This is a genomic window from Streptomyces sp. RLB3-17 (assembly GCF_007113425.2).
GTDB classification, from domain to species: Bacteria; Actinomycetota; Actinomycetes; order Streptomycetales; family Streptomycetaceae; genus Streptomyces; species Streptomyces mirabilis_D.
The window spans coordinates 9,610,160-9,666,404 of sequence record NZ_CP041610.2 but is presented as its reverse complement, the minus strand read 5'-3'; the positions used below and the strand labels follow the sequence as shown (position 1 = coordinate 9,666,404).

The 56,245-nt window shown below is 71.2% G+C and carries 49 protein-coding genes, 1 tRNA gene and 2 pseudogenes (2 of these 52 cut by a window edge); 16 read left to right on the top strand and 36 right to left on the bottom strand.

The window, feature by feature from the left end; translation table 11 throughout:
• The 12 genes from FNV62_RS43450 to FNV62_RS43400 all read right to left on the bottom strand — a co-directional run.
• Positions 1-969 carry the 5' portion of a polyprenyl synthetase family protein gene (locus FNV62_RS43450; RefSeq protein WP_079064752.1) on the bottom strand. The gene continues 159 nt to the left of window position 1, outside the view, so the window shows 969 of its 1,128 coding nt (coding positions 1-969); its start codon is at positions 967-969; its stop codon lies beyond the left edge, outside the window.
• Positions 969-2,384 carry a hydroxysqualene dehydroxylase HpnE gene (gene hpnE, locus FNV62_RS43445; protein WP_144316077.1) on the bottom strand — a complete coding sequence of 472 codons (1,416 nt, stop codon included), beginning with the start codon at positions 2,382-2,384 and terminating at the stop codon, positions 969-971. The genes FNV62_RS43450 and hpnE overlap by 1 nt, the downstream gene beginning before the upstream one ends.
• The gene (locus FNV62_RS58160; RefSeq protein WP_225900914.1) at positions 2,381-2,512 is read right to left on the bottom strand and encodes a DUF6380 family protein; all 132 of its coding nucleotides are present in this window, start codon (positions 2,510-2,512) and stop codon (positions 2,381-2,383) included. The genes hpnE and FNV62_RS58160 overlap by 4 nt, the downstream gene beginning before the upstream one ends.
• A gap of 8 nt (positions 2,513-2,520) precedes the next feature.
• A complete protein-coding gene (gene hpnD, locus FNV62_RS43440) occupies positions 2,521-3,471 on the bottom strand; it encodes a presqualene diphosphate synthase HpnD (RefSeq protein WP_054232732.1) in 951 nt (316 codons plus the stop codon).
• Entirely contained in the window at positions 3,468-4,370 is a 903-nt protein-coding gene (gene hpnC, locus FNV62_RS43435) for a squalene synthase HpnC (protein WP_144316076.1), read from the bottom strand. The genes hpnD and hpnC overlap by 4 nt, the downstream gene beginning before the upstream one ends.
• A gap of 358 nt (positions 4,371-4,728) precedes the next feature.
• A complete protein-coding gene (locus tag FNV62_RS43430) occupies positions 4,729-5,589 on the bottom strand; it encodes an ABC transporter ATP-binding protein (RefSeq protein ID WP_248282386.1) in 861 nt (286 codons plus the stop codon).
• Positions 5,495-6,424, bottom strand: coding sequence for an ABC transporter permease (locus tag FNV62_RS43425; RefSeq protein ID WP_054232735.1), 930 nt, complete (start codon positions 6,422-6,424; stop codon positions 5,495-5,497). Before FNV62_RS43425 ends, FNV62_RS43430 begins: the two co-directional genes overlap by 95 nt.
• A gap of 122 nt (positions 6,425-6,546) precedes the next feature.
• Positions 6,547-7,419, bottom strand: coding sequence for a glycosyltransferase family 2 protein (locus FNV62_RS43420; RefSeq protein WP_211180387.1), 873 nt, complete (start codon positions 7,417-7,419; stop codon positions 6,547-6,549).
• An 8-nt stretch (positions 7,420-7,427) separates the two neighbouring features.
• Complete coding sequence (locus tag FNV62_RS43415; RefSeq protein ID WP_097289361.1) at positions 7,428-8,207, bottom strand: CDP-alcohol phosphatidyltransferase family protein; 780 nt, start codon at positions 8,205-8,207, stop codon at positions 7,428-7,430.
• Complete coding sequence (locus FNV62_RS43410) at positions 8,185-9,246, bottom strand: iron-containing alcohol dehydrogenase family protein (RefSeq protein ID WP_054232738.1); 1,062 nt, start codon at positions 9,244-9,246, stop codon at positions 8,185-8,187. Before FNV62_RS43410 ends, FNV62_RS43415 begins: the two co-directional genes overlap by 23 nt.
• On the bottom strand, positions 9,234-9,986 hold the full coding sequence (locus FNV62_RS43405; protein WP_054232739.1) for a sugar phosphate nucleotidyltransferase: 753 nt from the start codon (positions 9,984-9,986) through the stop codon (positions 9,234-9,236). Before FNV62_RS43405 ends, FNV62_RS43410 begins: the two co-directional genes overlap by 13 nt.
• Entirely contained in the window at positions 9,983-11,776 is a 1,794-nt protein-coding gene (locus FNV62_RS43400) for a DUF5941 domain-containing protein (protein WP_143611609.1), read from the bottom strand. The genes FNV62_RS43405 and FNV62_RS43400 overlap by 4 nt, the downstream gene beginning before the upstream one ends.
• A gap of 359 nt (positions 11,777-12,135) precedes the next feature.
• Here FNV62_RS43400 and galE point away from each other — a divergent pair, with 359 nt between their 5' ends.
• The 4 genes and pseudogenes from galE to idi all read left to right on the top strand — a co-directional run bounded on the left by galE (position 12,136) and on the right by idi (position 16,169).
• Positions 12,136-13,122 carry a UDP-glucose 4-epimerase GalE gene (gene galE / locus FNV62_RS43395; protein ID WP_144316075.1) on the top strand — a complete coding sequence of 329 codons (987 nt, stop codon included), beginning with the start codon at positions 12,136-12,138 and terminating at the stop codon, positions 13,120-13,122.
• 128 nt (positions 13,123-13,250) lie between these two features.
• Positions 13,251-14,189: a cation diffusion facilitator family transporter gene (locus FNV62_RS43390; protein WP_097287293.1), complete on the top strand. Its 939-nt coding sequence runs from the start codon at positions 13,251-13,253 to the stop codon at positions 14,187-14,189.
• Positions 14,190-14,447: 258 nt separating this feature from the next.
• Positions 14,448-15,200 (top strand): annotated as a pseudogene (locus FNV62_RS43385) (class I SAM-dependent methyltransferase); the annotation flags it as partial.
• Between the two features lie 375 nt (positions 15,201-15,575).
• A complete protein-coding gene (gene idi / locus FNV62_RS43380; RefSeq protein ID WP_054232743.1) occupies positions 15,576-16,169 on the top strand; it encodes an isopentenyl-diphosphate Delta-isomerase in 594 nt (197 codons plus the stop codon).
• Between the two features lie 40 nt (positions 16,170-16,209).
• Here idi and FNV62_RS43375 read toward each other — a convergent pair whose 3' ends face one another.
• Together FNV62_RS43375 and FNV62_RS43370 are read right to left on the bottom strand one after the other, a co-directional pair.
• The gene (locus tag FNV62_RS43375; protein WP_097289359.1) at positions 16,210-16,716 is read right to left on the bottom strand and encodes an ATP-binding protein; all 507 of its coding nucleotides are present in this window, start codon (positions 16,714-16,716) and stop codon (positions 16,210-16,212) included.
• 222 nt (positions 16,717-16,938) lie between these two features.
• Positions 16,939-17,523 carry an HdeD family acid-resistance protein gene (locus tag FNV62_RS43370; RefSeq protein WP_054232744.1) on the bottom strand — a complete coding sequence of 195 codons (585 nt, stop codon included), beginning with the start codon at positions 17,521-17,523 and terminating at the stop codon, positions 16,939-16,941.
• A gap of 66 nt (positions 17,524-17,589) precedes the next feature.
• Between FNV62_RS43370 and FNV62_RS43365 the strand changes: the two genes are divergently transcribed.
• Entirely contained in the window at positions 17,590-18,399 is an 810-nt protein-coding gene (locus tag FNV62_RS43365; RefSeq protein ID WP_143610033.1) for an enoyl-CoA hydratase/isomerase family protein, read from the top strand.
• On the opposite strand, the gene FNV62_RS43360 is transcribed toward FNV62_RS43365, so the two are convergent.
• Positions 18,389-19,024, bottom strand: coding sequence for a DJ-1/PfpI family protein (locus tag FNV62_RS43360; RefSeq protein WP_075030367.1), 636 nt, complete (start codon positions 19,022-19,024; stop codon positions 18,389-18,391). The genes FNV62_RS43365 and FNV62_RS43360 overlap by 11 nt on opposite strands.
• 50 nt (positions 19,025-19,074) lie before the next feature.
• Entirely contained in the window at positions 19,075-20,028 is a 954-nt protein-coding gene (locus FNV62_RS43355) for a GlxA family transcriptional regulator (RefSeq protein WP_164657666.1), read from the bottom strand.
• A gap of 111 nt (positions 20,029-20,139) precedes the next feature.
• Between FNV62_RS43355 and FNV62_RS43350 the strand changes: the two genes are divergently transcribed.
• The 3 genes from FNV62_RS43350 (at position 20,140) to FNV62_RS43340 (ending at position 24,170) form a co-directional block, all read left to right on the top strand.
• Complete coding sequence (locus FNV62_RS43350; protein WP_144316073.1) at positions 20,140-21,006, top strand: SCO6745 family protein; 867 nt, start codon at positions 20,140-20,142, stop codon at positions 21,004-21,006.
• Between the two features lie 88 nt (positions 21,007-21,094).
• Positions 21,095-23,494, top strand: a complete 2,400-nt coding sequence (locus tag FNV62_RS43345) for a Tex family protein (RefSeq protein WP_144316072.1) — start codon at positions 21,095-21,097, stop codon at positions 23,492-23,494.
• Positions 23,495-23,600: 106 nt separating this feature from the next.
• Positions 23,601-24,170 (top strand): putative glycolipid-binding domain-containing protein, encoded by a 570-nt coding sequence (locus FNV62_RS43340; RefSeq protein WP_097287286.1) that lies wholly within the window; start codon positions 23,601-23,603, stop codon positions 24,168-24,170.
• Between the two features lies 1 nt (position 24,171).
• Here the strand turns inward: FNV62_RS43340 and FNV62_RS43335 are convergent, their stop codons facing one another.
• Together FNV62_RS43335 and FNV62_RS43330 are read right to left on the bottom strand one after the other, a co-directional pair.
• A complete protein-coding gene (locus FNV62_RS43335) occupies positions 24,172-25,812 on the bottom strand; it encodes an ABC-F family ATP-binding cassette domain-containing protein (protein WP_144316071.1) in 1,641 nt (546 codons plus the stop codon).
• Positions 25,813-25,920: 108 nt separating this feature from the next.
• Positions 25,921-26,946: a hypothetical protein gene (locus tag FNV62_RS43330; protein ID WP_060894765.1), complete on the bottom strand. Its 1,026-nt coding sequence runs from the start codon at positions 26,944-26,946 to the stop codon at positions 25,921-25,923.
• 66 nt (positions 26,947-27,012) lie between these two features.
• Here FNV62_RS43330 and FNV62_RS43325 point away from each other — a divergent pair, with 66 nt between their 5' ends.
• Complete coding sequence (locus FNV62_RS43325) at positions 27,013-27,987, top strand: FAD-dependent oxidoreductase (protein WP_144316070.1); 975 nt, start codon at positions 27,013-27,015, stop codon at positions 27,985-27,987.
• Between the two features lie 13 nt (positions 27,988-28,000).
• On the opposite strand, the gene FNV62_RS43320 is transcribed toward FNV62_RS43325, so the two are convergent.
• Entirely contained in the window at positions 28,001-29,962 is a 1,962-nt protein-coding gene (locus FNV62_RS43320) for a Xaa-Pro dipeptidyl-peptidase (protein ID WP_097287284.1), read from the bottom strand.
• Positions 29,963-30,142: 180 nt separating this feature from the next.
• Here FNV62_RS43320 and FNV62_RS43315 point away from each other — a divergent pair, with 180 nt between their 5' ends.
• The gene (locus FNV62_RS43315) at positions 30,143-31,642 is read left to right on the top strand and encodes a M1 family metallopeptidase (protein WP_143603748.1); all 1,500 of its coding nucleotides are present in this window, start codon (positions 30,143-30,145) and stop codon (positions 31,640-31,642) included.
• A 94-nt stretch (positions 31,643-31,736) separates the two neighbouring features.
• Here the strand turns inward: FNV62_RS43315 and FNV62_RS43310 are convergent, their stop codons facing one another.
• The 3 genes and pseudogenes from FNV62_RS43310 to FNV62_RS43300 all read right to left on the bottom strand — a co-directional run bounded on the left by FNV62_RS43310 (position 31,737) and on the right by FNV62_RS43300 (position 34,034).
• Complete coding sequence (locus tag FNV62_RS43310; RefSeq protein ID WP_143610026.1) at positions 31,737-32,213, bottom strand: hypothetical protein; 477 nt, start codon at positions 32,211-32,213, stop codon at positions 31,737-31,739.
• 134 nt (positions 32,214-32,347) lie between these two features.
• Positions 32,348-32,551: pseudogene (locus FNV62_RS43305) on the bottom strand (Appr-1-p processing protein); the annotation flags it as partial.
• 16 nt (positions 32,552-32,567) lie between these two features.
• Positions 32,568-34,034, bottom strand: coding sequence for an amino acid permease (locus tag FNV62_RS43300; protein WP_144316069.1), 1,467 nt, complete (start codon positions 34,032-34,034; stop codon positions 32,568-32,570).
• A 267-nt stretch (positions 34,035-34,301) separates the two neighbouring features.
• On the opposite strand from FNV62_RS43300, the gene FNV62_RS43295 reads away from it, so the two are divergent.
• Complete coding sequence (locus tag FNV62_RS43295; RefSeq protein ID WP_143656320.1) at positions 34,302-35,072, top strand: MerR family transcriptional regulator; 771 nt, start codon at positions 34,302-34,304, stop codon at positions 35,070-35,072.
• Positions 35,073-35,123: 51 nt separating this feature from the next.
• On the opposite strand, the gene FNV62_RS43290 is transcribed toward FNV62_RS43295, so the two are convergent.
• From FNV62_RS43290 to FNV62_RS43270, 5 genes are read right to left on the bottom strand one after another with little or no spacing between them, the layout of a single operon-like run.
• The gene (locus FNV62_RS43290; protein ID WP_144316068.1) at positions 35,124-37,298 is read right to left on the bottom strand and encodes a 3-hydroxyacyl-CoA dehydrogenase NAD-binding domain-containing protein; all 2,175 of its coding nucleotides are present in this window, start codon (positions 37,296-37,298) and stop codon (positions 35,124-35,126) included.
• A 58-nt stretch (positions 37,299-37,356) separates the two neighbouring features.
• Entirely contained in the window at positions 37,357-38,571 is a 1,215-nt protein-coding gene (locus tag FNV62_RS43285; RefSeq protein ID WP_054232760.1) for an acetyl-CoA C-acetyltransferase, read from the bottom strand.
• 30 nt (positions 38,572-38,601) lie between these two features.
• Positions 38,602-39,744, bottom strand: a complete 1,143-nt coding sequence (locus FNV62_RS43280; protein ID WP_060894772.1) for an acyl-CoA dehydrogenase family protein — start codon at positions 39,742-39,744, stop codon at positions 38,602-38,604.
• A 14-nt stretch (positions 39,745-39,758) separates the two neighbouring features.
• Positions 39,759-40,772 (bottom strand): LLM class F420-dependent oxidoreductase, encoded by a 1,014-nt coding sequence (locus FNV62_RS43275; protein WP_054232762.1) that lies wholly within the window; start codon positions 40,770-40,772, stop codon positions 39,759-39,761.
• Positions 40,772-41,938 carry a CaiB/BaiF CoA transferase family protein gene (locus FNV62_RS43270; RefSeq protein ID WP_225900593.1) on the bottom strand — a complete coding sequence of 389 codons (1,167 nt, stop codon included), beginning with the start codon at positions 41,936-41,938 and terminating at the stop codon, positions 40,772-40,774. The genes FNV62_RS43275 and FNV62_RS43270 overlap by 1 nt, the downstream gene beginning before the upstream one ends.
• Before the next feature lie 296 nt (positions 41,939-42,234).
• Here FNV62_RS43270 and FNV62_RS43265 point away from each other — a divergent pair, with 296 nt between their 5' ends.
• Positions 42,235-43,407 (top strand): saccharopine dehydrogenase family protein, encoded by a 1,173-nt coding sequence (locus FNV62_RS43265; protein ID WP_143610024.1) that lies wholly within the window; start codon positions 42,235-42,237, stop codon positions 43,405-43,407.
• A gap of 20 nt (positions 43,408-43,427) precedes the next feature.
• Here the strand turns inward: FNV62_RS43265 and mmpA are convergent, their stop codons facing one another.
• From mmpA to FNV62_RS43245, 4 genes are all read right to left on the bottom strand, one after another.
• Positions 43,428-43,574 (bottom strand): morphogenic membrane protein MmpA, encoded by a 147-nt coding sequence (mmpA, locus tag FNV62_RS43260; protein WP_162489330.1) that lies wholly within the window; start codon positions 43,572-43,574, stop codon positions 43,428-43,430.
• Between the two features lie 75 nt (positions 43,575-43,649).
• Complete coding sequence (locus FNV62_RS43255; protein ID WP_144316067.1) at positions 43,650-44,384, bottom strand: endonuclease V; 735 nt, start codon at positions 44,382-44,384, stop codon at positions 43,650-43,652.
• Between the two features lie 48 nt (positions 44,385-44,432).
• Positions 44,433-44,759 carry a hypothetical protein gene (locus FNV62_RS43250; protein WP_054232765.1) on the bottom strand — a complete coding sequence of 109 codons (327 nt, stop codon included), beginning with the start codon at positions 44,757-44,759 and terminating at the stop codon, positions 44,433-44,435.
• Between the two features lie 85 nt (positions 44,760-44,844).
• Positions 44,845-45,933 carry a WD40/YVTN/BNR-like repeat-containing protein gene (locus FNV62_RS43245; RefSeq protein ID WP_144316066.1) on the bottom strand — a complete coding sequence of 363 codons (1,089 nt, stop codon included), beginning with the start codon at positions 45,931-45,933 and terminating at the stop codon, positions 44,845-44,847.
• Positions 45,934-46,191: 258 nt separating this feature from the next.
• On the opposite strand from FNV62_RS43245, the gene FNV62_RS43240 reads away from it, so the two are divergent.
• Positions 46,192-46,608: an SsgA family sporulation/cell division regulator gene (locus FNV62_RS43240; protein ID WP_054232767.1), complete on the top strand. Its 417-nt coding sequence runs from the start codon at positions 46,192-46,194 to the stop codon at positions 46,606-46,608.
• 15 nt (positions 46,609-46,623) lie between these two features.
• Here FNV62_RS43240 and FNV62_RS43235 read toward each other — a convergent pair whose 3' ends face one another.
• Both FNV62_RS43235 and FNV62_RS43230 read right to left on the bottom strand, forming a co-directional pair.
• Positions 46,624-47,505, bottom strand: a complete 882-nt coding sequence (locus tag FNV62_RS43235) for an isocitrate lyase/PEP mutase family protein (RefSeq protein ID WP_143610022.1) — start codon at positions 47,503-47,505, stop codon at positions 46,624-46,626.
• A 155-nt stretch (positions 47,506-47,660) separates the two neighbouring features.
• On the bottom strand, positions 47,661-48,341 hold the full coding sequence (locus FNV62_RS43230; RefSeq protein WP_143656315.1) for a GOLPH3/VPS74 family protein: 681 nt from the start codon (positions 48,339-48,341) through the stop codon (positions 47,661-47,663).
• A 302-nt stretch (positions 48,342-48,643) separates the two neighbouring features.
• Between FNV62_RS43230 and FNV62_RS43225 the strand changes: the two genes are divergently transcribed.
• The 3 genes from FNV62_RS43225 to FNV62_RS43215 all read left to right on the top strand — a co-directional run bounded on the left by FNV62_RS43225 (position 48,644) and on the right by FNV62_RS43215 (position 52,409).
• Entirely contained in the window at positions 48,644-50,278 is a 1,635-nt protein-coding gene (locus tag FNV62_RS43225) for an ABC-F family ATP-binding cassette domain-containing protein (RefSeq protein WP_144316065.1), read from the top strand.
• Between the two features lie 169 nt (positions 50,279-50,447).
• Positions 50,448-51,224 (top strand): dimethylargininase, encoded by a 777-nt coding sequence (ddaH, locus tag FNV62_RS43220; protein WP_097287269.1) that lies wholly within the window; start codon positions 50,448-50,450, stop codon positions 51,222-51,224.
• A 207-nt stretch (positions 51,225-51,431) separates the two neighbouring features.
• Entirely contained in the window at positions 51,432-52,409 is a 978-nt protein-coding gene (locus FNV62_RS43215) for an acyl-ACP desaturase (protein ID WP_054228076.1), read from the top strand.
• Positions 52,410-52,430: 21 nt separating this feature from the next.
• Here the strand turns inward: FNV62_RS43215 and FNV62_RS43210 are convergent, their stop codons facing one another.
• The 3 genes from FNV62_RS43210 to FNV62_RS43200 all read right to left on the bottom strand — a co-directional run.
• A complete protein-coding gene (locus tag FNV62_RS43210; protein WP_144316064.1) occupies positions 52,431-55,799 on the bottom strand; it encodes a hypothetical protein in 3,369 nt (1,122 codons plus the stop codon).
• A gap of 96 nt (positions 55,800-55,895) precedes the next feature.
• Positions 55,896-55,972 (bottom strand) — tRNA-Trp (locus FNV62_RS43205).
• A protein-coding gene (locus FNV62_RS43200) for a ribonuclease inhibitor (RefSeq protein ID WP_144316063.1) crosses the window boundary here: on the bottom strand, positions 55,961-56,245 show its final stretch. The gene runs 939 nt beyond the window's last position; 285 of the gene's 1,224 nt are visible here — the last part of the coding sequence; the start codon falls outside the window, past its right edge — the gene reads right to left on this strand; it ends in the stop codon at positions 55,961-55,963. Before FNV62_RS43200 ends, FNV62_RS43205 begins: the two co-directional genes overlap by 12 nt.

The following is a 56,245-nucleotide window of genomic DNA, read 5'->3' as shown; positions in this document are numbered from 1 at the left end:
GGCGCGCACGGCGAACTCCTCCTCGGAGAAGTTCTCGAAGTCGCTGGCCTTGGCGTCCTCGGCGAGCAGTTCACCGAGCCGCTCCGAGGCGGGCCCGCCCGCGGCGAGCGCCGCCACGACCGGCAGGGACTTCTTGCGCTGGCGCAGATCGCTCCAGGTCTGCTTGCCGGTGGCCTCCGGGTCGCCCCAGATGCCGAGGAGGTCGTCGACGGCCTGGAAGGCCAGGCCGAGGTGGTAGCCGTACTTCTCCAGCGTGTCCGCGGTGCGGTCGTCCGCGCCGCCGAGGACCGCACCGATGGAGCAGGCGCAGGCGAGCAGGGCGCCCGTCTTGTTGCCCTCCATCTCCAGGCACTCCTCGACGCTGACGCGGTCGCGGTGCTCGTAGGAGATGTCCTGGGCCTGGCCGTCGATGAGGGCACGGGTGGCGCTGGTCAGCCGGCGGGTGGCGCGGCCGGCCTCGACGGTGCCGAGTTCGAGGAGGATCTCGTTGGCCAGCGCGAACAGGGCGTCGCCGACGAGGATCGCCTGGGCGGGGCCGTGCACCTTCCAGACGGTGTCGCGGTGGCGGCGCTGTTCGTCGCCGTCCATCAGGTCGTCGTGCAACAGGGAGAAGTTGTGCACCAGCTCGACCGCGACCGCGCCGGGCACGCCGACCTCGGGGGCGGCACCGGCGGCCTGCGCGGACAGCACGGCCAGCGCGGGGCGTACGGCCTTGCCGCCGTCGCCGTCCGCGGGGTTGCCCTGGGCGTCGATCCAGCCGAAGTGGTAGGCGGCGACGGTGTCCATGGGCGACGCCAGGCGGTCGACGGCCGCCTTCAGCACCGGTGTGGCCAGGGTCCGGCCGCGCTCCAGGAGCGCGGTCACGTCCACCGCGTCGGCAGCCTTGTCGGCCGGGGGCACAGTGGGCACAGTCTCTCCTCTTGTTGCGGTACCGGGGGTGCGGGGGTCTGCCGCGCGCTCGTCGAGCATCAGGCCGCCTCCTCGAACGCGAGGAGGTGGTCGCGGGGCCGGCCCAGGGCGCCCAGTGCGGCTCGCGCCGCACCGGCGCCGCTGCGGACCGCACTCTCCATGGTCGCGGGCCACCCGGTGGCGGTCCACGCGCCGGCCAGATACAGGCCGGGGGCTCTGGTGCGAGCGCCGGGCCGCAGCCGCCCGACGCCTGGGGTGGGGGCGAACGTCGCGGTGCGCTCCCTGGTCACGAAGAAGTCCTTCACCTCCGCGCCGCGCGCGATGGGCAGCAGCCGCTCCAGCTCCGGCAGATAGCGCTCGCGCAGAACGGCGACGGGTTCGTCGATCTCGTCCTGGGCGGCCGACTGCGACAGGGCGAGGTACTGCCCTTCCCGCAGTCCGGACGCGTCGGTGCGGTCGAAGACCCACTGCACCGGGGAGCCGAGGGCGGCGAAGAACGGTCGCGCGAGCACCTTCCGGTCGTAGACGACGTGGACGTTGAGGATCGGTGCGGTGCCGATCTCCAGCAGCCGTTCGGGGGCGTCGAGCGCTCCCGCGGGCAGCAGATCGTGGGCCTCGCGCTGGGGTACGGCGAGGACGACGGTGTCGGCGTCGAGCGTCTCGCCGGGAACCTGAACGCTCCAACGCCCGTTCTCGTTAAGGGAGATGGAGGTGACGCGTGTACGGACTTCGGTACGCACGCCCGCGGAGTCGAGCGCCTTGCGGGCCAGGGTGTCGTGCAGTTCGCCCAGCGGGACGCGTGCCCAGCCGATGTCGGCCGCGCCCGGGTCGGACAGCAGACCGGTCTTGAACACCATCGCGGCGAGCCCGAGCGAGGAGTCGCCGGCCACCGCGTTGAGGGTGGCGACCCCCACCAGGTCCCACAGTGCCTCGACGGCACGCTCCGACTGACCGTGCTCGGCGAGCCATTGGCCGAAGTTCTGGTCGTCGAGGGCGGGATCGTCGAGATCGAGCGCTTTGAGCGCCAGTGCGGCACGGCCGACCTTGGCGCGCTCCGCGAGCGACAGATGCTGATAGGTCGCCAGGCTGCGCGCGAGATGCAGAGGTACGGGCAGCGCGCTGCGGCCGATTCTGCCGAGCCGCCGCCCGGGTTTCGCCTCGGCGTCGAGAACGGGCACGTCGAGACGATCCTGCAGGGGCGCGAGCGAGGCCCCCTCGATGCGGTCGAGGAACCACCGGTAGGCGGTGCAGCAGCGCAGATACACATGCTGTCCGTTGTCCACGGTGAGTTCGCCGCGCTGGAAGGAGAAGGCGAGCCCGCCGAGCCGCGGCCGGCCTTCGAGCAGGGTGACACGCACCCCGGCGTCGGCCAGTGCGAGCGCGGCGGTGATTCCGGCCAGGCCACCGCCGACCACTACGGCGCCGGCCCCTTCCGGGCGGCCCGAAGCCCCCGTGGGCTGCGTGTCCTCGCTCATCGTGCACCCTCCCCAGCGGCCGTGCCGCGGTGATTGAACGGTGCACGGCAGGCCATCGCAGTCAGGGACGCCACCCGGTGCCGGAGGGTTGCGTGCCGCTTTTCGCCGGTGGAATCACCTTGGCCCATATTGTCCATCAGGTACGCCTCCTGACGGTACGCCGGGAGACATGCCGGGCGTCCAGACCGGAGAGGCCGCGCACGGCGACGTACGCCTTCTCGCGCCCCGGCAGCGAGACGCGGCCACGCAGCACGGCCTCCGGCTCGCGCTCGATGCGGTCGAGAAGCCGCCGGTAGATGCCGGCCATGGCCGCGACACAGGCGCCGCTGCGCCGGTCGAGCATGGGCAGCAGCCGGTAGCCCTCGGCGAAAAGGGTGCGGGCCCGTCGCACTTCGAAGTGGACGAGGCCCGCGAAGTCGGAGCCCTCGGGCGGGGTCGGGCCGTTGAACCCGGCCGAGCAGCCGAACTTCGCGAGGTCGTCGGCGGGCAGATAGGTACGCCCGCCCGCGGCGTCCTCCCGTACGTCCCTGAGGATGTTGGTGAGCTGGAGCGCGAGCCCGAGCGTGTCCGCATACTCCGGCGCGCGCTCGGCGCCGCGCGCCCCCGGTTCCGTACCGAACACGCCGAGCGAGAGCCGCCCGATCGCCCCGGCCACGCACCGGCAGTACACCTTCAGGTCGTCCCAGGTCTCGTACGTCTCACCGCGTACGTCCATCAGGACGCCGTCGATGAGTTCGTCGAGGCCGCCCAGCGGCACCGGGAAGTACGCGGCGGTGTGGCTGAGGGCGACCGCGACCGGGTCGGTGTCGTCCTCGTCGACCCGGCCCTCGCGGATCCGGGCGAGCAGAGCCCGGGTGTCCTCGAGCCGTGCCGCCTTCACATCCGTTGCCAGCGCGCCGTCGCCGATGTCGTCGACACGCCGTGAGAACGCGTAGAGCGCCGACATCGCACGACGCTTGGGCGTCGGCAGAAGTCTGATGCCATAGGCGAAATTACGAGCCTGCTGACCGGTCACTGCCTCGCAGTAGCTGTAAGCGGCGAGTACCGGTGCGGACACGTGTTGTTCCGACTCCACGGTCCGGATCACCCCTCTCCTCGCAGAGTCACTCCCACCTCGCGCAGCAACTGGAGCTTGCCGGGCTTGGGCGGGCCGGGAAGTACGTCGTATTCGGCGGCGGCGATCGCGCGGATCGCCGCCCTTCCCCCTGCCACGAACCCCGCGAGCAGCAGCTTCAACCTGCCGTGGACGCTACCCACGAGGGGGGTGCCTTCATTCAGGAGGTGGAGCGCGCGTTCTGCTTCGTATGCAACCAGCGCGCGCACCGATGCGCCCGCTGTGGCCGTGGCGAGATCCGCCTCCTGGACATGGAAGCGCTTCATGTCCTCGGCCGGCAGGTAGATGCGGTCGCGGCCGAGGTCCTCGGCGACGTCCTGGAGGTGCTCGACGATCTGCAGCGCCGTGCACACCGAGTCCGAGCGGCGGATCCGCTCGGGCGTGGAGGTGCCGGTGACGGACAGCACCAGGCGGCCGACGGGATTGGCGGACAGCTCGCAGTAGGCCACGAGATCGTCATAGGTCTCGTAGCGCCTGATCAGCTGGTCCTGGCGGTTGGCGGCGATCAGCCCGAGGAAGGGTTCGGGGGTGAGGTCCGCGCGGCGGACCGTGGGCTGCAGGCGGCGCAGCAGCGGGTGGTGCGGCGTCGAGTCGAACACGCGGCGCAGGTCGGCTTCGAAGGCGTCCAGGAGTACGAGACGGTCCTCGGCCTCTTCGGGCGACACGCCGAGCAGCCTGGCGTCCGCGCCGCCCGGGGCGAGGTCGCCGTCGCCGATGTCGTCGACGAGGCGGGCGAAGCCGTAGACGGCCATCAGGTCGTCGCGCCAGGCCTGGGGCAGGAAGAAGGGTGCCACGGGGAAGTTCTCGCCCGCGGCCTTGTCGAGCGTTCCGCGCTCCGTATCACCAGTGCGCGCCGTACCGGCTTGGGTCACCGCTCGCCGCCCGGCGCGGGGACGGCACACGCGTCGCGGAGCTGGAGAGTTTCCGTAGCCATTGCCGTCACATCTCCCGTTCTACACTGCCGACCCAATAGTGCCCTTTTCGGACACGCCGCCCGGGACTCCGCGCGGCGCGCCGGTGCCGGGTGTCGCGCAGTATCGCCCCACTTGCCGCGATTCAGCACCGGTACAGCTTACGTTGTACAACGCAGCAAGGTTCGTCGGGGTGTCCTGCACATCACAACAACACACCGATTGGTGTCAAGATTCCTAAGGCCAGCAGGAGTTGGCGTTTCCTTTGCAGACGCAGGGCCCCGCCGAATCGTTGCGGCGGGGCCCTGCGTACTGCGAGCTACTTGCCCGTGAACTTCTCGTACTCCTTGAGGACCTCTTCGGTCGGACCGTCCATCCGCAGCTCACCGCGCTCCAGCCAGAGCACGCGGTCGCAGGTGTCCCGGATCGACTTGTTGTTGTGGCTGACCAGAAACACCGTGCCCGCGCTCTTGCGCAGCTCCCGAATCCGCTCCTCGGAGCGCTTCTGGAAGGAGCGGTCTCCGGTGGCGAGAGCCTCGTCGATCATGAGGACGTCGTGGTCCTTGGCGGCCGCGATGGAGAAGCGCAGCCGCGCCGCCATCCCGGAGGAGTAGGTGCGCATCGGCAGGGTGATGAAGTCGCCCTTCTCGTTGATGCCCGAGAAGTCGACGATCTCCTGGTAGCGCTCCCTGATCTGCTCGCGGGACATGCCCATCGCGAGCCCGCCCAATATGACGTTGCGTTCGCCCGTGAGGTCGTTCATCAGGGCCGCGTTCACGCCGAGCAGCGAGGGCTGGCCGTCGGTGTAGACCTTGCCCTTCTCGGCGGGCAGCAGACCGGCGATGGCACGCAGGAGCGTGGACTTGCCGGATCCGTTGGAGCCGATCAGGCCGATGGCCTCGCCGCGGTAGGCGGTGAAGGAGACGCCCTTGACGGCGTGCACCTTGCGTACGCCCCGCTCCTCGCCGCGCTTGATGATGCGGCTGAGGGCGGCGGTGGCGCTGCCCTTGCCGGTCTTGGCGCCGTTCACGCGGTAGACGATGTGCAGCTCGTCCGCGATCACGGTCGGGATGTGGGATGTCTGCTCAGCCACGGCCGTACCTCTCTTCCGCCTTCCAGAAGTACACGAACCCGCCGGCGGCGACGACCACGGCCCAGAAGGTGGCGATGACCCACACATGGGGCGGCAGGTGCGAGGCGCCGTAGCCGTCGATGAGGGCGAAGCGCATCAGGTCCATGTAGATCGCGGCCGGGTTCACCTGGAGCGCGCGGATGAACCACTCGGGCCGTCCGACGAGCATGTTGCTGATGGAGAACATGACGCCCGAGGTGTACATCCAGGTGCGCAGGATGAACGGCATCAGCTGGGCGAGGTCCGGCGTCTTGGCGCCCATGCGCGCCACGATCAGCGCGAGGCCGGTGTTGAAGAGGAACTGCAGCACCAGCACCGGGACGATCAGCAGCCAGGACAGAGCCGGCGCGCTGCCGAAACCGATCACCACGACGAAGAGCACGATCATCGAGAACAGCAGCTGCTGGAGCTGCTGGAGCGCGAAGGAGATGGGCAGCGAGGCGCGCGGGAAGTGCAGCGCGCGCACCAGCCCCAGGTTGCCCGAGATCGCTCGGACGCCCGCCATGATCGAGCTCTGCGTGAAGGTGAAGACGAACACACCGGTCACCAGGAACGGGATGTAGGTGTCGTGCGACATGCCCCGGCTGGCCTTGAGGATCACGCCGAAGATGAAGTAGTACACGGCCGCGTTCAGCAGCGGCGTCGCCACCTGCCACAGCTGGCCGAGCTTGGCCTGGCTGTACTGCGCGGTGAGTTTCGCCTGCGAGAAGGCGAGGATGAAGTGCCGCCGCCCCCACAGCTGACGCACGTACTCGACGAGTCCGGGCCGCGCGCCGCTGACCGCGAGCCCGTACTTGGCGGCGATGTCGGCCGCGGAGAGCCCGTCATCGGGGGACGGCCGGTCGCTCACTGCGACAGCTCCGTCATGCGTTGTCTCACTCACAAATGGAAACTTTCGTCTTCATGATGCGCACGGCCTGGTCGGGCGGGGGCTGAGGGCACGGGACACCGGAGTACGGCGAACGTGCTCCCGGGAACGAGCTTGTCAGATGGCGTAGCCGCTTGTCAGATGACAGGAGGACGACCTAGGCGGCTCAGCCGCCACACCGTACGCCACTTCATGGGACGCCGGGGTCCGCAGGGACTGGTCCAGCCCTCCTTGAAACCGCCGAACCACGCCTTCAGGGCAGGTCCCGAGGGGCGACGGGCCAGGGTCAGGAGCATCCAGACCCCGAGGTAGACGGGGACGAGCGGCGCGGGAAGGTTTCGGCGCGCGAGCCAGACGCGGTTGCGGGCCACCATGCGGTGGTACACCGCGTGCCGCGAAGGGGCGGTCGTGGGGTGGTACAGCACCATGTCGGACCGGTAGTCGATCATCCAGCCCGCGTCGAGGGCCCGCCATGCCAGGTCGGTTTCCTCGTGGGCGTAGAAGAACTCGTCCGGAAGTCCGCCGACCTCGGCGAAGACCTTCGTACGGACCGCGTTGGCGCCACCGAGGAAGGTGGTGACGCGCGAGGAGCGCATCGGGTCTGAGGCGCGCAGCCGCGGTACGTGGCGGCGCTGGGTCTCCTTGGTCTCGGGGTCCGCGATCCGGAAGCTGATGATGCCGAGCTCGGGGTCGGCGGCGAAGGCCCGGCGGCACAGCTCGGCGGTGTCGTGGTTGGCGAGGAGGCCGTCGTCGTCGAGGAAGAGCAGGATGTCGACGTCCGTGCCACCGGGGCCGAACGCCTCGATGCCCACGTTGCGGCCGCCGGGAATGCCGAGGTTCTCGGGCAGCTCTACGGTGCGCACGCCGTCGGGGACGTCCGGGACGGGCGAGCCGTTGCCGACCACGACCACCTCGACCCGGTCGCCGTCCTGCTTGGCGACGGAGTCCAGCAGGGCTCGGAGCTCGTCGGGGCGGTTGCCCATGGTGATGATGACCGCGCCGACCTTCATCGCCGTACTCACTTCAGCCTGCTGGAGGCGAGGATGGACACGAGGTGCAGCACGGTCTGGAGGAGGGCGATGCCGGCCAGGACCGCGACGCCGAGGCGGGTGAAGAACAGGTCGCCGCGCACCGCGTCCACGATGGCCAGCACCAGGATCAGCAGGGACGCCTCGATACCGAGCACGAGCCGGTGGAACTTCAGCGCGGCGGCGGCCCTGCGGGCCAGTGCCATGCCGGACGAGCGCGGCTCGGACGCCGACTCCTTGACCGGCGGCAGGCCGCCCTGGTGGCGGGCGACGCCGACGAGGTCGGTCTCGGCCTTGATCAGGATCGCGCCGAGGGCCGCCAGGGTGCCGAGGAAGGCCCAGAGCCAGTCGATCCGCCCGGAACCCCAGGGATCGGCGGCGCGCAGGCCGAAGCCCACGAGCACCGCGGCGTCGGTCAGATAGGCACCGACCCGGTCCAGGTAGACCCCGCCGAGCGAGAACTGCTTCTTCCAGCGCGCTATCTCACCGTCGACACAGTCGAGCAGCAGGTAGAGCTGGACCATGAGCACGCCGAGCACGGCGCCCGGGATCCCCGGCACCAGCAGGGCCGGGGCGGCGAGCACGCCGAAGACAGTCATCAGGTACGTGAGCTGGTTGGGCGTGATCCTGGTGTTCACCAGGTAGCGGTCGCAGCGCAGCGAGACCTCTCGCATGTACAGGCGTCCCGCCCAATGCTCACCGCTGCGCCGGTCCTTCACCCCTGCGGGATGAACGACGGGGCGGAGTTCAGCTACTGATGGCCTTGGCATAGTCGGAGTAGATGTCCTTGATCTGGTTGGGTTTCAGGTCGAGGTGTTCGAGGATCGTGTAGCGGCCCGGCCGGGTCTGCGGAGCGAACTCCACGACCTGCACGAACTCGTCCACGGTGAACCCGATCTCCTCGGGCAGTACCGGCAGCCCGTGCCGGCGCAGCACCTCGGCCGTGTACGCCGACTCCTCGTGCGCCCCCCGCAGGTACATCGCGAAGGCCGCGCCCAGGCCGCACTGCTCGCCGTGGCTCGCCGCGCGCTTGGGGAAGAGGAGGTCGAAGGCGTGGTTGATCTCGTGGCAGGAGCCCGAGGCGGGCCGTGAGTCGCCCGAGATCGACATCGCGATGCCGGTGAGGACCAGCGCCTCGGCCAGCACCTGGAGGAAGTCGTTGTCCCCGATGCCGCCCGGGTGCCGCAGCACCGCCTCGCCAGCCTGGCGGGCCATCGCGGAGGCGAGGCCGTCGATCTTCTCGCCGTTGACGCGGTTGGAGAGTTCCCAGTCCGCGATCGAGTTGATGTTGGAGATCGCGTCGCCGATGCCGGCGCGCACGAAGCGCGCCGGTGCCTCGCGGATCACATCGAGGTCGATGACGACCGCGATCGGGTTCGGCACACCGTAGGAGCCACGGCCCGCGTCGTTGTCGAGGGTCGCGACGGGCGAGCACAGGCCGTCGTGCGCGAGGTTGGTGGGCACGGCGACCAGCGGGAGACCGACGCGCGCCGCGGCGAACTTCGCACAGTCGATGATCTTGCCGCCGCCCAGGCCCACGACCGCGTCGTAGTGGCCGGCCTTGATGGCACCGGCCAGCCGGATCGCGTCGTCGAGGGCGCCGCCGCCGACCTCGTACCAGGTGGCGCCGGGCAGGGCCGGGGCGATCCGCTCGCGCAGCTTCGCGCCGGAGCCGTTGCTCACGGCGACGGCCAGCTTCCCGGAGTGCGAGATCCGCTGGTCGGAGAGCACGCTCGCCAGGTCGTCCAGGGCGCCCGGACGGATGTCGACGACGACCGGGGAGGGGATGAGCCTTGTCAGTACTGGCACGCGATCTCCCGTCCCTTGGCGAGGTCGTCGTGGTTGTCGATCTCGACCCACTTGACGTCACCGATCGGCGCCACGTCGATCGTGAAGCCGCGGTTGACCAGCTCCTGGTAGCCGTGCTCGTAGAACTGCTGCGGGTCCGTCTCCCACACCGTCTTCAGGGCGTCGGCCAGGTCGGCCGCGGCGTCGCCCTCGATGAGGGTGACGCCGATGTACTCGCCGGTGGCCTCGGCGGGCTCCATCAGCTTGGTGATCTTCCGGACGCCCTTGTCGGGGTCCACGACGACCTTCATCTCCTCGTCGGCGAGCTTCTTCACCGTGTCGAGGGCGAGGATGATCCGCTTGCCGTCGCCGCGGGCGGCCAGCAGCGTCTTCTCGACGGAGACCGGGTGCACGGTGTCGCCGTTGGCGAGGATCACACCGTCCTTGAGGGCGTCACGGCCGCACCACAGGGAGTAGGCGTTGTTCCACTCCTCGGCCTTGTCGTTGTCGATGAGGGTGATCTTGAGGCCGTACTTGGCCTCCAGGGCGTCCTTGCGGTCGTACACGGCTTCCTTGCGGTAGCCGACGATGATCCCGACCTCGGTCAGACCGATCTCGGCGAAGTTGCCGAGGGTCAGGTCCAGGACCGTGATGCTGTCCTCCATGCCCTCGGGTCCCACCGGCACGAGAGCCTTTGGGAGGCTGTCGGTGTAGGGACGCAGACGCCGTCCGGCGCCGGCCGCCAGCACGAGGCCGATCATGCGGGTTCTCCTTCATCGTGTACGGCGGGGGCCCCGGAGGACACCCAGAAGCGGATGCTCTCCACGAGCACCAGCAGCGCCACGGCCACGGCGAGCGCCGTGAGCGCGACCTTGAACTGTGCGGCGGTGAGCAGCGCGGCCAGGACGGTGACCAGCAGCGTCCTGCCTTCGTGCCCGCCGATCGCCCGCACCAGCCAGTGCGGGGGGGCTCCGGCGTTGCCGCGGATGCGGTACACCGTGTCGTAGTGATGGTAGGCGACGGCGGCCACCAGGCCGAAAGCCGCGGGTAGCACTCCGTTCACATCGGCTTTGGCCGCCAGTACCAGAACGGTGAGGTATTCGGCGGCGCGGAAGAAGGGGGGCACCAGCCAGTCGAGGGCGCCCTTGAGGGGGCGGACGACGGCGAGGGCGGACAGGAGCACGTAGCCGACGGCGCACAGGACGGTCTGCCAGCCCGCGCCCCAGAGCAGGGCCGAGGTCACCACGAGGACGCCGCCGACGGCGGCACTGACGGGCGCCGCGACACGGACCGTGCCGCGCGCGAGGCGCGCCAGCGGTTCGACGAGCGGTCCGCTGTCCGCGAGATCCGCCAGCGCCTGCGCCGCCCGGTCCGTGCGCCGGGCCTTGCGGGTGAGCGAGCGCAGTACGCGGCCCGCAGTGGTGTACGTCGCGGCGAACGCGCAGCCGACGAGCAGCACGTAGAAGGTGATGCGGGGGGTCGTCAGCGCCGTGAGGACGGCGATCATCGCCCATCGTTCGCCGATGGGCAGGACTATCATCCGGCGCACCCAGACCGTCCAGCCGACGCTGTCGAGCTTGTCCGAGAGTGCGGCGGTGGGGCTGGTGTTGGCGGTGGCGTCGTGGTTCGCCTCGTTGAAGGAGAAGTCCACGACGTGCCGGCAGGTCTGGAGGATCATCGCGCCGAGCGCCAGGGCCCATACGTCGTCGCCGCCGCGGGCGGCTCCGAGGGCGAGGCCCGCGTAGTAGGCGTACTCCTTGGCGCGGTCGAAGGTCGCGTCCAGCCAGGCGCCGAGTGTCGAGTACTGGAGCGAGTAGCGGGCGAGCTGCCCGTCCGTGCAGTCCAGGACGAAGGAGAACAGGAGCAGCAGCCCGGCCGCGACGAATCCGGCGCGGGTGCCGGTGGCGGCGCAGCCCGCGGCGATCAGCGCGGTGAGCAGGGAGGCGGTGGTGACCTGGTTCGGGGTCAGGCCGCGACGGGCGCACCAGCGGGCGATGTAGCGCGAGTACGGGCTGATGCAGTACGTGGTGAAGAAGCCGTCGCGGGCCTTGACGGCGCTGCGCAGGCGTACGGCCTCGTCGTCCACGGCGGACACGGCCTGCCGGGCCTCGTTGCGCTCCTGCGGGTCGGTGGGGACCGCGGCGACGAGCGTGCCGAGTTCGGGGCGGAACACGGCGACGCCGTCCGCGTCGAGGGCCGCGGTGAGCCGCTCGGCGAGGTTGTCGGTGGCGACGGCGAGGCCGCCGGCGGCGGAGCTCTCACGGGCCACGGCACGGGTCAGCGCCCGGCGGGCCTCGGGCTGTACCGATACCGCGCCGGGCACTGCGGAGGCCGCGAACCGTGGGTCCGTGAGGCCGAGGCGCAGTGCGTGCAGGTGCCCCACGAAGCGGGCGTCGACGACGGCGACCCGCTGGTCCGCCGGTACGGCGGCCAGCAGCGTCTCGGCGTCACCGGCTTCGCCGGCGAGCCGCACGTCGAAGCCGAGCGACCGCAGATCGCTCTCGAGCGACGATCCGGGGACCGGCTGGCCGGTGAGGATGGCGGTCGACAGCGAACTCACTCCCTGGGTGCCGACGCGGCCTTGCGCCGGGCGTGTACGTGGTGGGAAGGCCCCGGCCCCAGGCCCGAGGGGGCTCAGGCCGCTGGGCGGCATGTCGGCAGAGGCTATCGGATGATGAGAAGCAGGCGTTCATCGCCCGTTCACTGCGCGATCAACCACATCTGCGTACCGCCTCCGCCGCGATCATCATCGGTGATCCGGGGGCCGTGTCACAAACCCGCACTCGCAGAACGCATTATTCACGTCATTGATCCCGAAGCCCTACGGACCGTTCCGTAGTGGGGCAGGAGGGTCGGATCGGTGGCCGGCGCCGGAGCCACCGGCGGCAGACCGACATAGGGTGGTCGTCCATGACATGGCTGATCACAGGCGGGGCCGGATACATCGGGGCACACGTGGCGCGGGCGATGGCGGAGGCCGGGGAGCGCGTCGTCGCCCTCGACGACCTCTCGGCCGGGGTTCCGAACCGGCTTCCGGAGAGCATTCCTCTGGTGCAGGGCTCGTCGCTGGACGGGGATCTGCTCAAGCGGGTCCTCGCGGAGCACGCGGTGACGGGTGTGGTGCATCTCGCCGCGCGCAAACAGGTCGGCGAGTCCGTGGCCCAGCCGACGCGTTACTACCAGGAGAACGTGGGCGGGCTCGCGACGCTCCTGGAGGCGGTCGCCGGGGCCGGCGTCGAGCGCTTCGTCTTCTCCTCGTCCGCCGCCGTCTACGGCAACCCGGATGTGGACCTCATCACGGAGGACACCCCCTGCGTGCCGATGAGCCCGTACGGCGAGACGAAGCTCGCCGGGGAGTGGCTGGTCCGCGCGGCGGGCCGGGCCCACGGCATCGCGACCGTGTGCCTGCGCTACTTCAACGTGGCGGGTGCGGCCACGCCCGAGCTGGCCGACACCGGCGTGTTCAACGTGATCCCGATGGTCTTCGACCGCCTCACCCGCGACGAGGCCCCGCGGATCTTCGGCGACGACTACCCGACGCCGGACGGCACCTGCGTCCGTGACTACATCCACGTCGCCGACCTCGCCGAGGCGCACCTCGCGGCGGCCCGGCGGCTGGCCGGCGGCGCGACGGGCGACCTCACGGCGAACATCGGCCGCGGCGAAGGGGTCTCGGTACGTGAACTGCTCACGCTGATCGGCGAGGTCAGCGGGGACACCCGGCGACCGGTCGTCGAGCCGCGCCGGCCCGGGGACGCGCCGCGCGCGGTCGCCTCGGCCGACCTGGCCGGGCGGGAACTCGACTGGAGCGCGCGGCGCGGGGTCCGGGAGATGGTGGAGTCGGCGTGGCAGGGGTGGATGCTGCATCACCCCGGGGCACTGGATCAACGATCTTGACCATGCTCTGACCTGCGGATCGTTTCCGCAGGTCAGAGCATATGACAACGGTGTTCAGTGCCGCGTTGCCCGATACCCCCCACCCGTAGTTCACTGTGATCCCGGGCAGAGCACAGGAGGCGGCTTCCATGGGGGCTGGACACGATCACGGGCACGCCCACGGCGCGCCCACCACCGGCACGGCGGCAGCCGCGTACCGCGGGAGGCTGCGGGTCGCGCTGTCGATCACGCTCACCGTGATGGTGGTCGAGTTCGTCGGCGGACTCATGGCCGATTCCCTCGCCCTCGTCGCCGACGCGGCGCACATGGCGACGGACGCGGTGGGGCTGGGCATGGCGCTCCTCGCGATCCACTTCGCCAACCGGCCGCCCAGCGGCAACCGCACGTTCGGCTACGCGCGGGCCGAGATCCTCGCCGCGCTCGCCAACTGTCTGCTGCTGCTCGGTGTCGGCGGCTACGTCCTGTACGAGGCGATCCACCGCTTCGTGACACCCGCGGAGACCGAGGGCGGTCTGACCATCGTCTTCGGTCTGATCGGTCTCGTCGCGAACACGATCTCGCTCACGCTGCTGCTGCGCGGCCAGAAGGACAGCCTGAACGTGCGTGGCGCCTTCCTGGAGGTGGTCGCGGACGCACTGGGTTCGGTGGCGGTGATCATCTCCGCCGTGGTGATCATGTCCACCGGCTGGCAGGCGGCCGACCCGATCGCCTCGATCCTCATCAGCATCATGATCGTCCCGCGCACCTGGAAGCTGCTCCACGAGACGCTCGACGTGCTCCTGGAGGCTGCGCCCAAGAACGTCGACATGGCGGACGTGCGCGCCCACATCCTGGCCCTGCCCGGCGTCGAGGACGTGCACGACCTGCACGCCTGGACCATCACGTCGGGCATGCCGGTCCTCTCCGCCCATGTGGTCGTCAGCTCCGACGTCCTGAACGCCATCGGCCACGAGAAGATGCTCCACGAGCTCCAGGGCTGTCTGGGCCACCACTTCGACGTGGAGCACTGCACCTTCCAGCTGGAACCGAGCGGGCACGCGGAGCACGAGGCGAAGCTCTGCCACTGAGAGGCTCCATCGGGACGCTCTTGTATCCAGCGGGCTCTCGAGAGGCTCCTGATCCAGCGGGCTCTTAATTCGCGGGTGCGGTCGGCGCCTGCGGTGCTAGCGTGGCCGCGGATTCGAGGAAGAGGTGGGTTGGTGACTGTCGCGTTCGGTGCCGCTGCGCGCGGCGACAGGTGCGTCCCCATCCTCCGGGTCCACGGCTGACCCACGCCGAGCGGCGTGCGCGGCGGCCCGGGCCCCCGCAACCAAAGGTTTCCCACGTTGTCCGAGCATCACGACTCGTCCGACCGCGACGCCCGCCACGAGGCCTTCTTCACCCTGCGCCACCGACTGCCCCGGCAGAGCCCCGGCTCCGACGCCACCACCCGTCACCTCCTCTCCCTCGCGGGCCCGCTGCCCGCCCGTCCCCGCGTGCTCGACCTGGGCTGCGGCCCCGGCCGCTCGGCGCTGTTCCTGGCCGCCGAGGCCGCGGCCGAGGTGACGGCCGTCGACCTGCACGAACCGTTCCTCGACGAACTGCGGACGGCCGCCGAGGCCCGAGGTCTCACCGCCTCGATCGACACCGTCAACGGGGACATGGGAGATCTCACCCACCCCGACGGCTCGTTCGACCTGGTCTGGGCCGAGGGCTCGGCCTATCTGATCGGTTTCGACACCGCCCTGCGCCACTGGCGGCGACTGCTCGCCCCCGGCGGCACGCTGGTCCTCACCCACTGTGTGTGGACCACCGACACGCCGTCCGACCAGGCTCGCGCGTTCTGGGAGGACGACTCGTTGCGCACGACCGACCAGGACACCCGGGTCGCGCGCGACGCCGGGTACTCCGTACTGGGGGTGTACCTCCAGCCGGAGTCCGACTGGGACGAGTACTACGACGCTCTCGGCGTCCACGCCGACGTGGCCGATGTCACCAGGCCCGGCATGGCCGAGGCGGTGGCGGGCGCCCGGGCGGAGATCGCCATGCGCCGCGAGCACGGGAGGGAGTACGGCTACGTGGGCTATGTCCTGCGTCCGGTCACCGTCGGCGCCTGACGCGTCCCGTCCCGCCCGGTGCCCGGGTCGGCGCCTGCGTCCGTCGCCGTACGGCGGGTGCGCCGCGCACCGGGGTGAACCCGCCGCGGACTACGGCGTCCGGCCCGGGTTAGACGGGCCGGACGAGCACCGGCTCCAGGGGTCCGGGAGAACATCTGATGGCCCCTGTCCTGGACGGTTCCCCGTCCGTGGCACCGGGCACGATCAAGTGTCCGGCCGCTTTCGGTGACCGACGGACGTCGGCCGCGTGTCCCGCTCCGGGCTCCCGGAGCGGGACATGCGGGGAGCCGCGAAGTGCCGGGAGTGCCGGTTTCGTACGGCAGACTTGGGGCTCGAAGACCGATGCGAAGGATGGGTATGCCGATCACACCTGCCACCGCGACGCACAGTTCGTCGAACGGCACCGTTGAAGCGATCTTGCTCGAGCTGGTCGACGAGGACGGCAACACGATCGGCACGGCGGAGAAGCTCGCCGCCCATCAGCCACCGGGACAGCTGCACCGGGCCTTCTCCGTGTTCCTCTTCGACGAGCACGGCAGGCTGCTGCTCCAGCAGCGCGCCCTGGGCAAGTACCACTCCCCCGGTGTCTGGTCCAACACCTGCTGCGGCCACCCCTACCCCGCCGAGGCGCCCTTCGCGGCCGCGGCCCGGCGGACGTACGAGGAGCTCGGCGTCTCGCCCTCGCTGCTCGCGGAGGCGGGCACGGTCCGCTACAACCACCCGGACCCGGAGTCGGGCCTGGTGGAGCAGGAGTACAACCACCTCTTCGTCGGCATGGTGCAGTCGTCGCTGCACCCCGATCCGGAGGAGGTCGGGGACACCGCGTTCGTGACCGCCGCCGAGCTCATGGAGCGGCATGCGAAGGACCCCTTCTCGGCGTGGTTCATGACGGTCCTGGACGCGGCCCGTCCGGCGATCAGGGAGCTGACGGGCCCGTCCGCCGGCTGGTGACGGACCCGACCTCGCGAAAACTCCTCGAGAGCGCCAGGCCCTAGACGATGCTCGGAGTGAGCGGCAGGGCGGCCCAGATCACCTTGCCGCCACTCGTCGTGTGCTCGACGTCGCACACCCCGCCCGACTCCCTGGCGACCTCCCGCACCAGCAGCAACCCACGGCCGCCGGTCTGGCCGTGGTCGGCCTCCAGGGCGGTGGGACGGTAGGGGTGGTTGTCCTCCACCGAGACCCGCACCCACTCGGCTCCCACGGCCACCTCCACGGCGAGCATCGGGGACAGCAGTGCCGCGTGCCGCACCGCGTTCGTGACCAGTTCGGAGACGATCAGCAAAAGCCCGTGAACGAGGTCGTCCGAGACGGGCACTTGTTGACGGAAGAGCAGGTCACGAACGGCGTGTCGTGCCTGCGGAACCGAGGCGTCGATGGCGGGAGCGGTGAACCGCCACACCCCCTCGTACGGCAGCGGACCCGGCGGTCTCCGATCAGGAGGCACATCCCCGGCGCCTTCAGGGCGGGAGTCGAACCCCCGCCCGTGGTTCTCCATCGTCCGGTCGCCACCCTTGCGCTCGATTGTCACCACACGTCGAGTGTTGGTAACGCGCTGGTCCGGACCGCATCCCTGAACAGAAGTCAGCGACTATCGACGGCTTCTGACCGTTGACGCACGGCACGGTCGGCCGCGCGACCACTCCTGTCCGTGTGGTGTCTGCTTCGAGAACTATTCGGGTTGTACGGGTTGGGCGCCGGGCTCGCCCGTTTTCGTCCGTCACCGGTCGCGCCCCGAGACCAGATGCACGATGCGCCGCCCGCCGAAGCCGGTGGCGATCAGGCCCAGCCCGTCGAAGAGCAGCGCGAGCGAGAAGAAGCAGCCGATGACGTACTTGCTGCTGCTCGGCCAGTTGTCCAGCACCAGGATGCCGAGGAGCAGGTCGAAGACGCCCTGCAGGAGCGTCCAGCCGAACTGCGCACCGCGCACCACGAGGCTGCCGACCACCCGGAACACCCCGCCGGTCAGGAACAGCAGGGCCGCGAACATGGTGAGCGCCTCGGCCGCCGCGTCCGGGCGGCGGATCACCACCACTCCGGCCGCGATGTTCAGGGCCGCGACCACCACCCCGAGCCAGAAGAAGTTGGTGCCGCGGGCCTGGACGGCGTGCAGCAGTCCGACCGCGCCGCCGATCAGCAGCAGCCAGCCGAACAGGATCATCGAGGTCAGGGTCGCCACGCCGGTGTAGACGAGCCCGACGAGCCCCGCGATCACCAGGATCACGCCGAACGCGGCGGTCCAGCTGAAGCCGCGGGTCAGTTTCGTGCTCGCGTCGCTCGCCGCCCTGTCCTTGGTCCTGACCATCAGCGCCTCCTCGCGCCCGGCCCCTTCTTGATCGTACGTTCGAGGGTTGCGGATAGCATCCGGCGTATGGAGCCGCAGCTGCTGCACAGCGTGGGCGACGGGGTCGCCACCGTCGTCATTCACCACCCGGCCAAGCGCAACGCCATGACGGCCGACATGTGGAGGGCGCTGCCGCCCCTGCTCGACGGGCTCGCCGCCGACCCGGACGTCCGCGTCCTCGTGCTCACCGGCGAGGGCGGCACCTTCTGCGCGGGGGCCGACATCTCGACGCTGCGGGGCTCCTCGGACGAGGCGCAGGGGCTCGCCGTGCACGCCGAGGAGGCGCTCGCCGCGTTCCCCAAACCGACGCTCGCGGCGATCCGCGGGTACTGCGTCGGCGGCGGGTCCCAGCTCGCGGCGGCCTGCGATCTGCGGTTCGCGGAGGAGGGCGCGCGGTTCGGAGTGACGCCGGCGAAGCTGGGGATCGTCTACGCGGCCTCGGCCACCCGGCGGCTGGTGTCGCTGGTGGGTCCGGCGACCGCCAAGTACCTGCTGTTCTCCGGCGAGCTGATCGACACCGAACGGGCGCTGCGCACGGGTCTGGTGGACGAGGTGCTCCCCGAGGGCGAACTCGACAAGCGGGTCGGGGAGTTCACCCGCGTGCTGGCCGCGCGGTCGTTGCTGACGCAGGCGTCCGCCAAGGAATTCGCCCATGGGCGGACCGACCGGGACGCGTACTGGGCCGAGCAGGCGCGCGGGAGCGACGACACCGCGGAGGGCGTCGCCGCGTTCCTGGAGCGCCGGCCGCCGCGCTTCACCTGGACCACGCCGGCGTCCACCGCGACCACTAAGGCGTCCACCGCGACCGCTCCGCCGTCCACCGCGACTACTCCATGATGAAGCGGCTCTTCGCCCGGAACTCCGCCACCAGATGTGCGGGAGCCTTCTGGGGCGACCCGGCGTCGTAGGGCGGCTGCGGGTCGTACTCCGTCAGCAGCTGTACGGCCTGTGCGTGTTCGTCGCCCGCGATCCGTCCGAGCAGGGCGAGCCCCATGTCGATGCCGGACGACACGCCGGCCGCGGTGACGTACTTCCCGTCGAACACCACCCGCTCTCCGGTCGGCTCGGCACCGAACCGCTTGAGGTGGTCGAGGGCCAGCCAGTGCGAGGTGGCCCGGCGGCCCTCGAGCAGCCCCGCGGCGGCCAGCAGCAGGGAGCCGGTGCACACGGAGGTCGTCCAGGTGCTCGTGGCGTCGGCGGCGCGCAGCCAGTCCAGCAGGACCCGGTTGTCCATCTGCGGGGTCTGGCCCGGTCCGCCGGGGACCACGACGATGTCCGGGCGCGGCACCTCGGCCAGGGTCCTGTCGGCGGTCAGGGCCAGGTTGCCGCTCTCGTTGCGGACGGCGCCGGTGTGCTCGGCGACGAAGACGGTCTCCGCGTCGGGCAGGCGGCCGAGGGTCTCGTAGGGTCCCACGGCGTCCAGGGCGGTGAAGCGGTCGAAGAGGACGATGGCGATCTGCATCGGGTTCCTTTCCACGGGTGAGTGGGCCAGGGTCGTCAGGTGCGGGCCGGTCAACGGGTGGGGGCGGGGCGGAAGCGGCGCCGGTACTCCGCCGGTGCCGTGCCGAGCGTCTTCACGAAGGCACGGCGCATCGCCTCGGGGGTGCCGTAGCCGCAGGCGCGGGAGATCCCCTCGACTCCGTCGGCGGTGTCCTCCAGGAGGCGCCGGGCGTGTTCGAGGCGCACACGGTCGACGTACCGGCCCGGGGTCATGCCCGTCTCGGTCTGGAAGGCGCGGGCGAAGTGCCGGGGCGAGAGCCGGGCGCGGACGGCGAGCGACTCGACGGACAGGTCGTCGCCCGGGTGCTCGGTGATCCACTGCTGGACCTCGCGGAGCGGTTCGCGCCGTGCCGTCTGCGCGGCCAGCTGGGCGCTGAACTGGGCCTGGTTGCCCGGGCGCCGCAGGAAGACGACGAGATGACGGGCGACCGTCAGGGCGGCCTCCCGGCCGAGGTCCTCCTCCACGAGCGCGAGGGCGAGGTCGATGCCGGAGGTGACGCCGGCCGAGGTGGACACCTGTCCGTCCCGCACGTAGATGGGGTCGGGGTCGACCTCGACGGCCGGGTGGTCACGGGCGAGCTTGTCGCAGTACGCCCAGTGGGTCGTCGCGCGCCGGCCGTCCAGGAGGCCCGCCTCGGCGAGCGGGATGGCGCCGGTGCAGACGGAGACCAGGCGCTCGGCGCGCGGCCCGTGCGCGCGCAGCCAGTCGGTCAGCCGGGGGTCGGGACGCCGGGTGCCCCGGCCGCCCGGGACCAGCAGGGTGTGCGGGGCGGGCGCGTCGGCGAGGGTGTGGTCCGGGACGAGGGTGAGGCCGCTGGTGGTACGCACGGGTGCGCCGTCCAGGGAGGCGGTGTGGATGCGGTACGAGCCGGCGCGGAAGGCCTCGGCGCCCGCGAAGACCTCCACGGGGCCCGTGACGTCGAGGCTCTGCACATCGTCGAAGAGGACCACCAGGACGGTTCGCATGGTCTCGATTCTTGGCGGGCGGGGTGATGGCCGCAATGACGAGTACCCCACCTTTCCTGCCATCGCCCCTCCCGCCTTCCCCGCGTACCGACCAGTCGGTAACCTTCGGGCATGACCACACCTCTGCCGGAGCGCGCCGGGCGGCGCTGCCACAACGTCCTCAACCCGCTGCACTCGACGCACTACTTCTCACCGGATCTGGGACGGGAGCTGGCCGACGTCGGGATCGACGACAGCAACGGCGCGTACTTCGCCGTGCGTGCCGCCGCCATGGGGGCGGTGGGTCCCGGCACGGTGACGGCGACGTTCTACAACTTCCGCCACGAGCTGGTGGCCCGGCATGTGCCCGCGGTGTGGGAGAAGGCCTCCCCGAAGACCGTCCTCGCGGCACGCGCGCGTGCCGTCGACGCGACCTGGCGCCGGCTCCTCGGCGAGGACGTCCTCACCTCCAAGGAGGTCGCCGAGGCGGCGGAGCTCGCCCTGCGGGCCGCGGAGGCCTGCACCAGGACCGCGCGTCCGCTGTACGCGGCACACGCCGACCTGCCCGTGCCCGACGCGCCGCACCTGGCCCTCTGGCACGGCGCCACGCTCCTGCGCGAGCACCGGGGCGACGGTCACCTCGCGGCGCTGCTCGACGCGGAACTCGACCCGGTCGAGGCCCTGGTGAGCCACACCGCGACCGGCAAGGGCATGGCCCCGAAGTGGGCACTGGGCACGCGCGGTTGGTCGCGGACGCACTGGGACGCGGCGGTCGAACGGCTGCGCGAGCGCGGACTGCTCGACTCGGAGGGCGAGTTGACCGAGGCGGGGGTGGACCTGCGCAAGGAGATCGAGGACCGCACGGACCGGCTGGACCGTGCCCCGTACCAGCATCTGGGCGCCGCCGGCGTGGAGCGACTCACCGAGCTGGCCCGGGGCATCCTGATGCGGGCGCTGGCGGCCGGCGCGTTCCCCGAGGGCATGACCGGCAAGGGCTGACAGCGCCGATCGGCGCCCTGATCCCCCGTTGTCGGTGTCACCTGCCACAATTGCCGCGCAACCTCAGTGGAGAAGGCGGTACGGGATCGTGACGACACCCCTCGTAGGGTCCATCGAAGGCAGGATCGCCGAGGAGCTCGGCGTACGGGAGCGGCAGGTCAAGGCCGCCGTCGACTTGCTCGACGGCGGGTCGACGGTGCCCTTCATCGCCCGCTACCGCAAGGAAGCGACCGAGATGCTCGACGATGCGCAGCTGCGCACCCTCGAGGAGCGGCTGCGCTATCTGCGGGAGCTGGAGGAGCGGCGCACGGCGATCCTCGAATCGGTGCGCGACCAGGGCAAGCTCACCGAGGAGGTCGAGGCGCAGATCCGGGGCGCCGAGACGAAGGCGCGGCTCGAGGACATCTATCTGCCGTTCAAGCCGAAGCGGCGCACGAAGGCGCAGATCGCGCGCGAGGCGGGCCTGGAGCCGCTGGCCGAGGGCCTGCTCGGCGACCCGTCGGTCGACCCCCTCGCCGCGGCGACGGCGTTCGTCGACGCGGACAAGGGCGTCGCCGACCCGCAGGCCGCGCTGGACGGCGCCCGGTCGATCCTCACGGAGCGGTTCTCGGAGGACGCCGACCTGATCGGCGAGCTGCGCGAGCGCATGTGGGTGCGCGGGCGTCTGGCCGCCAAGGTGCGGGAGGGCAAGGAGGAGGCGGGCGCCAAGTTCGCCGACTACTTCGACTTCGCCGAGCCCTTCAAGGACCTGCCCTCGCACCGCGTCCTCGCCATGCTGCGCGGTGAGAAGGAGGAGGTCCTCGACCTCGTCCTGGAGCCCGAGGAGCCCTCCGAGCAGCCCGGTCCCTCCTCGTACGAGGGAATCGTCGCCCACCACTTCCAGATCGCCGACCGCGGCCGCCCCGGCGACAAGTGGCTCACGGACACCGTCCGCTGGGCCTGGCGCACCCGCATCCTCGTGCACCTCGGCATCGACCTGCGCCTTCGGCTGCGCACGGCCGCCGAGGACGAGGCGGTGAACGTCTTCGCGGCGAACCTGCGGGACCTGCTGCTCGCCGCCCCGGCGGGCACCCGCGCGACGCTGGGCCTCGACCCCGGTTTCCGTACGGGTGTCAAGGTCGCCGTGGTCGACGCGACCGGCAAGGTCGTGGCGACGGACGTCATCTACCCGCACGTCCCGGCCAACAAGTGGGACGAGGCCATCGCCAAGCTCGCCCGCCTCGCCAAGGAGCACGCGGTCGAGCTGATCGCGATCGGCAACGGCACGGCGTCCCGCGAGACCGACAAGCTCGCCGGTGAACTCATCACCAAGCACCCGGAGTTGAACCTCACCAAGGTGATGGTGTCCGAGGCGGGGGCTTCGGTGTACTCGGCGTCGGCGTTCGCCTCGCAGGAGCTGCCCGACATGGACGTGTCGCTGCGCGGCGCCGTCTCCATCGCGCGCCGCCTCCAGGACCCGCTGGCCGAGCTGGTGAAGATCGACCCGAAGTCCATCGGCGTCGGGCAGTACCAGCACGACCTGTCCGAGGTGAAGCTCTCCCGGTCCCTGGACGCGGTGGTCGAGGACTGTGTGAACGGCGTGGGCGTGGACGTGAACACGGCCTCCGCCCCGCTGCTCTCCCGCGTCTCCGGCATCACCTCCGGGCTCGCGGAGAACATCGTGGCGCACCGCGACGCCAACGGCCCCTTCACCTCCCGTACCACCCTCAAGAACGTGGCCAGGCTCGGCCCGAAGGCGTACGAGCAGTGCGCGGGCTTCCTGCGCATCCGGGGCGGGGACGACCCGCTGGACGCGTCCAGCGTGCACCCGGAGGCGTACCCCGTGGTGCGGCGGATGGTGAAGACGGCGGGCAGCGAGGTCGCCTCCCTGATCGGCAACACCGGTGTGCTGCGCTCGCTCAGGCCGACCGACTTCGTGGACGAGACGTTCGGTCTGCCGACCGTCACGGACATCCTGAAGGAGCTGGAGAAGCCCGGGCGCGACCCGCGGCCCGCTTTCAAGACGGCCACCTTCAAGGAGGGTGTCGAGAAGATCTCCGACCTGGCCTCCGGGATGGTGCTCGAAGGGGTCGTCACGAACGTGGCCGCGTTCGGGGCCTTCGTGGACATCGGCGTCCACCAGGACGGTCTGGTGCATGTCTCGGCGATGTCGAAGACGTTCGTGAAGGACCCGCGCGATGTGGTGAAGCCGGGCGACATCGTCAAGGTGAAGGTGCTCGAGATCGACATCCCGCGCAAGCGGATCTCTCTCACGCTGCGGCTCGACGACGAGGCGACTCCGTCGGATCAGCAGGGCGGGGGTGGACGTCCGCAGCGGGGCGGGCGGCCTCCGCAGCAGCGCCAGCAGCAGCGTCAGCCGCGGGGCGGGGCGGGCGGAGGCGGTGGTGGCGGCGGTTCGCGGCAGGCCGCTCCGCCGCCGGCCAACAGTGCGATGGCCGACGCGCTGCGGCGCGCGGGGCTTGTCGATCCCAAGAAGGGCAGGCGCTGAGCCACTGAGGGTGCAGGGGTGACTGCGGGTGATCAGTGGCTGAGCGCGCAGTTCCCCGCGCCCCTGACGGGGCGCTTGCACGAGCCCCGCTCCTTAAAGTGACCGTATGGCCGACTCGCGTGTCATTACCTGGGAAGTCACGGAGAGCAACGGGTTCGAGACCTCTTGGATCATGTCCGGTGCCCGCTCTCTGCGGGCGCGCGGGCGTGCTGTCGGGACGGTTCCCGAGCCGTACTGGATCTCTTACGAGCTCGACACCGTGGACGGGTTCGTGACCCGGCGGCTGTGTGTGAGCGCCGAGACGGCCTGGGGCACCCGCTCGCTGGACCTGCGGCACGACGGTGAGGGGCACTGGACGGCGGACGGGGACTGGCTGCCCGACCTCGGTGGCGCCCTCGACTGCGACCTGGGCCTGTGCCCGCTCACCAACACGATGCCGGTGCTGCGCCACGGGCTGCATCTCGGGCCGGGTGAGCGGGAGTTCCTGATGGCCTGGGTGTCGGTGCCGGACCTGGCCGTGCGGGCGTCGCAGCAGACGTACACGCATCTCGGGCGCACCGGGGACGGCGGGCGCGTGCGTTTCTCGTCCGGTGACGACCGCAGCGATCTGGAGTTCGACGCGGAGGGGTACGTCGTGGACTACCCCACGATGGCGCGGCGGCTGGCCACGGCCTAGATCAGCGCTCCGTCACCTTGCCCGCCGCCACTTCCAGCCGGCGCGTGGTGTGGACCGCGTCGAGCATGCGGCGGTCGTGGGTCACGAGCAGCAGGGTGCCCTCGTACGTGTCGAGCGCCGCCTCCAGCTGTTCGATCACGGGGAGGTCGAGGTGGTTGGTCGGCTCGTCGAGGACGAGGAGGTTGACGCCACGGCCCTGGAGGAGGGCGAGGGCCGAGCGGGTGCGCTCGCCCGGAGAGAGGGTGCCCGCCGGGCGCAGGACGTGTTCCGCCTTGAGGCCGAACTTGGCCAGCAGGGTGCGGACCTCGGCCGGTTCGGTGTCGGGGACGGCGGCGCCGAACGCGTCGAGCAGGGACTCGGAGCCGTGGAAGAGTTTGCGGGCCTGGTCGACCTCGCCGACGACGACGCCGGAGCCGAGCGTCGCGTGACCGGCGTCCAGCGGGACCCGCCCGAGCAGGGCGCCGAGCAGGGTCGACTTGCCCGCGCCGTTGGCGCCCGTCACGGCGACCCGGTCCGCCCAGTCGATCTGGAGGGTCGCGGGGCCGAAGGTGAAGTCGCCGCGCCGCACCTCGGCGTCACGCAGGGTGGCGACGACGGCGCCGGAGCGCGGTGCGGCCGCGATCTCCATCCGCAGCTCCCACTCCTTGCGCGGCTCGTCGACGACGTCCAGGCGCTCGATCATGCGCTGGGTCTGCCGGGCCTTGGACGCCTGCTTCTCGCTGGCCTCGCTGCGGAACTTGCGGCCGATCTTGTCGTTGTCGTTGTTCGCCTTGCGCCGGGCGTTCTTCACGCCCTTGTCCATCCAGGAGCGCTGCATCTGGGCGCGGCCTTCGAGGGCGGAGCGCTTGTCGGCGTACTCCTCGTAGTCGTCGCGGGCGTGCCGGCGGGCGGTGTCGCGCTCCTCCAGGTAGGCCTCGTAGCCGCCGCCGTAGAGGGTGATCTGCTGCTGGGCGAGGTCGAGTTCGAGCACCTTGGTGACCGTGCGGGTCAGGAACTCGCGGTCGTGGCTGACGACGACGGTGCCCGCGCGCAGCCCGGAGACGAAGCGTTCGAGCCGCTCCAGGCCCTCCAGGTCCAGGTCGTTGGTGGGCTCGTCGAGGAGGAAGACGTCGTAGCGGGACAGGAGCAGGGAGGCGAGTCCGGCGCGGGCCGCCTGGCCGCCGGACAGGGACGTCATCGGCTGGTCGAGGTCGACGCCGAGCCCGAGGGTGTCGGCGACCTCCTCGGCGCGCTCGTCGAGGTCGGCGCCGCCCAGGTCGAGCCAGCGCTCCAGGCTCTCCGCGTACGCGTCGTCCGCGCCCGGCGCGCCGTCGACGAGTGCCTGCGTCGCCTCGTCCATCACGCGCTGGGCCTCGGCCACGCCGGTGCGCCGGGCCAGGAACTCCCGGACGCTCTCGCCCTCCCGCCGCTCCGGCTCCTGCGGCAGATGGCCGACGCTCGCCGACGGCGGGGACAGCCGCAGCTCCCCCTCCTCGGGCGTGAGCAGTCCGGCGAGCATCCGCAGCAGGGTGGACTTGCCCGCGCCGTTGGCACCGACGAGTCCGATCACATCGCCCGGCGCGACCACGAGGTCGAGCCCGGAGAAGAGCGAGCGGTCGCCGTGTCCGGCGGCGAGGTTCTTGGCGACGAGAGTGGCAGTCATCAGGAGGCCGATCCTAACGGCCCGGCCGCCCAGGCTGCGCCGCCGTTTCCGTGCGGGGCCACGTCCCGGTTTCCGTGCGGGGCCGCACCTCCGTGTCCTTGCGCCCGCTCAGTGGGCCATCGCCTCCACCAGCACGCTCCCCGAGGTCCGCGCCACGAGGAAGGACTCCCCCTTCACGGCCTTGGCGTCCAGGGCGATCCGGTGTCTGCCCGCCTCCAGAATCCCGTCGAAGACCTCCTGCGTGTGCGTGCGGTACAGCCGGTCGAGGCGGTACGCGGTGATCTGGACCCGACAGGTGGAGGTGACCTCGATGCCCGCCTCGCCGTCGGCGGCGACCAGGCGGGTGAGGCGGCGCAGCTCGTGGGGACTGCGGTCCAGGGCGTGCTCGATCTGAGCGACGAGGAGCGGGACGACGGGGGCCAGGCCGTCGACATAGGCGACCTCGACCCCGGCCCGTTCGAAGGACCCCCGTACGGCCGCGCGCTCCTGTTCGCCGACGGCGCGCCCGAAGGCCACCGCGCCGTACCCGCGGAGTTCCTCGGCCGGGACGTCGGTGGCGTCGCGGGTGATGTCGGCGCCGATGCCGATGGTGCGCAGGGCGGCGGCGAGCTTGGCGAGCACGGCGACCCGGGCGCCGATGAGCAGGACCCTGCGGCGCGCCCCGGGGTCGCCGAGGAGCAGCGAGTTCAGGGCGCTGCGGTACTCGGCGCCCTGGAAGCGGAACGGCCCTATCCCGTGGTAGCCGTTGAGCTCCAGATCGGCGTGTTCGCCGGTCTGCCAGGCGAAGTCGCGCCACACGTAGTCGTCGCGGGAGTCGTCCTTCTCGATGACGGCGGTCACGGCACCGCATTCGATGCCCTCGCACTCGGGACAGCCGTAGATCACGTAACGGCCGTCTTCGAGCGGGGCCTCGGCCTCCAGGAGGAGGCTTCGGACCTGGGCGGTGAAGATGGCGGGTGGTACGTCGGAGGCGAGCGGGGACACCGCGTCGAGGTCGGAGAGCTGGTACAGCAGCGGGCGGCCGTCGACGATGAAGTCGACGAAGTCCCGGTGCACTTGGTAGTCACCGTTGGCGAGGACTCCACCGGCACGCATCGCCGGTGCCAGGCCGAAGGTCGCGTACTCGGCAGACATGCTGTGAGTATCCCCAGACTGGGAGTGATGTGAGCACGGCATGACATATTCCGCTAACGTCTCGCCATGGACAACGCGCCCAGCGGTGACGTGATCGTGGTCGGAAGCGGTGTCGTCGGGTTGACGACGGCGATCGTCCTGGCCGAGCGCGGCCGGCGGGTACGGGTGTGGGCGCGGGAGTCCGGAGAGCTGACCACCTCGGCCGTTGCCGGCGCGTTGTGGTGGCCGTATCGCATCCGGCCGAAGGCGCTCGCGGGTGAATGGGCCCTGCGATCACTCTCCGTGTACGAGGAGTTGGCGGCCCGGCCGGATGAGACGGGCGTACGCGTGGTCGAGGGCGTACAGGGCGAGACGCGATTGGACGCTCTGGAGCCGTGGGCCGCCCGGGTGCCGGGGCTGCGGGCGACGACGGCCGAGGAGTACGCGGGTACGGGGCTGTGGGCGCGGCTGCCGCTGATCGACATGCCGGTGCATCTGCGGTGGCTGCGCGAGCGGTTCCTGCGGGCGGGCGGGACGATCGAGACACGGACGGTGACGGATCTCGCGGAGGTCGAGGCGCCGGTCGTCGTCAACTGCACGGGTCTTGGCGCCCACGCGCTCGTACCGGATGCGGCCGTACGGCCCGTGCGCGGTCAGCTCGTGATCGTGGAGAACCCCGGGGTCCGTACCTGGCTCGTGTCGACGGACAGGGACGCCGGGACGACCACCTATGTCTTCCCGCACCCGGACCGGCTCGTGCTGGGTGGCACGACCGACGACGATGACTGGTCGCTCACGCCGGATCCGGCGGCGGCCGCAGCGATCGTCGAACGGTGTGTGGCGCTGCGGCCGGAGATCGCCGGGGCGCGCGTGCTGGGCCATCGGGTGGGGCTGCGGCCGGTGCGTGACACGGTCCGGCTGGAGCGTGAAGTACTGCCCGACGCGCGGGTGTTGGTGCATAACTACGGTCACGGCGGCGCGGGCGTCACGGTGGCCTGGGGCTGTGCGCGGGAGGCGGCCGGGCTCGCGCTGGGCGAGGAACCGGCCGCCGTGCGCCCTTGAGGGGGTCAGCGGATCAGCGGGTCTCCCCCGGGACCCGGAGGGCACTGCTCGGATCGCGTACGCCGTCGAGGCCGGCCGTGCTCGCGGCTGCGGCGGATCCCGCGGTCGCCTTGGCGAAGGCCTCGGCGCCGCCGACGAACGGCACGCGGGCCGACGTACGGGACAGGTCCAGCGTGAGGGTCGGAGTGGTCGACGGCGGGTCGATGAGGTCCTTGTCGGTGCCCGCGACGATCAGAGCGAGCCGGTGGCCCGCCGGGACGACGTGGTCGGTGGCGGCCAGGTCGAGCGTGATCGTGTACGCCTTGCCCGGGGTGAGCGGGACGCCCTTGAGGTCGGAGGCGTAGTTGCCGAGGTCGGCCCAGCCGCGGCTGAAGACCGTGGCGGCCACGTCGGTCTTCTTCGCCTGGGTGACCTTGTAGCAGGAGCTGTCGCCGGTCGTGCTCGGACCCCAGCAGGTGCGGTCGGTGAGGGTGGTGATGCCCTCGCCGCCGTCGGCGTAGTCACGGATGGTGTCCGGGCCCAGGTCGACCAGGACCGCGGAGAGGTGGGCGGTCGAGGTGGTCGGCGTGGCGGTGACGGTCACCTTGGAGGAGCCGGACAGCCGCAGGTCCCGGGTCAGCGGCTTGGTGACGAATCCGGCCTTCTCGGGGCTGGACCGGTCGATGTGGGCGGCCCAGTCGGTCTCGCTGAGCTGCGGGTCGTCGGTGAAGGTCTCGCTTCCGGAGCCCGTACGCAGGCCGAGGGTGCCGACGCCCGCCTGGGTGCCCGTGCCGGGGCGGAGTGTCGTCGTCTGCGTCCCGCGGGGCGGCCAGACGCTGGAGGTGGCCCACTGGTCGGGGTGGCGCTCGATGTCGGCCATGGGCTCGTGGTCGATGCCGTTGTCGTAGCCGAGGAGTTCGTGGTCGAACCAGCGGTGCAGGGTGTCGACCCAGGCGCCGCGGCGGAAGTCGAAGGGGTCGACATGGCCGGTCTGGGACAGCCAGATCTTGCGCTCGACGCCGTTCTTGGCGAGGGCGCTCCACCACTGGCCGAAGTTCTTGGTGCGGACGTTGAGGTCCTGCATGCCGTGCACCAGGAAGACGCTCGCCCTGACCTTGCTCGCGTCCTTCACGTAGTCGCGCTCGGACCAGAACTTGGTCCAGTCACCGGTGCGCGGCGCCCCGTCGACGAGCTTCTGCTGCACGGCGGCGCACTTGGCGGTGGCCTCGGGGCTGTCGACGTAGCCGGAGAGCCAGTCCGGGCCCGAGTCGTACAGCGGGGCGCCCTTGGCGAAGTAGTAGTCGTACCAGGAGGAGATGGCGCTGATCGGCACGATGGTCTTCAGGCCCTTGACGCCGGTCGCGGCGACACCGTTGGCGATGGTGCCGTCCCAGCTCTTGCCGATCATGCCCGTTCTGCCGTTGGTCCAGGTCGCCTTGGCCCGGTCGGCGCCGGTACGCGTCGTGTAGCCCTTGGCCCGGCCGTTGAGCCAGTCGACCACAGCCTTCGCGGACTGGATGTCGGAGCGGCCGCCGACGTCCACACAGCCGTCGGAGCGATTGGTTCCGGCCAGGTCGACGCCGACGAAGGCGTAGCCGCGCGGCACGAAGTAGTTGTCGTAGAACAGCGGCATCTGGACGACGTCGCCGTTCGCGTCGTACGTCTTGAGCTGGCTCTCGTTTCCGCGCCCGCAGCAGGAGTAGTACGGGCTGGCGTCCATGATCACGGGAACCTTGCGGCCCTGCTGGGCGAGTTCACGGGGCCGGACGATGTCGACGGCGACGCGGTCGGTCTTCCCGTCGCCGTCGCCGTCGAGGCCGGTGTCCACCCAGACGGATTCGCGGATCGCGTTCTCGTACGAGTAGACCGGGGTGCTCTCCCGGGGCGCGCCGTGTGCGGCGGCGGGGGCGAGGAAGACGGCCATCAGGGCGGCGGTGGCCGCCGTCGCGAGCGATCTCCAGGTCGTGAAGCGCATACGGCGCGCTGGTTTCGGCATGCGCGGAAGGTACCCCGGTCAACTCCGGTACAAAAGAGGGTCCGTGGAGGCAGCCGGGCCCGAATCGGTCATGACGGCCGAATGGCGATCGTGTGACAGGAGGGGCGATGGACAGGGTGACGGCACAGGGAGTCAATAGGCTCCGAACCGTCCTCGTTCCCCCACGACTTGGAGCTCTCCGTGCACCGCAGACTCATCGCCCCGGGCGCGCTCGCCGCCTCCCTGCTGCTGGCGATCCCGGCATCGGCGGCGGACTACACCCCCGGGGCGCCCGGTATCGGCGACCCCTACTACCCGGCCTACGGCAACGGCGGATACGACGTCTCGCACTACGACCTGCGGCTCCAGTACCAGCCGGCCACCGACGAGTTGCAGGGAACGGCGACCCTCCTGGCCACCACCACGCAGGACCTCTCACGCTTCGACCTCGACTTCCTGCTCGATGTGAGCGAGGTGCGGGTCAACGGGGCGAAGGCCTCGTTCACCACCTCGGGCCAGCACGAGCTGGAGATCACCCCGGCGACTCCGCTGCCGAAGGGCACGCCCGTCACGGTCGTCGTCCGTTACAGCGGGGTGCCCTCGACGAAGAGCGCGTACGGCTTCTCGACCTGGCACCGCACTCCGGACGGGGCCGTCGCGGCGGACGAGCCCGAGTCGGCCTGGTGGTGGTTCCCCAGCAACGACCATCCGAGTGACAAGGCCACGTACGACGTCTCGGTGGCCGTGCCGGACGGTACGCAGGCGATTTCCAACGGCACGCTCCAGTCGACGAGTTCACGGCTCGGCTGGACCCGCTACAGCTGGCGGTCCAACAAGCCGCAGGCGACCTATCTCGCCACGCTCGCCATCGGAAAGTTCGACATCACGACGGGCACGACGGCCGCCGGTGTCCCGGTCGTCAACGCGTACAGCAAGGACCTCGGCGACAACGACGGGGCCGCGCGGGCGAGCGTCGAGCGGACCGGGGAGATCGTCGACTGGCTGACCGGCTACTTCGGCCCGTACCCCTTCAGCTCGGTGGGCGGATACGTGCCGAACACCACCACCGGGTACGCGCTGGAGACCCAGACCCGCGTCTACTACAGCCCCCGGCAGTTCGCGAACGGCTCCAACACCTCCGTGGTCGTCCATGAGCTGGCGCACCAGTGGTACGGCGACGACGTGTCCCTGAAGGGCTGGAAGGACATCTGGATCAACGAGGGCTTCGCGCGGTACGCGCAGTGGCTGTGGTCCGAGCACGAGGGTGAGGGGACGGCGCAGGAGCTCGCGGACTACGTGTACGCCTCGCATCCGGCGGACGACGCCTTCTGGAAGGTCGCGCCGGGTGACCCCGGTCCGGACAACCAGTTCGACACCGCGGTCTACGACCGGGGGGCGGTGGCGGTGCAGGCGCTGCGCAACGAGGTCGGGGACGACACGTTCTTCGCCATCCTGAAGGGGTGGCCGCGGGAGCACGCGTACGGGAACGCGTCGGTCGGGGACTTCCAGAAGTACGCGGAGAAGGTGTCGGGCAAGTCGCTCGCCACGCTCTTCGACACCTGGCTGTTCGAGCCGTCGAAGCCGGCGGCGCCCGCGGCGCGGGGTGCGTCGATCGCGGTGGCCCCGGCCACGGCGGGGGCCCCGGCGCAACCCAGGTCGTGGAAGAAGATCGCGGCGACCGATTCCGTCCACTCCGGCTGAACCGGCACCCCGGGCCCCTCAGCGGGGCCTTCGCCCACTCGCCCGCCCCTCCGTCTCTCGGGGCGGGCGAGTGGGGGCCGTTCGCGTACGGGCGTCAGTTGCCCTGCTCCACCGGGGCCGCGATCCGCTCGCCCACGATGCGGCTCGCCAACTCCGAGGCCAACTCCGATACGGACATGCGGAGTTCGGCGTCGGCCGCCGCGCACTCGGACTCGATGCGGGCGCGGCCGTCGGCCACCACGGCGTCACGTTCGCGCTGCCCGTCCGCGCGGGCCTCGGCGATCAGGGCGTAGCCCTGTTCGAGGGCCTGCTGGCGGATGCGGGCGGCTTCATGGCGGGCCTCGGCCAACAGGGCCTCGGTTCCCAGACGCTCACTCTCGGCGCGGGCGCGCACGGCTTCGGCGCGCTCCTTGGCGCCGTTGATCGCGTCGTCCCGCAGTTCGAGCGCCCGGTTCATCCGCGGGAGCACGCGGGCGACGAACACGTAGATGAAGGCGAACAGCGCCAGGGCGTAGCCCAGGTCCTGCACCTTCGGGTTGAGTGGACCTATCGGGTAGGGGATGAGTTCCATGGCCGTGACTTACCCGCTCATGCGTGCGAACCAACGCGCATCTGCGCCAGAGTTGACCGAAAACAGCCCCTCCGGCCGACCCCGGTGGCCCGTCATCGATGCGAGCAATCGCGCGCCCAGCCTTCGGGCCCCGCTCACTCCCCGTGGTCGTACACCGTCACCGCCACCCCCCGCTCCACCAGCCGCCGCAAGATGAGCGGTTCCACCCGGGACCAGTCACCGCCGGCCAGACCGCAGCCGATACGGGGCATGTGGACGGACGCGTCGAGTTCGGCGGCCTTGATCGCCACGTGGGCGAGGCCCGCACCGATCGCCTCGTAGCGAACGGGGACGCCCTCAACGGCGCACGACCTGCTACTTCGTCAGCTCGCTCAGTTCCTGGTCCGTGGTCTTCGAGACCCGGTGGCGGATCGCGAACCAGCCGCCGACCAGCAGGGCCGCGATCACCGGGATGAGGAGCAGGGTCTTGCGGCCGACCTCGGGGTCGTTCCCCATCAGGCCGAGCACGGCCAGCAGGAAGGCGATGGTGACGATCTCGGTCACGGGGCTGCCGGGGAGCCGGAAGGACGGGCGGGTCACCAGGCCCTCCTTGGCGCGGCGGACGAACACCAGGTGACAGACCATGATGATCACCCAGGTGCTGATGATGCCCAGGGACGCCACGTTCAGGACGATCTCGAAGGCCTGGCTGGGCATGAGGTAGTTCAGGCCGACGCCGAGCACGCACACCGCGCAGGTGAGCAGGATGCCGCCGTACGGGACCTGGCTGCGGTTCATCTTCGCGGTGAACCGGGGCGCGGAGCCCGCCATCGCCATGGAGCGCAGGATGCGGCCGGTGGAGTACAGGCCGGAGTTCAGGGACGACATGGCCGCGGTGAGGACGACCAGGTTCATGACGTCACCGGCGCCCTGGACGCCGATCTTCGACAGGACGGTGACGAAGGGGCTCTCGTCGGCCGAGTAGACCGAACCGGGCAGCAGCAGCGCGAGCAGCACGACCGAGCCGACGTAGAACAGGCCCACGCGCCACATGATCGAGTTCACCGCGCGCGGGACGACCTTCTCCGGCTCGGCGGTCTCGCCCGCGGCGACACCGACCAGCTCCAGGGCCGCGTACGCGAAGATCACGCCCTGCATCACCAGGACGACCGGCATGATCCCGTGCGGGAGCAGACCGCCGTGGTCCGTGATGACGTTCAGGCCGGGCTTCTGGCCGCCCACGTCGTGGTGCGTGGCCAGCAGGAAGATGCCGACCAGCATGAAGGAGACGAGGGTGGCGACCTTGACGATCGCGAACCAGAACTCCATCTCGCCGAAGATCTTCACCGAGATCAGGTTGACGGCCAGGACCACCGCGAGGGCGATCAGCGCCAGCACCCACTGCGGGATGTCGGTGAAGAAGCTCCAGTAGTGCGTGTACAGCGCGATCGCGGTGATGTCGGCGATGCCGGTCGTCGACCAGTTGAGGAAGTACATCCACCCGGCGACGTACGCGCCCTTCTCGCCGAGGAACTCGCGCGCGTACGACACGAAGGACCCGGAGGACGGCCGGTAGAGGACCAGCTCGCCGAGCGCGCGCACGACGAAGAAGGCGAAGACTCCGCAGACGAGGTAGGCGATCGCCAGCGCGGGTCCCGCGGTGTGGAGGCGACCGCCGGCGCCGAGGAAGAGCCCGGTGCCGATCGCGCCGCCGATGGCGATCATGTTGACGTGGCGGGCCTTGAGGTCCTTGCTGTAACCGGCGTCGCCCGCGTCCGCGGGCGTGCGGGCCGCGTCGATGCGGGATGCGGCCTTGGCCGTGTCTACGGCGTCCTTGCTCACGCGTGGATCTACTCTCTGGTGCGCCCACGCACCGAGTACGCGGGTTTCCGGATGTGCCTCGGCCCGCACCACCCCTGACGCGGCGCAGACCAAGGAGCCACCTTCCCCGAGGCGTCCCCCCGGATGCGATGGCACAGCTCACACCGCGGAACATCTCACATGGTGATCAAAGGGTGCAGAACTCGTCGACAGCGCTTTCACAGGACCGGTGAGACAGCAATACTGTTGCACCTGATCGCTGCACCATCGAAGAGGCGAGGACCTGCCATGACGACGGACACCGAGGAGCCGACGCTCACGGTCGACGAGCTGGCCGCACGCGCGGGCGTCACGGTCCGTACGGTCCGCTTCTACAGCTCCAAGGGACTGCTCCCGCCGCCCGTGATCGGACCCCGGCGGGTGGGGCACTACAGCCAGGAGCACCTGGCCCGGCTCGCGCTCATCGAGGAGTTGCAGCGCCAGGGCATGACGCTGGCCGCGATCGAGCGCCATCTTCAGCAGCTGCCCGCCGACCTGAGCGCCCAGGATCTCGCCCTTCACCGTGCCGTGGTCGCCTCCTGGGCGCCGGACGCGGCGGAGGACGCGACACGCGAGGAACTGGAACGGCGGGCCGGCCGCCCCCTGGGCGAGGAGGACCTGGAGCGGCTGGTCGCGATGAACATCATCGAGCGGGCCGAGGGCACCTCGGGCACCGCGCACTCCTCGGGCTCCCCGGCCGCCCCGGACTCCTCGGGCTCCCTGGCCGCCTCGGACTCCTTCCGCGTGGACCCGGCGCTGCTGGCGCTCGGCGTCCAGCTCCTCGACGTACCGCTCGCGCACGAGTCGATCCTCGCCGCGCGCGGCGTCCTGCTGGAGCACTCCCGCGCCGCGGCACGCGAGCTGTCCGCGTTGCTGCGCGAGGCGGTGGGCGAGCACGAGTCGGTGGCGGCGGTGAAGTCCCTGTCGGCCCACATGCAGCCGCTGGTGGTGCAGGCGCTGCTGACCACGTTCCAGCGCTCCCTGAAGGCGGAGCTGCGGGAGTGGCTCAAGGAGTCCTGAGCCGCTGAGGACTCCTGAGCCACACCCGCGCGCCTCCTGCTCGGCGATCCGTCAGCTGTCGCTGAACCTCTCGCCGTTCTCCGCCTTCTCGACGAGCAGCGCGGGCGGCGCGAACCGCTCCCCGTAGCGCTCGGCGAGTTCACGCGCGCGTGCCACGAATCCGGCCGGACCTCCGTCGTAGCCGTTGATGTACTGGAGCACGCCGCCGGTCCAGCCCGGGAAGCCGATCCCGAAGATGGACCCGATGTTGGCGTCCGCGACGGACGTCAGCACGCCCTCCTCCAGGAGCCGGACGGTGTCCAGCGCCTCGGAGAAGAGCATGCGCTCCTGCATGTCCTTGAACGGGATCTCGTGGCCGGGCTTGGTGTAGTGCTCCCGCAGGCCGGGCCAGAGCTTGCCGCGCTTGCCGTCCGCGCCGTACTCGTAGAAGCCCGCGCCGCCGCTGCGCCCGGTGCGGCCGAACTCGTCGACCATGCGGTCGATGACCGCCTCCGCCGGGTGCGTCTGCCAGGTGCCGCCCGCCTCCTCGACGGCCTGCCTGGACTCCTTGCGGATCTTGCGCGGCAGGGTGAGCGTCAGCTCGTCCATCAGGGAGAGGACCTTGGCCGGGTAGCCCGCCTGGGCCGCCGCCTGCTCGACGGAGGCGGGCTCGATGCCCTCGCCGACCATCGCGACGCCCTCGTTGATGAAGTGGCCGATGACGCGGGAGGTGAAGAAGCCGCGCGAGTCGTTGACGACGATCGGGGTCTTCTTGATCTGCCGTACGAGGTCGAAGGCGCGCGCCAGTGCCTCGTCGCCGGTCCGCTCGCCCTTGATGATCTCGACGAGCGGCATCTTGTCGACGGGCGAGAAGAAGTGCAGTCCGATGAAGTCGTCCTGCCGCTCCACGCCCTCGGCGAGCACGGTGATCGGCAGGGTCGAGGTGTTGGAGCACAGCAGCGCGTCGGGCTCGACGACGTTCTGGATCTCCTGGAACACCTTGTGCTTGAGGGCCGTGTCCTCGAAGACGGCCTCGATCACGGCGTCGCAGCCGGCCAGGTCGTTCGGGTCGGCGGTGGGCGTGATGCGGGCGAGCAGCTCGTCGGCCTTCTCCTGGGTCGTACGGCCCCGGGAGACGGCCTTCGCGCAGAGCTTCTCGGAGTAGGCCTTGCCCTTGGCCGCCGCGTCCGCCGACACGTCCTTCAGGACGACGTCGATGCCCGCGCGGGCGCACGAGTAGGCGATGCCGGCGCCCATCATCCCGGCGCCGAGGACGGCGACCCTGCGGACCTGGCGCGGCGCGATGCCCTGGGGGCGGTTGGCGCCGGAGTTGACCGCCTGGAGGTCGAAGAAGAACGCCTGGATCATGTTCTTCGAGGTCTGCCCGGTGACCAGCTCGGTGAAGTAGCGGGCCTCGATGACCAGCGCGGTCTCGAAGTCGACCTGGGAGCCCTCGACGGCGGCCGCCATGATGTTGCGCGGTGCCGGGTAGGGGGCGCCGTTGAGCTGCTTCCTCAGGTTGGCCGGGAAGGCGGGCAGGTTGGCGGCGAACTTCGGGTTCGACGGCGTGCCGCCCGGGATCTTGTAGCCGGGCTTGTCCCAGGGCTGGTGCGACTCGGGGTTGGCATCGATGAAGGCGCGCGCCTTGGCGAGCATCTCCTCGGAATTGGCCGCCACTTCGTGGACGAGCCCGTTCTCCAGGGCCCGCTGCGGGGAGTACTGGGTGCCCTGGAGGAGCACCTTCAGCAGCGCGTCGGTGATGCCCATGAGGCGGACGGTGCGGGTGACGCCGCCGCCCGCGGGCAGCAGGCCGAGGGTCACCTCGGGCAGGCCGATCTTGGAGCCGGGGGCGTCGAGGGCGACGCGGTGGTGGGAGGCGAGGGCGATCTCGTAGCCGCCGCCGAGGGCCGCGCCGTTGATGGCGGCGACGACCGGCTTGCCCAGGGTCTCGATGCGGCGCAGGGAGGACTTGATGGCCGTGCCGGTGTCGAAGGCCTCCTGGGCGTTCTCCGGCCCTGCCTTGATCATGTCCTTGAGGTCGCCGCCCGCGAAGAAGGTCTTCTTGGCGGAGGTGTAGATGATGCCCCGGATGGAGTCCTTCTCGGCCTCGGCGCGTTCGGCGATCGCCGCGATCGAGTCCTTGAAGGCCTGGTTCATGGTGTTGGCGGACTGGTTGGGGTCGTCGAGGACGAGGGTGACGACACCGGTCTCGTCCTGTTCCCAGCGGATGGTGGTGCTCTCGGTCATGAGGAGGGTCTCCGTAGAAGCCGTTTAAGCCGTGGAAGTCTGGGGGTCCCGCCGGGGGTTACAGGCGCTCGACGATGGTCGCGATGCCCATGCCGCCGCCCACGCACAGCGTGGCCAGGCCGTAGCGCTTGTCCTGGCGCTCCAGTTCGTCGACGAGGCTGCCGAGGATCATCGCGCCGGTGGCGCCGAGCGGGTGGCCGAGCGCGATCGCGCCGCCGTTGACGTTGACCTTGTCGAGCGACAGGCCCATGTCCTTCACGAAGCGCAGGACGACGGCGGCGAAGGCCTCGTTGATCTCCACGAGGTCGATGTCGTCGATGGTCAGGCCGGCCTTGGCGAGCGCCTTGCGGGTCGCGGGCGCGGGGCCGGTGAGCATGATGGTGGGCTCGGAGCCGGAGACGGCGGCGGCGACGATCCGCGCGCGCGGGGTGAGGCCGTGGCGCTCGCCGACCTCCTTGGAGCCGATGGCGACCAGGGAGGCTCCGTCGACGATGCCGGAGGAGTTGCCCGCGTGGTGGACGTGGTCGATCTCCTCGACCCAGTGGTACTTCTGCAGCGCCACGGCGTCGAAGCCGCCCAGCTCGCCGATGTCCGCGAACGAGGGCTTCAGCTTGCCGAGCGAGTCGGCGGTGGTGCCGGGGCGCATGTGCTCGTCGTGGTCGAGGACGACGAGCCCGCTGCGGTCCTTCACGGGGACGACGGACTTCTCGAAGCGGCCGTCCTTCCAGGCGGCGGCCGCGCGCTCCTGGGAGAGGGCCGCGTACTCGTCGACGTCCCGCCGTGAGAAGCCCTCGATGGTGGCGATGAGGTCGGCGCCGATGCCCTGCGGCACGAAGTTGGTGGCGATGTTGGTCATCGGGTCGGCGAACCAGGCGCCGCCGTCCGAGGCCATGGGCACACGGGACATCGACTCGACGCCGCCCGCGAGCACCAGGTCCTCCCAGCCGGAGCGGACCTTCATCGCGGCCAGGTTGACGGCTTCCAGGCCCGAGGCACAGAAGCGGTTCTCCTGGACGCCGGCGACCGTGTCGGGCAGTCCGGCGGCGATCGCGGCGATCCGCGCGATGTCGGAGCCCTGGTCGCCGACCGGGCCCACGACCCCGAGCACGATGTCGTCGATCGCGGCCGGGTCCAGGCCCGGCAAGCGGCGCTGGATCTCGTGGATGAGGCCGACGACCAGGTCGATGGGCTTGGTGCCGTGCAGGGCGCCGTTCGCCTTGCCGCGCCCGCGCGGGGTGCGGATCGCGTCGTACACGTACGCTTCGGTGCTCACTGATAAGCCTTTCGGGGAGGGTGCGGAGGATCAGCCGAGCAGGGAGCGGCCGATGATCTCCTTCATGATCTCTGTGGTCCCGCCGTAGATGGTCTGGATGCGGCCGTCGGTGAAGGCCCTGGCGACGCGGTACTCCGTCATGTAGCCGTAGCCGCCGTGCAGCTGGAGGCAGCGGTCCGCGACGCGCTTTTGCAGCTCGGTGGCCCACCACTTGGCCATCGAGGCGTGCACGGCGTCGAGTTCGCCGTTCGTGTGATCGACGACGCAGCGGTCGAGGAACGTACGGGTGACGGCGCACTCGGTCGCCATCTCGGCTATCTCGAAGCGGATGTGCTGGAGCTTGGACAGCGGCCGTCCGAAGGCCTCGCGCTCCTTGACGTACTGCGTGGTGATCTCCAGCAGGTGCTCGGCCGCCGCGATCCCGGCGACGGCGATGCCCATGCGTTCCTGCGCGAGGTTCGTCATGAGGTGCCCGAAGGCGCCGTTGAGCTCCCCGAGCAGGTTCTCCTTGGGGACGCGTACGTCGTGGAAGAACAGCTCGGCCGTGTCCTGCGCCTTCTGCCCGATCTTGTCGAGATTGCGGCCACGCTCGAAGCCTGCCATGCCACGCTCGACGACGAGCAGAGACAGACCGTGGGCGCCGCCCTCCGGGGTCGTCTTCGCGACGACGATCACCAGGTCGGCGAGGATCCCGTTCGAGATGAAGGTCTTGGAGCCGTTGAGCAGCCAGTGGTCGCCCCGGTCCTCGGCGTGCGTCCTGATGCCCTGGAGGTCGGATCCGGCGCCGGGCTCGGTCATCGCGATCGCTGTGATGAGTGAACCGTCGCAGAACCCGGGCAGCCAGCGCCGCTTCTGCTCCTCGGTGGCCAGGTCCGTCAGATACGGCCCGATGATGTCGTTGTGCAGCCCGAGGGCGAGACCGGCGGCCCCCGCGCGCGTGAACTCCTCGGCGAGTACGGCGCTGTAGCGGAAGTCGGCGTTGCCGCCGCCTCCGTACTCCTCCGGTACGGCGAGGCCGAGCAGCCCCTGTTTCCCGGCGGCGCGCCAGGCCTCGCGCGAGACGATGCCGTCCTTCTCCCACTGTTCGTAGTACGGCGTCACCTCCTTGGCGAGGAAGGTGCGCACGGTCTCCCGGAACGCGTCGTGCTCGGCGCCGAAAATCTGCCGCTTCATGCGCGAATGCCCTCCTAGAGCCAGCTCTTGACGGTCTCGACCAGGCGGGCCGGCTCCGGCCCCACGGGAGTGATGTTGAGCATGTCGACCCCGGCCTCCCGGAAGGCCTCGACACGCTCGCGCACATAGCTCTCCGGCCCGCACAGCGAGATCAGCTCGCAGAACTCGGCAGGTACGGCGGCCTCGGCCTCCTTCTTCCGACCGGAGAGGTACAGCTCCTGGATGAGCCGGGCCTCCTTCTCGTAGCCGTAGGCCACCGCGAGGTCGTTGTAGAAGTTCTTGCCGGGGGCACCCATGCCGCCTACGTAGAGGGCGATTTTGGGTCGCGCGAGTTCCCGTACGGCCGCCGCGTCCTCGCCGATGGCGAGCAGGCCGCCCGCGACGGTCCGCAGCGGGCCGAGCGCCGGGTCCCGCAGTGCGGCGCCCTCCGCGAGGGGGCCGCCCCACACCTGGTGGGCCTTCTCCGGGATGAAGAGGGTGGGCAGCCAGCCGTCGGCGACTTCGGCGGTCATCCGGACGTTGGCGGGGCCCAGGGACGCCACGTACAGCGGGATGTCGGGGCGCACCGGCTTGGTGAGGAGCTTCAGGGGCTTGCCCAGGCCGCCGGGGCGGGGCATGTCGGTGATGCCGTGGTGGTCGATGACCTCGCGACGCAGGATGCGGCGGGTCAGTTCGATGGCCTCGCGGGTGCGGCCCAGTGGCTTGTCGTACGCCTTCCCGTGCCAGCCCTCGACGACCTGCGGGCCCGAGGCACCGAGCCCCAGCATGGCGCGGCCGCCCGAGAGCGCGTCGAGTCCGGCGGCGGTCTGCGCGAGGAGCGCCGGGGTGCGCGAGTAGACGTTGAGGATCCCGGAGCCGATCTTCATGCGCTCGGTGCGGGCGGCCAGATAGCCCATGATCGTGGGCGCGTCGAAGCCGTAGGCCTCCGCGACCCAGACGGCGTCCAGACCCGCGGACTCCAGGGCGGCGACCTCGTCGGCGGCCTGCCGGGGGTCGCCGGCGTAGTCGAGCGGGAGGGAGAGCTCCATCAGTCGCCGTCCTTCATCGAGTCGTCCGTCATGAGGTCGTGCCCCGTCAGCCGTGGTACGTCCCAGTCGCGGGCCACGTCCGCGGTGTCGGCGCCGGGCAGGGCGGGGCCGGTGCGGACGGAGGTGCGGGTCAGGGAGAAGCGGGGTGCGGGGGCGGGCTGGGTGATGCCGCCGTGGTCGGTGAAGGTGCCGCGGGCGGCGAGGTGGGGATGGGCCGGGGCCTCCCGCAGCGACAGGACGGGGGCCACGCAGGCGTCGGAGCCCTCGAAGACCGCGGTCCACTCGTCCCTGGTGCGGGTCTTGAAGCGAGCCGCGACCACCTCGCGCAGCTCGCCCCAGCGGGCCAGGTCCTTGCGGGCGTCGGCGTACTCCTCGATGCCGAGCAGTTCCACGAACTCGGCGTAGAACTGCTGCTCCAGGGCGCCCACCGCCATGTACTTCCCGTCGGCCGTCTCGTACGTGCCGTAGTACGGGCAGCCGCCGTCCAGGAGGTTGGCGCCGCGCCGGTCCTGCCAGCCGCCCGCGGCGAGCATGCCGTGGATCATCGAGGCCAGGTGCGCGGCGCCGTCGACGATCGCCGTGTCCACGACCTGCCCGGCGCCGGTGGCGCGCGCGTGGTGGAGCGCGGCGAGGACGCCGACGACGAGGTAGAGCGAGCCGCCCGCGTAGTCGCCGACGAGGTTCGCGGGGACCGCGGGCGGCTCGTCCGGCCTGCCGATCATGCCGAGGGTGCCGGTGAGGGCGATGTACGCGATGTCGTGCCCGGCACGCGGGGCGAGCGGGCCCTGCTGGCCCCAGCCGGTCATCCGGCCGTAGACGAGCCGCGGGTTGCGGGCGTGGCAGGTCTCGGGGCCGACGCCGAGGCGCTCGGCGACGCCGGGGCGGAAGCCCTCGACGAGGATGTCCGCGCGTTCGACCAGATCGAGGACGCGGGCGGGGCCGTCCTCGGCCTTGAGGTCGATCACGACCGACCGTTTGTTTCGGTTGGTGATGTCGTACTCCGGGTTGACGGCGAGCCCCGTGCCGCCGGGCCGGTCCACGCGGACGACGTCCGCGCCGAGGTCGGCCAGGAGCATGGCGGCGAACGGGCCGGGGCCGATGCCCGCCAGCTCCACCACGCGCACTCCCGCCAGCGGGCCGTACGCCGGCGTCCCTGCCACTGCCATCGAGCCCCCAGCACTGTGACACCACTGATGTGACATCAGAGATGTTAAGAACGTGTTCCACGCCGGGCAAGCCCCCAGCGAGCAAGCGCTTAGTTAAATCCCGGGTGGCGGATCATGCCGAAAGGTCATGAAACAGGGCGCGTCAGCGGCGTATGCCGCCGCACGGCCGGCGCGCGTTCCCCTGTACGGCCACGGCCACCTCCGACCTCTGTGTCGACCTCATCGTTCGGCTGCTCGTACCTCACGCTAGCCTCAGCCACCGACAACGGCGCTTCGCGCACGACAGATGGGGTGTCATGAGCAGGCTGAACGGGATGGCTCGCACGTACGACATCGTGCTCTTCGGAGCCACCGGGTTCGTCGGAGCCCTCACCGCGGAGTACCTCGCCGCCCACGCGCCCGAAGGGCTGCGCTGGGCGATCGCGGGCCGCGACGAGGAGAAGCTGGCACGGCTGCGGGAGCGGCTGTCCGGCGCCCCCGACGTGCTGGTGGCGGATGTCGCCGATCCGGCGTCGCTGCGCGAACTCGCCCGCGGCGCGCGCGTGGTGGCGACGACCGTCGGGCCCTACATACTGCACGGCGAGGAGCTGGTCGCCGCCTGCGCCGACGCGGGCACCGACTATTTGGACCTCACCGGCGAGCCCGAGTTCGTGGATCTGATGTACGTCCGGCACGACACACGCGCGCGGGAGACGGGGGCCCGCCTGGTGCACGCCTGCGGTTTCGACTCGATTCCGCACGACCTGGGCGCCTATTTCACGGTGCGGCAGCTGCCCGAGGACGTGCCGTTGCGGGTCGACGGTTTCGTCCGCGCACAGGCGATGTTCTCGGGCGGCACGTTCGCCTCCGCGCTCACCCAGTTCGCGCGCGGGCGGCACATCCTGGCCGCGGCGCGGGATCGCGGGCGGCACGAACCACGGCTGGTCGGACGGCGGGCACACGCGCCGCTGAGCACACCGCGGTTCGCCAAGGAGGTCGGGGCATGGGCGCTGCCGCTGCCCACTATCGACGCCCAGATCGTGCAGCGTTCGGCGCGGGTGCTGGAGCGCTACGGGCCCGACTTCCGCTACCGCCACTACGCGGCCGTCGAACGGCTGCCGGTCGCGCTGGGCGGGGTCACGGCCGTCGGCGCGGTGTTCGCGGCGGCCCAGGTGCCGCCCGCGCGGCGCTGGCTGTCCGACCGGATCAAGCCGGGCGAGGGGCCCAGTGCCTCGCGGCGGGCGAAGAGCTGGTTCTCGGTGCGGTTCGTGGGCGAGGGCGGCGGACGCCGCGTGTTCACGGAGGTCGCGGGCGGCGACCCCGGCTACGGCGAGACCGCCAAGATGTTCGCGGAGTCCGCGCTGTCGCTCGCCTTCGACGACCTGCCGGAGACGGCCGGACAGGTCACGACGGCGGTGGCGATGGGCGACGCGCTCATCGAGCGGCTGCGCGGGGCGGGGATCACCTTCAGGGTCGCCGCGTCCCGGTAGGACCGTCCGGAAGGTGCTCTCTAGAGCGGCCAGCCCAGCACCGTGTAGATCATCCCGCCGATCCAGCCGACCCCGGCGAGGACGGAGAGGACCAGCGCGGCCATCACGGTGCGCTCGACGGGCTGGGTGGCGCCGGTGGCGGGCTTCGGGGAACGGTGCGTCGTCATGCGCGAAAGCCTGCCGATCATGACGGCGCCGCCGCATCCGTACAGATACTCAGAACACGTACTCAGGGCACGTACTCAGTCAACGGGTGAGGCTCCTGAGGGAGTTGTCTCCTTCAGGGCCCGTCGGCACAGGGAGTCCGCTCTTCGGGTGGTCTCCGGGAGGCGGTATCGCGGGGTGAGCGCGAGGGTGTGCGCGCAGGCGTTGTCGAGGCTCACCCGGTGGCCGACCGAGACGAAGACCGGCTTGACGCCGTCCTGGGTGCGCAGTGCGCGACCGACCTCCTCCGGGCCCGTCGGTTCGCCCGCGAGCAGCGGGGAGGCGCTGCCGCGCCGGGCGCCGGGCTCCTCGTAGGAGAAGGTGAACGGGTTCTTGGCCACCCCGATCGTGGGGAGCCCGGTGAGGACGCCGAGGTGGCTGGCGAGGCCGAAACGGCGGGGGTGGGCGAGACCGTAGCCGTCGCAGACCACGAGACCCGGCGGGCACGGCAACGCGTCGAGCACGGCCAGCACGGTCGGGATCTCGCGGAAGGCCAGCAACCCGGCGACGTAGGGGAAGGAGACCTGTCCGACGGCGGTGGCCTCGGCGACGACGGTGAGGCTCGCCGCGTCGAGCACGACGGCCGCGGCCACGACGACGTCCCGCTCGTCGTCGTACGCCACGTCGACGCCCGTCACTCTGCCGGTGCCGGGCGGCGGCCCGGGCTCGTCGAGCACCACGCGCCCCCGCAGTTCGTCCTGCACGGCGCGGGCCTGCTCCTCGGTCGCGGGCCAACCCGCGGGAATCGGTACGGTGTTCAACGAGGTGTTCATGGTGCCGACGAGCCTAAGCCCACAGCACCGGACGAGGCCGTGGGGCGGTCACTTGTCGCCCAGCGCGCGCCTCAGCTCCTCCTTGTTCATGTCCGACCGGCCATGGATGTCACGCCGCTTGGCCTCCTCGTACAGCTGGTCGTACGTGGGTCCCTGGGCGCCCTGGTGGGAGCGCAGGCCGCCGCGCCTGCCGGAGGAGATGTCCTCGGTGGACGTGCGGCTCGCGGTCTTCGACTCGCCGGCCCGGGCGCGCTCCTTGTTGACGGTGCGCGCGGCGATCTCCTCGGCGCGCTCCCTGCCCTCTCCCCGGTCGAGAGCGCTCTCCTTGATGTGCTCGTACTGGCGTTCGCGCTTGGGGCTGGAGCCACGGGGCATGGCGGCTCACTTCCTTCCGTGTCGCCGATCGCTTGCTTGCGCGTCGGCGACACGGGTACCCAGCTCGCCACGGGGCACGCGGCGGTCAGCGCTCCAGACGTGCCACCCGGCCCTTCTCCCCGGATGCCCAGCAGCCCAGGTCGGGGGTGCAGTCCACGGTGTCGTACGAGCCGGTGTCCAGGGTGCGCCAGGTGCGGCCGCCGTCGGTCGTGAGGTCGGTGCCGGTCGGGCCGACCGCGAGCGCGGAGGTGCGGCTGTGCGGGAGCCAGGCGACACCGGAGCGGTAGGCGGGCGGCGGCTGGGCGGCGGGGGTCCAGGTGCGGCCGCCGTCGGGGGTGAGGGCGGCCACCTGGGGCGATGCCTGGTCGGCGCGGTAGTCGCCGCCGACCGCGAGGCCGTGGGCGCGGTCCCGGAAGGCGAGGGCGAAGACGCCACGCGCCGGGTCGCCCGCCGGGATCGGCGTATCGGCCGCCTTCCAGGTCAGTCCCCGGTCGGTGGAATGCAGCACACGCGCGTGTGCGCCCCCGCCGGTGGCCAGCCAGGCATCGTGCGATCCCGCGCTCACGAGGCACTGTCCACTGGCGGCGAAGCCCGCCTCGCCGTCCTGCGCGGCGGGCATGCCGTCACTGGGCAGCACCTTCCAGGACCGTCCGCCGTCGCTGGTGGACAGGATGCGGAACCTGCCGTCCACGGGGTCGCTCATCGCGAGGCCGTGGCGCCGGTCGAAGAAGGTCAGACAGTCGTAGAAGGCCTTCGCGTCGGTGTTGCGGAAGGACTCGGTCCAGGTCGCGCCGCCGTCGTCGGTCCTGAAGACCCGGGAGGCCTCGCCCTCACCGATGGCGAGGACCACCGCGCGCCGCGCGTCGAACGCCTCGATGTCGCGGAACTCCAGGTCGGCGGCGCCGGGCGGCGAGACGTTCCGCCAGCTCGCGCCGCCGTCGGTGGTGCGCAGGACGGTGCCCTTGGCGCCGGCCACCCAGGCGGTGTCGCGGTTGACGGCCGACAGTCCGCGGAAACGCACGTCGCTGCCGCTGTCCTTGAGCGCCCAGTGGGCCGCCTTCCCCGCCTCGTGTGCCTGCGCGGGCGCCGCCGTCAGCGCGGCGGCGAACGCCGCCGCGCACAGTCCCACGGTGACCGCCCGACTCGTACGTCTCGACTTCCCCAAGCCCCTCATGGCGGGCGAAGCTAGCCCACTCCCCGGGCGCCGTCCAGATGCCCTCGGCGGGAACCCGGGGGCTCCGGTTGGTGTCCTCTCCGGTATCGCGGGCATGTCGGAACGAGAAATGGATCACTACGTGTCACCGAGGTGAATGAACTCGGTGACAGAGGTCACTTGCGTTTCAGGTGCACTGAATGGCTCATTCCGTCGTCTCATACATTGCCCGGCCTCATCCGCCCGGAGTTCGTCCAGCCGTCACAAGGGAGCAAGGCGTTGTCCACCGTCATCGAGCAGCCCGTAGAGGCCCGCCTCGTCGCCGCCGCCCCGCGGATGCCGAGCATTCCCGCAACGCTCCACTACGACCGCAGCGACCCCTTCGCCGTCCGTATGACCTTCCCCGCCCCGGCCACGCTGGAGGGCGTGGAGGTCTGCTGGACGTTCGCGCGCGAGCTGCTCACGTCCGGCATGGAGGACTCCGTGGGGTACGGCGACGTACGGGTGCGGCCGTACGGCTACGACCGGACCGTTCTGGAGTTCCACGCCCCCGAGGGCACCGCCGTGGTGCACGTGCGCTCGGGCGAGGTGCGGAAGTTCCTCCAGCTCACGACCGAACTGGTGCCCGTCGGACTCGAGCATCTCCAGGTCGACCTGGACCACGACCTGGAGGAGCTGATGCGGGGCACCTGCTGAGCGGCGCCCCCGCCCTCAACGAGCCCCGCCCAGCAGGGTGTTGAGCTCGACGTAGTCGAGTCCTCCGGTCAGCGAGTCGTAGGTCCCCGCGCTCAGCAGCTCCCGCGCGGCACGGCGGACCACGGCGTGCGCGGCCTGCGCGATGCTCGAGCCCGTGCTGATCCGGGCGACCCCGAGCGCGGCCAGCTCGGCGACGGACGGCGCGCCGGGACCGGCCAGCACATTGAGCGGGCCCTCGACACCCGCCACGAGCGACTTCACCGTCCCCGGGTCGACGACCCCGGGAACGAAGATCCCGTCGGCTCCGGCGGCGAGGAAGGCGGCGGCTCGCTCCAAGGTCTCCTCGACCCCTCCCGCGCCCCTCAGAACGGTGTCGATGCGTGCGTTGATGAACAGCGGGACACCCGCCGCATCGGCTGCGGCACGGGCCGCGGCGATACGCTCCGCCTGCTCGGCGACCGGACGCAGCGGGCCACGGCCGCCGTCGCCGGCATCCTCGCCGTCGTCACCTTCGCCGCCGCCTTCCCTGCCGTACAGCGCGTCCTCGATGTTCACGCCCACGGCGCCCGCCGCGAGCACCGCGCGGATCGTGTCCCCGACGCCCGCGGCGTCCTTCGCGTAGCCGCTCTCGATGTCCGCGCTCACCGGGACCCGGACCGCGGCGGCGACGCGCGCGACCGCGCCGAGGGCCCGGTCCCTGTCCAGCCGGTCCCCGTCGGCCGTTCCCAGGTCCCAGGCGAGCCCCGCGCTGGTCGTCGCCACGGCGGCGGCGCCCGCCTCCTCGACCAGGCGCGCGCTCGCCGTGTCCCAGGCGTTCGGGAGGACGAGTGGGCGGCCGGGGATGTGCAGGGCGCGGAAGGCGAGGGCGGTTTCGTGGGTGGGGTTCTGGTTCGTCATGGGGACGATCCCATCACCGGGGGCGGGGCGGGGGCTGGCAGGAATGCGACGTGTGCGTGGGGGGGAAGCATGGGCGGGTGCGGGTCGCCGGGGGTTGCTCGCGCGGTCCCCCGCGTCCCTTCCCGCGCCCCTTCCCAGATGCCTTCCCGGGTGCCTCAGCCCCCCGTTGCCGCGCCCGAGGTCGAGGCCGCCGTGGCCGCCACGACGATCGCGGTGCGCACCTCCTGGATGACCTTCTTCAGCGCCGGAGCAGCCGCTCCGCTGCGATCGGTCAGCTCCTCGATGCGCTGCTTGTACAGCTTGCGGTCCTTGCCGGACGCCAGCGTGCGCAGTTCGGCCGCGGCGGCTAGGGCGACGAGGGCCGCGTCGCGGTCGGAGACCTCCTCGACGGGCACGGGCCCCCGCAACACGGTCCGTGCCTCCTCCCGCAGCGCCTCCACCGCGGACACCCGCTCCAGCTCGTACTCCACGGACGGGAAGAGCCCGAGCACCCGCTTCTTCTCGGCCCGCAGATATCCCTCGGCGGCGAGCTGCGCGCGGACCGCGTCCAGGGTGACACGCGCCCGCAGGGTCACCCACGCCTTCCACTTCCGGGGCCGGGACTCCTCCACCAGTTCCAGGAGCCCGTCGAGGACGAGGTCCCCCGTAAGGGCGTCGGCGTCGACCGGTGTGGCGATGCCGTCCACGTCGGCGAGCAGTCCGCGCTGGGCGAGTTCCGTGAGGGCGCCGGCGCGCACCAGATGGTGGAGGTGGGTCGCCCCCGTGACCTTGAGCCTCGTGGTGTCCCAGGCCAGCAGATAGAGCCGGGCGGGCAGCGACAGCGAGCCGTTGGGCACGGCGTCTCCTTCGGGGTCGAGGTCGGGGCCACGTTAATGCGTTGACAGCGTTCGGAGCCGTTCCTACGGTGTACAGCGGTCCTGTTGTCGTCGATTGGAGAAGGACGTTGCTCGTCTGAGGTCTGAGACACCGCGTCACACAGTGGGCTTTCGTCGCCCCCGTGTGCGCAGCGTGCGACCTCGGCGTATGAGCCGTCCTCCGGTTTACGGGGCCTTCTTTCCGCCCTCCTGACCGGATCGTCGTCACCTCGCGGTGTCCCGAACGCGTGCCCCTGACCGCACCCAGTAATCGCGAGGCCCTCATGTCTTCTTTCCCCACCTCCCTCAGCTGCACCTCCCTCTCCTTCGCCTGGCCGGACGGAACCACCGTCTTCGACGACCTTCAGGTCGCCTTCGGCCCCGGCAGGACCGGGCTCGTCGGCGTCAACGGATCAGGGAAGTCCACCCTGTTGAAGCTGATCGCGGGCGAACTGCCCCCGGCCGACGGCACGATCCGCGTCACCGGCGAAGTCGGTCATCTGCCGCAGAACGTCACGCTCGACACCGCCCTGCGGGTCGACGAGGCGCTCGGCATCGCCGCCACGCGTGCCGCGCTGCACGCCATCGAGGCGGGCGACGCGGCCGAGGAGCACTTCGACGTCGTCGGCGACGACTGGGACGTCGAGGAGCGGGCGCTCGCCATGCTCGGCGAACTCGGACTCGGGCACGTCGAGCTGGACCGCACCATCGGCGAGGTCTCGGGCGGCGAGTCGGTACTGCTGCGCCTGGCCGCGCTGCTGCTGCGCCGGCCGGACATCCTGCTGCTGGACGAGCCCACCAACAACCTCGACCTGTACGCGCGCAGGCGGCTGTACGCGGCCGTCGAGGCCTGGTCCGGGGTCATGGTCGTGGTCAGCCACGACCGCGAACTGCTGGACCTGGTCGACCAGATCGCCGATCTGCGCTCGGGCGAGGTCACCTGGTACGGGGGCAACTTCTCCGCGTACGAGGAGGTCCTCGCCGGCGAGCAGGAGGCGGCGGAGCGCATGGTGCGCGTCGCCGAGGCCGATCTGAAGAAGCAGAAGCGCGAGCTGGTCGACGCGCAGGTCAAGCTCGCCCGTCGTAAGCGCTACGGGCAGAAGATGTTCGAGCAGAAGCGCGAGCCGAAGATCGTGATGGGTGCGCGCAAACGGGCCGCCCAGGAGTCGGCGGGCAAGCACCGCATCATGCACGAGGAGAAGCTCGCCGAGGCGAAGGACCGGCTCGACGACGCGGTGGAGGCCGTACGGGACGACGACGAGATCCGTGTCGACCTGCCGTACACGGCCGTACCGCCGGGCCGCACCGTGCTCACGCTGGAGAACCTGGAGCTGAGGTACGGCGCTCGCGTGGACGGCGTGTTCGATCTGCGCGGACCCGAGCGGATCGCGCTGATCGGGCGCAACGGCGCGGGCAAGACGACGCTGCTGCGGACGATCGCCGGGGAGCTGGAGGCGGTGTCCGGCCAGGCGCTGGCCCATGTGCCGCTTCGGTTCCTGCCTCAGCGGCTCGATGTGCTCGACGGGGAGCTGACCGTGGCCGAGAACGTGGCCCGCTTCGCGCCCGCCGCCACCATCAACCGGGTCCGGGCGCGACTCGCCCGCTTCCTGTTCAAGGGGGCGAAGGCCGACCAGCGGGCGGCGACGCTCTCCGGCGGCGAACGCTTCCGGGCGACGCTCGCGGCGCTGATGCTCGCCGAACCCGCGCCGCAGCTCCTGATGCTCGACGAGCCGACCAACAACCTCGACCTGGCGAGCGTCCGCCAGCTCACCACGGCGCTCGAGTCCTACGAGGGCGCGCTGATCGTCGCCAGCCACGACCTGCCGTTCCTGGAGTCGATCGGAATCACACGCCGGCTGCTGCTGGAAGGAGGAGAACTGAAAGAAACCACGGCGGAAGCTGTCGGGTATCCGACATAGCGCCGGGCCCGGAGGCTGACTAACGTCGCTTCCGGGCACCGCCCCGCGTCACGTTCGGACGCGGGTCCGCCCGCCGTCCGGTCCGGGGGTGCCGAGTCGGGGGCTGTTGTGCGCGCGAACGGCGCTGCATGATGTGCGCCGATGCACCCTGCCGATTCGGAGACCGCTCGTGCCCAGCCAGAAAGCCCTCATCCGCAGGCCCAGTCCCCGTCTCGCCGAGGGACTGGTGACGCACATCGAGCGCGAGAAGGTGGACGTCGACCTGGCCGTCGAGCAGTGGGAGGCGTACGCCGAGGCGCTGCGCACGCACGGTTGGGAGACCGTCGAGGTCGATCCGGCCGACGACTGCCCCGACTCGGTGTTCGTCGAGGACGCCGTGGTCGTCTTCCGCAATGTCGCGCTGATCTCCCGCCCCGGCGCCGAGTCCCGCCGCGCCGAGACCGCCGGGGTCGAGGAAGCCGTGGCCCGGCTGGGCTGTTCGGTGAACTGGATCTGGGAGCCGGGCACCCTGGACGGCGGCGACGTCCTGAAGGTAGGCGACACGGTGTACGTGGGCCGCGGCGGGCGCACCAACGCGGCCGGGGTCCAGCAGCTGCGGGCGGCCTTCGAACCGCTCGGGGCGCGGGTCGTGGCCGTACCCGTGAACAAGGTGCTGCATCTGAAGTCGGCGGTCACCGCGCTGCCCGACGGGACGGTGATCGGCCATGAGCCCCTGGTGGACATGCCTTCGCTGTTCCCGCGCTTCCTGCCGGTACCGGAGGAGTCCGGGGCGCATGTCGTGCTGCTCGGCGGCGGGAAGCTGCTGATGGCGGCGAGCGCCCCGAAGACGGCGGAGCTGCTCGCGGGCCTCGGTCACGAACCGGTTCTCGTGGACATCAGCGAGTTCGAGAAGCTCGAGGGGTGTGTGACATGCCTCTCGGTACGGCTTCGGGAGCTGTACGTCTGAACACGCCCGCTCCCCCGCTGGGACCCCCACTGATCAGGCACTCTTTACAGCAAACTTAACCTACGGTTTCGTAACCTACGGATACGTAGCCTACGATGCCGTAGGTTACGTCTCCGCTCGGTAACCCGCCGAGCAACTCGCTCGGCTGCACGCCCGGCAACACGCTCAGTAACTCGCTCAGCAATTTCACGTCCCCCTGGAGCACCCGTGACGATCACTTCTCCCCACCTTGGCAGCCCGTCCACCGACTGGACCGACGCTCGGCTGCTCTACGCGTTGGAAGAAGTGGTCGAGACCGAGCTCAACCGCCACCTCAAGGTGGCCAAGGACTGGATGCCGCACGAGTACGTGCCGTTCGGCGACGCCCGGAACTTCCCCGGCTTCTTCGAGGACGGCGAGGCCTGGGACAAGAAGCAGTCCAAGGTCACGGAGATCGGCCGGATCGCGCTGGTCGTCAACCTGCTCACCGAGGACAACCTGCCGAGCTACCACCACGAGATCGCCGCGCTCTTCGGCCGTGACGGCGCCTGGGGCACCTGGGTGCACCGCTGGACCGCCGAGGAGGGCCGACACGGCATCGTGATGCGCGACTACCTGCTCGCCTCGCGCGCCGTGGACCCCGACAAGCTCGAGGCGTCCCGTATGGCGCACATGAACGAGGGCTTCGAGTCGGACAACCGCCACTCGATGCTGCACACGGTCGCGTACGTCGCCTTCCAGGAGCTCGCGACCCGCGTCTCGCACCGCAACACCGGTCACCAGTCGGGCGACCCGGTCTGCGACCGCATGCTGGCGCGCATCGCGACCGACGAGAACCTGCACATGGTCTTCTACCGCAACCTGCTCAAGGCCGCGTTCGAGCTGGCCCCCGACCTGACCATGCAGTCCGTCCGCGACGTCATCGTCAACTTCCGGATGCCCGGACACGGCATGCCCGGCTTCGAGCGCGCCGCCGCGCAGATGGCCATCGGCGAGGTCTACAACATGCGCATCCACCACGACGACGTGCTGCAGCCGGTGCTGCGCCACCTGAAGGTCCTGGAGATGGACGGCCTCGGCCCCGAGGGCCTGCAGGCCCAGGAGGAGCTCGGCTTCTTCATGGGCGGCCTGGACGCGGAGGCCTCGAAGTTCGACGAGAAGCTCGCGGCCCGCAAGGCGCGGATGGCCGCGCGCGCCGCCGGCTGACCCTCTCCGGTCGAAGCCGCCTCACTCGTACGCCGTCACCTGGTCCAGCGCCGCGTCCCGCACGTCGGCCACCGGGTGGCGGCGCAGTGCTCTCAGCCGCTCCCGCCAGGGGGCGGCCCAGCCCGTGCGGGCGCCGATCGCCCCGGTGACGGCCGCCGCGAGCAGCCCCTCGCCGTGTCCGCCGTGCGCGCCCAGCCGCCGCACCACCTCCAGCAGGACGTCGGGATCCCCCTCCTGCGCCTGCCGTCGCAGTCGCTCCCCGAACTCCCGGGCCGTCCGTGCGGCCAGCGCCGGACGTCCCTCGGTGAGGGCGGCCAGGCGCTCCAGGTCCCCCGGGTCCCCGTCCAGGTCCAGGTGGAACGCCGTGATCGCGGCCGCCTGCGGTACGAAGGCGTCGTACCCGGCGAGCAGCTCGCCGGCGGCGAGGGCCGCGGGACGGATGGGTCCCGGGGCCGTCCTGGCCTGCTGGGCGAGGCGCACGACAAGGTGGTCGACGCGCCGCCTGGCCGGTCGGTCGCGCCGCTCGTCGGCATCGGCGCGGCCGATCTCCTCCGTCGCCGCGGCCGTCTCCGCCTCCGCCAACGCCCGCAGCGCCTGTTGAAGGCCCCGGCCGCCGCGTGGTGAGCCCGCGGCCGCGGTCACCAGACCATTGGCCGCCGCGCGCCAGCTGATGCGCCCCGTCAGATCGGTGACGGCGTCGGCGAGGACCCTCGGCGACTCGGGGGACCAGGGCGCCCAGCGGGCCAGGGCGTCGAAGGCCAGGGTGGCGGTCTCGGGATCGTCGGTGGACGACACCTCGCGGACCAGTCCGGCGTACCGCTCGCGGTGGGGCTCGGGCAGGTCCAACGGGGTGACCCGCAGGATCGCGGTGCGCAGCACCGGCTCGGCGCCCGCGGCATCCCGCAGCAGTCCCCAGACCTGTTCCTCGGCGAGCAGGCCGCCAGCGAAGGCCACGATGGCGGCGCGGACGTCGACGTGGGTGCCCGGCGCCTCGTACGCCTCGGTCAGCAGCGCGGCCGCCCGTGGCATCGGGAGCCGTACGGCGGCGAGCCGGGCGGCCTCCTTGCGGCTGGTCACCTTGGCGCGCGGCGCGAAGAGCACCGTGCGCAGCTGCGCGGCAAGGAGCGAGGGCGCCGCGTACCGGGAGGCCTGCGTGGCCGCGTAGACGGCGACCCGCGCCCGCTCGCCGTCCGCGTGCGCCAGGAGTTCGGGCAGCGCGTCGGCGGGCCGGTCCGTACGGGCGAGTGCGGCGAGCGCCGCCTCGGCGAGCAGCACGTCCGGGGAACCGGTCCAGTGGCGTACGAGATCGGTGCCGCTGCCCGGGACGAGGGCGTGCTGCGCGACGGCGGCGGCCCGCTCGAAGAGCGGCAGCGCGGCGTCCTCGGCCCGGTCCGCCAACTGTCGTGCCACCGCGCGCTGTTGGCGTGGCACCCAGCGCCGTATGTCGCGGCTCACCGGTACGGTCCAGGGGGTGCCCTTGGTCAGAAAGCGGCCGTACGGAGGGGTCTCGGCGAGCAGCGGGTCGAGCAGGTCGGTGCGGCGCCGGGTGACGATGCCCAGGACCGGCCACAGCGCGCCCGCGGACGGTTCGAACGCGAGGACGCGGGCCACCCGCTCGTCGCGGGTCGCGGGCGGCTCGAGCCACAGTTCGACCGCGTGGCGCAGGGTCGCGTCATTGCCGTACCGGATGGCCTGCCAGAGGAGTTCCTGCAGTTCGGGCATGCCGGCGGCGCGCCGCCCGACCGCGCGGGCGAGCGTGAAGGCGAGGCTGTAGTCGGCCTTTTCGGCGCCCGCCTCGATCCAGGGGCGCAGGGCCTCGTACACCTGGTGCTCCTGGCCGCGCCGCAGGGTCGTGTCGAGACGGCCGAGGTCGGCGCCACCGGTGTTGCCGGAGATCCGGACCAGGGTGCGCAGGGCCCAGTTCACCAGCTCGCGCCGGCCGCCCGCCGCGTGCTCGCGCAGGACGGACAGGGCGAGGTCGCTGAGGTTGTGCCGGGTGGCGGGCGAGGAGTCGCGGGCCTCGACGGCGTCCGCGGTGATGCGGTCGAGGTGCGGCTCGGCGTCCTCGGTGAACAGCGCGGGCCGCACCCTGGACAGCGCGTCGAGCGCGGCCGAGCGCACCGGGTCCTGTTCGTTGCGCAGCCGGCCCATCTCCTCCAGGACGGAGGTGACGGCCGCGTGGTCGCCGGAGCGGGCGGCGTTGCGGATGAGCAACGGCCATGCCTCGGCGCGGTCTTCGGCGGCCGGGCGGCGGGTGGCCTCGACGAGCCGTTCGCGTGCTTCCTCGACGGGGAGGAAGGACTCGGCGAGCAGCAGGGAGCTCCAGTGGGCGCCGTGCTCGCGTGCGACGGCCGCCATGCGTCGGGCCTCTTCGGCGACACAGCTGCGTGGCAGCACCGCGAGGATGATCGCGTCGATGGTGCCGTGTCCGGCGCCTCGGCCTTCCTGCGCGGCCCGGTAGAAGGCGTGGCGTCGCGCCGGCGGCAGCGCCTTCACGAGCGGCGCGAGATCACCCCAGTCGGCCAAGGCCCTGCTGAACGCCGGGAGTTCGGGCGCGTCGGAACGGGCCAGCCTGCGCAGCACGGCGGGGCTCAGGGACCGGTAGCGGCGCGCGGCGAATCCGGTGGGGGTGAGCAGCAGCCGCAGCAGCCGGCTCGGGTCGGCCGCCGCGAACCGCGGGAAGTGGTCGTGCAGCGGGAGGGGGAGGGTGGCGGGCCCGAAGCGTTCGAGAAGGTCGAGCACGCGCAGGGGCTGCGTCGCGACCGTGGCGGCCACGCCCGGGGTGTACCGGCCCCACCAGGTGTCCCGCAGGGCCTCGGGGAGCGCCGCCAGCTCGCTTTCGGCGACGTCGAGGAGGGTGCCGGGATGCCGCTTGGCGAGGGTCTTCCAGCCGGTGACGGCGTGGAAGAGTTCGGGCAGCAGCCGGGCGACCGTCTCCGGCGCGCAGCCCGGCAGCAGACGGGCCGCCTCCGCGTCGCCCCAGTCCCGCCGCAGCCCCGGCAGCAGCCGGTCGGCCAGTGCCGTGCGCCGTCCCGCGACGATCGCGCGCAACAGCTCCCTGCGGACCGCCTCCGGGGCGTCGTCGAGCGCCGACTCGTAGGCGGAGTCGGGCACTTGGAGGCTGTCCGCGACCCGGAGGGCATGTCCGCGCACGAAGGTGTCCGGGTCGGCGATGCGGTCCGCGATCCACTCGGCGTCGCGGCCGACGGCGGCCGCGACGACGGCGATCCCCCGTTCGTACGGTCCGCGGGATTCGAGTTCTTCCAGTACCGGCCGCAGCGGGGTCCGCTCCTTCACCCGCAGGGCGAGTTCGCGCATGCGCTGGGGGAAGGGCAGCGGGTCGAGGGCGTTGAGCAGACTTTCGGCGTGCCGCTGCGGGGTGCGATCCATGCGGGGATTGTGCCTGCTGAAGCGCGCGCGGCGTACGGGTTTCCCGGTGCACGGCGGTGGGCCGGGGCCATCGCCGGAAACCCTGTGGGGAAGGGGGGCGGGGCGGCTGGATTCGAACCAGCGTGTTCCGGTTTTGGAGACCAGGTGCGCCTGCCTCTGCGCTACGGCCCCGCCCTTGAGTCCGAGCGTAGCGGCGCCACGCGGTGGACGCTGCGTACGGCGGCGACGTCGGCCGGGACCGACGGCATCGGGAGGTGCGCGCTGAGCGCGTCCAGGCGCCGCTTCACACTGGTCGCGATGGACTGCCCCAGCACGAACCGGGTCGCGGTCGCGGCGCGCGGGGCGGTGTCGAGGAGACGGTGGGCCTCGCGGCTGCGCATGCCGGTGTGCGCGAGGACGAGGTGGGTGAGGCGGTGTTCGGCGCTCGCGAGGGTGTGCGCGATGTC

Excerpts from the sequence above, each read along its gene's own strand:
- galE (WP_144316075.1), top strand. The coding sequence starts at position 12,136 with ATGACATGGCTGATCACAGGCGGGGCCGGATACATCGGGGCACACGTG.
- FNV62_RS43210 (WP_144316064.1), bottom strand. The coding sequence starts at position 55,799 with ATGGATCGCACCCCGCAGCGGCACGCCGAAAGTCTGCTCAACGCCCTC.
- hpnE (WP_144316077.1), bottom strand. The coding sequence starts at position 2,384 with ATGAGCGAGGACACGCAGCCCACGGGGGCTTCGGGCCGCCCGGAAGGG.
- mmpA (WP_162489330.1), bottom strand. The coding sequence starts at position 43,574 with ATGACGACGCACCGTTCCCCGAAGCCCGCCACCGGCGCCACCCAGCCC.
- FNV62_RS43405 (WP_054232739.1), bottom strand. The coding sequence starts at position 9,986 with ATGATCGGCCTCGTGCTGGCGGCCGGCGCCGGACGGCGTCTGCGTCCC.
- FNV62_RS43420 (WP_211180387.1), bottom strand. The coding sequence starts at position 7,419 with ATGAAGGTCGGCGCGGTCATCATCACCATGGGCAACCGCCCCGACGAG.
- FNV62_RS43335 (WP_144316071.1), bottom strand. The coding sequence starts at position 25,812 with ATGACTGCCACTCTCGTCGCCAAGAACCTCGCCGCCGGACACGGCGAC.
- FNV62_RS43235 (WP_143610022.1), bottom strand. The coding sequence starts at position 47,505 with ATGACGAACCAGAACCCCACCCACGAAACCGCCCTCGCCTTCCGCGCC.
- FNV62_RS43355 (WP_164657666.1), bottom strand. The coding sequence starts at position 20,028 with ATGCGAACCGTCCTGGTGGTCCTCTTCGACGATGTGCAGAGCCTCGAC.
- FNV62_RS43320 (WP_097287284.1), bottom strand. The coding sequence starts at position 29,962 with ATGCCGAAACCAGCGCGCCGTATGCGCTTCACGACCTGGAGATCGCTC.
- FNV62_RS43290 (WP_144316068.1), bottom strand. The coding sequence starts at position 37,298 with ATGACCGAGAGCACCACCATCCGCTGGGAACAGGACGAGACCGGTGTC.
- FNV62_RS43375 (WP_097289359.1), bottom strand. The coding sequence starts at position 16,716 with ATGGAGAACCACGGGCGGGGGTTCGACTCCCGCCCTGAAGGCGCCGGG.
- FNV62_RS43250 (WP_054232765.1), bottom strand. The coding sequence starts at position 44,759 with ATGCCCCGTGGCTCCAGCCCCAAGCGCGAACGCCAGTACGAGCACATC.
- FNV62_RS43255 (WP_144316067.1), bottom strand. The coding sequence starts at position 44,384 with ATGAACACCTCGTTGAACACCGTACCGATTCCCGCGGGTTGGCCCGCG.
- FNV62_RS43360 (WP_075030367.1), bottom strand. The coding sequence starts at position 19,024 with ATGCAGATCGCCATCGTCCTCTTCGACCGCTTCACCGCCCTGGACGCC.
- FNV62_RS43275 (WP_054232762.1), bottom strand. The coding sequence starts at position 40,772 with ATGGAGCTCTCCCTCCCGCTCGACTACGCCGGCGACCCCCGGCAGGCC.
- FNV62_RS43415 (WP_097289361.1), bottom strand. The coding sequence starts at position 8,207 with ATGCCAAGGCCATCAGTAGCTGAACTCCGCCCCGTCGTTCATCCCGCA.
- FNV62_RS43340 (WP_097287286.1), top strand. The coding sequence starts at position 23,601 with ATGGCCGACTCGCGTGTCATTACCTGGGAAGTCACGGAGAGCAACGGG.
- FNV62_RS43310 (WP_143610026.1), bottom strand. The coding sequence starts at position 32,213 with ATGGAACTCATCCCCTACCCGATAGGTCCACTCAACCCGAAGGTGCAG.
- FNV62_RS43295 (WP_143656320.1), top strand. The coding sequence starts at position 34,302 with ATGACGACGGACACCGAGGAGCCGACGCTCACGGTCGACGAGCTGGCC.
- FNV62_RS43365 (WP_143610033.1), top strand. The coding sequence starts at position 17,590 with ATGGAGCCGCAGCTGCTGCACAGCGTGGGCGACGGGGTCGCCACCGTC.
- FNV62_RS43370 (WP_054232744.1), bottom strand. The coding sequence starts at position 17,523 with ATGGTCAGGACCAAGGACAGGGCGGCGAGCGACGCGAGCACGAAACTG.
- FNV62_RS43225 (WP_144316065.1), top strand. The coding sequence starts at position 48,644 with ATGTCTTCTTTCCCCACCTCCCTCAGCTGCACCTCCCTCTCCTTCGCC.
- FNV62_RS58160 (WP_225900914.1), bottom strand. The coding sequence starts at position 2,512 with ATGGGCCAAGGTGATTCCACCGGCGAAAAGCGGCACGCAACCCTCCGG.
- FNV62_RS43270 (WP_225900593.1), bottom strand. The coding sequence starts at position 41,938 with ATGGCAGTGGCAGGGACGCCGGCGTACGGCCCGCTGGCGGGAGTGCGC.
- FNV62_RS43330 (WP_060894765.1), bottom strand. The coding sequence starts at position 26,946 with ATGTCTGCCGAGTACGCGACCTTCGGCCTGGCACCGGCGATGCGTGCC.
- FNV62_RS43390 (WP_097287293.1), top strand. The coding sequence starts at position 13,251 with ATGGGGGCTGGACACGATCACGGGCACGCCCACGGCGCGCCCACCACC.
- FNV62_RS43280 (WP_060894772.1), bottom strand. The coding sequence starts at position 39,744 with ATGAAGCGGCAGATTTTCGGCGCCGAGCACGACGCGTTCCGGGAGACC.
- FNV62_RS43325 (WP_144316070.1), top strand. The coding sequence starts at position 27,013 with ATGGACAACGCGCCCAGCGGTGACGTGATCGTGGTCGGAAGCGGTGTC.
- FNV62_RS43245 (WP_144316066.1), bottom strand. The coding sequence starts at position 45,933 with ATGAGGGGCTTGGGGAAGTCGAGACGTACGAGTCGGGCGGTCACCGTG.
- FNV62_RS43265 (WP_143610024.1), top strand. The coding sequence starts at position 42,235 with ATGAGCAGGCTGAACGGGATGGCTCGCACGTACGACATCGTGCTCTTC.
- FNV62_RS43430 (WP_248282386.1), bottom strand. The coding sequence starts at position 5,589 with ATGTGTGGGTCATCGCCACCTTCTGGGCCGTGGTCGTCGCCGCCGGCG.
- idi (WP_054232743.1), top strand. The coding sequence starts at position 15,576 with ATGCCGATCACACCTGCCACCGCGACGCACAGTTCGTCGAACGGCACC.
- FNV62_RS43350 (WP_144316073.1), top strand. The coding sequence starts at position 20,140 with ATGACCACACCTCTGCCGGAGCGCGCCGGGCGGCGCTGCCACAACGTC.